This window comes from Sphingomonas sp. SRI_018, from assembly GCF_057586275.1.
The window spans coordinates 1,127,856-1,182,147 of sequence record NZ_JBYCZO010000001.1 but is presented as its reverse complement, the minus strand read 5'-3'; the positions used below and the strand labels follow the sequence as shown (position 1 = coordinate 1,182,147).

The following is a 54,292-nucleotide window of genomic DNA, read 5'->3' as shown; positions in this document are numbered from 1 at the left end:
GATGGCAAGACCTTCTGCGCGGTCAACCTCGCGCTGTCGCTGGCGGCGGAGAAGGACGTCGAGGTCGTGCTGGCCGATGCCGATTTCGCCAAGCCGGACATCCTGAACCGGCTCGGCATCGATGCGACCGGCCCCGGGCTGCTCGATGCGCTTGCGGATGCGGCGCTCGACGTCGAGGAATGCATCATCGACACCGACGTGCCGCGCCTGTCGGTGCTGCCTGCCGGCGCGCGGACGAACAGCGATACCGAGCTGCTCGCCAGCGCCCATGCGCTCGTGGTGCTGGAGCGGCTCGCCTCGGCCAGTCCGCGTCGCATCGTGATCTTCGATTCGCCGCCGGCGCTGTCCGCGTCGTCGGCCTCGGTGCTCGCCGGCCATGTCGGGCAGGTGATGCTGGTCGTCCGCGCCGACCGTACCGGCGAGAGCGAGCTGCGCGACGCGGTAGCGCTGCTCGACGGGTGCGAGCATCTCCAGCTCGTCATCAACTCGGTCGCCTTCCAGCCGGGCGGGCGCCGTTTCGGCGGCTATTACGGGCAGGAGAGCGCGGCGTGATTCGTTCAGCTCTCCCGGCAGCATTGGCGGCCGCGCTGATTGCCGCCCCGGCGGGGGCCCAGCAGCAGCGTGACGTCACGCCCTATATCGAGGTCGGACAGGTACTGACCGCCGATCTCCAATCGGGCGATGTGCTCACCTACAGCAGCGTCGCGGCCGGCGTGGACGCGTCGATCCAGACGCGGCGCGTCGAGGTGCAGCTCAGCTACAAGTACGAGCACCGCATCGCCTGGGACAAGGATCTCGCCGACGAGAACGTCCATTCCGGCCTCGCTCGTGCGGCGGTGCAGGTGGCGCGCGGCGTGACGCTGGAGGGCGGGGCGCTCGCGACGCGGGCGCGGTCGGACATCCGCGGCGATGCGCCGGGCAATCTCGCCGGCAATGTCCGCAACGTCAGCCAGGTCTATTCGGCCTATGCCGGCCCGACCGTCGCGACCAAGGCGGGCGACGTCGACGTCAACGCCGCCTATCGCTTCGGCTACACCAAGGTCGAGGCGCCGAGCCTGCCGGCGGTGATTCCCGGCCAGCCCGAGCTCGACAATTACGACGACGCGACCAACCATCTCGCCACCGTCAGCGCCGGGGTGCGCGCGGGCGCGGTGCTGCCGGTGGGTCTCAGCGTCTCGGGCGCCTGGGCGCGCGAGGACGTGAGCCAGCTCGACCAGCGCTACGACGGCAAGTACGCGCGCGGCGACATCGTGGTGCCGGTGACTACCGAACTCGCCGCGGTCGCCGGTGCCGGCTACGAGAAGATCGAGATCAGCCAGCGCGATCCGCTGGTCGATCCCGCGACGGGCCGGCCGGTGCAGGACAACAACGGCCGCTTCGTCACCGATCCCGCCTCGCCGCGGCGGATCGCCTATGACACCGATGGGCTGTTCTGGGATGCGGGCGTCGTCTGGCGGCCGAGCCGCCGGACCATGCTGGAGGCGCGCGTCGGCCGCCGCTACGGCACGATGAGCTACACCGGCTCCTTCTCGCATCAGATCAGCGCGACCAGTGGCGTCCAGGTCGGCGTCTACGACAGCGTCGACAGCTTCGGCCGCGGGCTCGGCCGGGCGCTGGCGGACCTGCCGACCAGCTTCGACACCGGCTCCGACCCGTTCGGCAGCCAGTTCAACCGCTGCGTGTTCGGGCGGCAGGGCAGCAATGCCGGTGGCTGCCTCAACCCGCTGCTCGGATCGGTCACCACCGCCAACTTCCGCTCCCGCGGGGTGGTCGCGGTCTATTCGCGCAACTTCGGCCGCAACCGCTTCGGCGTGGGGCTCGGCTACGACAACCGCCGTTACCTGCTGCCGCCGGGGATCATTCCGGGCGTGTCGCTCGACGGCGTGACCGACGAGACCTGGTATGCGCAGGTTTCCGCGGGACGGCAGCTCAGCCGGCGCTCGTCGATCGATGTCGATGGGTATTTCAACTATTTCGACAGCGGCCTGGCCGGCGCGCCCGACGTGTGGGGCGGCGGGGCGACCGCCAGCTACAACTACAGCTTCGGCCATCTGAGCGCGATCGCGTCGCTCGGCCTCTACGCGTTCGACCAGGACATCCCCGGCACCGACACCGACCTCTCGGCGCAGGCCTTGCTGGGGATGCGCTACTCATTCTGACGGGATCGGGGCCGCGGCCCCGCGGAGCGTGAACGATGTATGACGATCATTACGGATTGAGCGGGCGACCGTTCCAGCTGACGCCCGATCCGCGCTTCTGGTTCGACACGGCAACGCACCGCAAGGCGATGGCCTATCTCGGCTATGGCCTCAGCCAGGGCGAGGGCTTCATCGTCATCACCGGCGACATCGGCGCGGGCAAGACCACCTTGGTCGGCCACCTGATGGCGACGGTCGACCGCGAGCGGCTCAACATCATCACCATCGTCTCGACCCAGATCGCGGCCGACGACCTGCTGCGCACCGTCGCGGCCGGGCTGCGCGTCGATGGCGCCGGCAAGACCAAGGCGGAGCTGCTTTCGGGAATCGAGAAGGGGCTGCACGCGGCCGCCCGCGCCGGCCGGCGCACGCTGCTGATCGTCGACGAGGCGCAGGCGCTGCCGGTCGACAGCCTGGAGGAGCTCAGGATGCTCTCCAACTTCCAGGCGGGCGGCCATCCGCTGCTGCAGATCTTCCTGCTCGGCCAGCCCGAGTTCCGCGACCGGCTGCAGGACCCGCGGCTGGAGCAGCTGCGCCAGCGGGTGATCGCGATGCATCACCTCGGCCCGATGGAGGCGGAGGAGGTCGAGCCCTACCTCAGCCACCGCCTGTCGGTGGTCGGCTGGAACGGCCGCCCGCGCTTCGAGCCCGAGGCGGTGGCGGCGATGTACCGCTGGTCGGACGGCGTCCCGCGCCGGCTGAACCAGCTCGCCAGCCGTATGTTGCTGTTCGGCGCGATCGAGAGTCTCGACAGCTTCTCGGCCGAAGACGTCGCCGACGTGATCGCCGATTTCGATCAGGACGCCGCCTCGCGCGCCGTCCGGCCGGACCCGATCGTCGCGGAGTCGATCCGCGCCGAGCCGCAGCCGGTGCAGCTGGCCGATGCCGCGATCGAACGCCGGCTCGTAGAGTTGGAAAAGCGGCTGGAAGCGCAGGACGCCGCGCTGCGCCGCGTGCTGACGCTGCTGGTCGACTGGGTCGAGAGCGACGAGCGGCGGCCGGACGTCAGCCCGTTGTTCCAACGGGCGGGGTGATCCCCGCCATGCGCAACGCGCTCTCGGTCGACGTCGAGGAATGGTTCCAGGTCGGCGCTTTCGAGCGCACGATCGATCGCGCCGATTGGGAGCGTCTCGAATCGCGCGTGGTGGCGAACACGACCCGCGTGCTCGACCTGTTTGACGAAAGCGGGGCCAAGGCGACCTTCTTCACATTGGGCTGGGTGGCGGAACGGCATCCGCGGCTGATCCGCGACATCGTCGCACGCGGGCATGAGATCGCGAGCCATGGCTGGGGCCATGACCGCGTCTTCACCTTCACGCCCGAGCAGTTCCGGGCCGACCTCGCCCGCGCCAGGGCGGCGCTGGAGGATGCGGGCGGGCAGGCGGTGACCGGCTATCGCGCGCCGAGCTTCTCGATCGACGCACGCACGCCCTGGGCGCATCCGATCCTTGCCGAGGAGGGCTATGCCTATTCGTCGAGCGTGGCCCCCCTTCGTCATGATCACTACGGTTGGGCGGAGGCGCCGCGCCGGGCCTATCGCCCGCTGACGGACTCGCCGCTGATCGAGCTGCCGGTGACGGTGATGCCGGTGCTGGGCCGGACGGTGACCGCCGGCGGCGGCTTTTTTCGTCTGCTGCCCGCCCATTTCACCCATCGCGCCATCGCTGCCGAGAATGCAGCGAACCGGCCTGCGGTCTTCTACTTCCATCCCTGGGAGGTTGATCCTGAGCAGCCGCGCGTCGCCGCGGCGCCGCTCAAGTCGCGTATCCGGCATTACAGCCGGCTCGGTGCGATGGCCGGCAAGCTGACGATGCTCGTGCGGCGCCACCAATGGGACCGCACCGACCGGGTGGTCGCGCTCGAAGCCGGGCGACTCCAATGAATGCTCCGCTGCTCGACCGGCCGGTTGCTTGCCGCCTCGCAAATCTCGGCGACGGGCAAGAACGCGCCCGGATCGCCGCCTTCGTCGAGACGCATCCGGAGGGTACGCCATTTCATCTCGCCGAATGGACAGCCGCGGTTGCCGAAGGGTGCGGGCAAGCGGGCCGCTACCTCGTTGCCGAGGGCGCTGATGGAGATCTGCTCGGCGTGCTCCCGCTGACGCTGGTTCGCTCGCCGTTGTTTGGGACGGCGCTGGTCTCCGCCGGATTCGGGGTGGGGGGCGGCGTCTTGTCGCGCGATCGCGCGGCGACGCGGGCGCTGGCCGAGCAGGCTTGGGAAATTGCCGGCGAGGCGGGGGCCTCCAGCCTAGAGCTGCGCGGCGGCGAGGCGCCGAGCGATGCCTTCCACACCGATACCGATACCTATCTCGGCTTCGTCACCGATCTCGCGGCCGACGACGAGGCGCAGCTTGCCGCCATCCCGCGCAAGCAGCGCGCGGAGGTGCGCAAATCGTTCGACAAGGGGCTGGAGATCACCACCGGCTCGGGCAAGGCCGATCGCGATGCCCACTATCGCGTCTATGCGGAATCGGTCCGCAATCTCGGCACGCCGGTGTTCCCGAAGGCGCTTTTCGCGGCTGTCCTGCGCCACTTCGGCGACGCGGCGGATATCCTCACCGTCCGTCGAGAGGGCAAGCCGGTGGCGAGCGTGCTCAGCCTCTACTGGAATGGCACCGTCTATCCCTATTGGGGCGGCGGCACCGAGGCCGCACGTGCGCTGCGCGCCAACGATGCCATGTACTATGCGCTGATGAACCACGCCCGCCGCCGTGGCTGCCGGAGGTTCGACTTCGGCCGCTCCAAGGCGGGCACCGGCGCGGCGGCGTTCAAGCGCAACTGGGGTTTCGAGGGCGTGCCGCTCGCCTATCACGTCCGTACCGCGGACGGCGCGGCGCCGCGATCGGTCAATCCGCTCGATCCCAGATATGCGCGGCGCATCGCGCTGTGGAAGAAGCTGCCGCTGCCCGTCGCCAATCTGATCGGGCCGTTCATCGCGCGCGGGCTCGGCTGAGATGGGCGACATATTGTTCCTCGCCCACCGCGTGCCGTTCCCGCCCGACCGCGGCGACAAGATCCGCGCCTATCACGTCCTGAAGCACCTCGCGGCGCACAGGCGGGTGCATCTGGTCACCTTCGCCGAAAGCTCGCACGACATGAAGGCCAAGGGCGGGCTCGACCGGCTGACCGCCAACCGCTCGGTCTTCTGGCGCTCCAAGACGCGGGCGCGGGCTGCGCTGGAGGCGCTCGTCTGGGGCCAGGCCGCATCGGTCGCCGCCTTCCGCCATCCGATGGTGCCGGGGGCGGTGCGGGCGCTGCTCGCGCGCCATGCGATCGACACCATCTACGTCTTCTCGAGCCAGATGGCGCAATATCTGCCGCCGCCGAGCCCGCGCCGCCGCGTGGTGATGGACTTCGTCGACGTCGATTCGGCCAAATTCGCCGATTATGCCAAGGGCGCGCATTGGCCGATGAGCTGGCTCTATCGGCGCGAGGCGTCGGCGCTGCTCGCCCATGACCGCGCCGTCGCTGCGCGCGCCGATCTCAGCCTGTTCGTGAGCGAGGCGGAAGCGGCGCTGTTCCGCGCCCGTACCGGTGCCGAGCGCGTCCATGCGGTCGAGAACGGCATCGACACCGAGCGGTTCGCTCCCGATGCGGACTTCCGTCGGATCGAATCCCAGGGCCAGCTCATCGTCTTCACCGGCCAGATGGATTATCCGCCCAATGTCGAGGCGGTGAGTTGGTTCGCCCGGTCGGTACTGCCGCATATCCGCCTCAGCCATCCGGATGCGCGCTTCGCGATCGTCGGCCGCAACCCGACCGCGGAGGTCGAGGCATTGGCGCGCGGCGAGGGCGTGACCGTCACCGGCGAGGTGCCCGACGTGCGCGGCTGGCTGGCCGCGGCGGCAGTGGTGGTGGCACCGCTGAAGCTCGCGCGCGGGGTGCAGAACAAGGTGCTGGAAGCGATGGCGATGGCGCGGCCGGTGGTCGTCTCGGGCGCGGCCGCCGAAGGGATCGATCATGACGGCACGATTCGCGTCGCCGATGACGTAGCGGGTATCGCGGATGCGGTGATCGCGCTGCTCGACAACCGCGATCACGCGGAGGAGCTGGGCCGCTCCGCCCGCGAGCAGGTGAAGCGGCGCTATGGCTGGGAGGCGCGGCTGGCGGTGCTCGACGAGCTGCTCGGCCTCACGCCGCGCAGGCAGCGACGGTCGGCGGCGGCGTGACGCTGGTTTACCCCAGGAGCGCGTTTGCGGCGGCTATGCCCGCCGCCTGGCGGACGCCACTCGTCTTGCTTGCGGGCGCATGGGCGGCACTGCTCATATTGTTCCACAGCGATGTCGCGGACCTTGCCGGCATCTATTGGAACAGCACCACCTTCGGCCATTGCCTGTTCGTTCCGCCGGTGATCGTCTGGCTGGTGTGGCAGCGCCGGCGCGAGCTCGCGCTGCTCAAGCCCGAGGCGTGGTGGGGCGGGCAGGCGATCGTCGTGGCAGGCGCCGTCGCCTGGTTCCTGGGAGATGCGGCCGGCGTCGCCTTCGCACGGCACCTCGGTCTCATCGTGATGATGCAGGGCGCGGTCGTTGCGATCCTCGGATGGGGCATCGCGCGAGGGCTGTTGTTCCCGCTCGCATATATGATGTTCCTCGTCCCCTTCGGCGAGGCGCTGGAAAGCCCGCTCCAGACCGTCACCGTCGCGATCACCATGCCCTTGCTCCACCTCTTCGCCGTGCCGGCGAGCGTCGACGGAGTGCTGATCACCATCCCCAACGGCTATTTCGAGGTGGCCGAGGCCTGCTCGGGCGCCAAGTTCGTGATCGCGATGGTGGCCTATGGCGCGCTGGTGGCGAACGTCTGCTATGTCTCATGGCGCCGCCGCATCGCCTTCTTCGCGATGGCGCTGGTAGTGCCGGTGCTCGCCAATGGTCTGCGTGCATTCGGCACCATCTATGCCGCGCATCTGACCTCGGTAGAGGCGGCGACCGGGTTCGACCATATCGTCTATGGCTGGGTGTTCTTCGGGCTGGTGATGGCGGCGGTGCTGGCGATCGGCTGGCGCTGGTTCGACCGTGATCCGGATGCGCCGTGGTTCGATCCGGCGAAGCTGGGGGGAGCGGTGCGCGGGCGGTCCGATCCCTGGACCGCGGCCGGTGCCGCGATCGCGCTGGCGACGCTCGCCTATGCCGGTGGCGCCGCCGTGGTCGGCCGCAGCGATGCGCTGCCGGCGCAGCTCGCGCTGCCGGAAGTGCCGGGCTGGCATCGCGTGCCGCTGGGCGCGGCGGCGCATTGGACACCCTATTATCCGACCGCCGATCATGGGCTGATCGGCCGGTACGAGGATGCCGCCGGGCACCGGGTCGACCTCGCCGTCGCGGTCTATGCCGGGCAGCGCGAGGGGCATGAGCTGGTGAGCTTCGGCCAGGGCGTGCTGCGCGAGAACGATCGCTGGGTGCGGGTCGAGGACCTGCCCGCGCTGGCCGGCGGCTCGGTCCAGCGCATCACCGCGCCGGGACCAGTGGAACGCGAGGTCGCGACTTGGTACCGGGTCGCCGGCATGACGACATCCGATCCGGGCCAGGTGAAGCTGGCAACCCTCAAGGCGAAGCTGCTGGGCGGGCCCCAGCGCGCCGTGGCGATCCATCTCTCGGCCGAGCGCGCCGACGGCGATGGGCGCGCAGCGATGGCCGCTTTCCTCGCCGCGGCGGGTCCGGTCGACCGGCTCGCCGACCGCATCGCCGCGGGACGCTGAGCCATGTGCGGGATCGCGGGGATCTTCTACCTCGCCGTCGCCAAGCCGGTCGATCCGGCGCGCATCGCCGCGATGACCGATGCGCAGGCGCACCGCGGGCCCGACGGCCGCGGCGTGTGGACCGCGCCGGGGGTGGGGCTCGGCCATCGCATCCTGGCGATCATCGACGTCGGCGGATCGCCCCAGCCGATGCACGCGGGGCCGCTGTCGATCACCTACAACGGCGAGATCTACAATTTCGCCGAGCTCCGCGCCGAGCTGGAGGCGAAGGGCGCCCGCTTCGCCACGCATGGCGATACCGAGGTGATCCTCCACGGCTGGCGCGCCTGGGGGCCGGGGCTGCTCGACCGGCTCGTCGGCATGTTCGCCTTCGCCATCCACGATGCCGAGGCACAGACGCTGGTGCTCGCCCGCGACCGGTTGGGCGTGAAGCCGCTCCACTATGTCGAGCTGTCGGACGGTGGCGTGGCTTTCACCTCCGAACTCAAGGGGTTGCTTGCCCATCCTCTGCTTCGGCGCGAGGTCGATCCGCGCGCGGTCGAGGATTTCATGGCGCTCGGCTATATCCCCGATCATGCGAGCTTCGTCGCCGGCGTGCGCAAGCTCCCCGCAGGTAGCTTCCTGCGGCTCGAACGCGGCAGGCCGGTGGGTGCGCCGCAGCGCTATTGGGACGTCGATTTCTCCAAACGTGCCAAAGGGTCAGCCCGAGACCTTGAGGCCGAGTTGCTGGAACGGATGCGCCATGCGGTGACATCGCGCATGGTCGCCGACGTGCCGCTCGGCGCCTTCCTGTCGGGCGGCGTCGACAGCTCGGCCGTGGTCGCGCTGATGGCCGAGGCGAGCCCCAAGGCGGTCAAGACCTGCTCGATCGGCTTCGACGAGGCCGACCATGACGAGACCCGCTATGCTCGCTTGGTCGCCGAGCGTTTCAAGACCGAGCATCGCACCCGCGTCGTCGCGCCGGACGATTTCGCGCTGATCGAGCGGCTGGTCGAGGCATTCGACGAACCCTTTGCCGATGCCTCGGCGCTCGCCACCTATCGCGTTTCCGAGCTGGCGCGCGAGACGGTGACGGTGGCGCTGTCCGGTGACGGGGCCGACGAGGCGTTCGCCGGCTATCGCCGCTATCGTTTCCATGCCGCCGAGGAGCGGGTGAGGGGGCTGCTCCCTGCGGGCGCGCGTGTCGGACTGTTCGGCACGCTCGGCAGGCTCTATCCCAAGGCCGACTGGGCGCCGCGGCCGCTCAGGGCGAAGACGACGCTGCTCGCGCTCGCCGAGGATGGTGCGGTCGCCTATGCCCGCGCCGTCGGCGTCACCACGCCCGAGACGCGTGACCGCCTTTACACCGACGCCTTTCGCCGTGCGCTTGCCGGCCACCGCGGCGAGGATGCGATGATCGCGACGATGCGCAACGCGCCGGCGCGCACCGGGCTCGACGCTGCGCAATATGCCGACATCCATCATTGGCTCCCCGGCGATATCCTCGCCAAGGTAGACCGCACTAGCATGGCGGTGAGTCTGGAGGCGCGCGAGCCGCTGCTCGACCATCGCCTGATCGAGTTCGCGGCGACCCTGCCGCCCTCGCTCCGCGTCCGCGCAGGGCAGGGGAAGTGGCTGATGAAGAAGGCGCTGGAACCCTATCTGCCGAAGGACATCCTCTACCGGCCGAAGATGGGGTTCGTGACGCCGGTCAGCGCCTGGTTCCGCAAGGACCTGGCCGACGAGGCGGCGATGCTCGCGCGCTCGCGGGTGCTGGCGCCGTGGTTCGAGCGAGCCGCGTTGGAGCGGCTCGCCGAGGACCACCGCGCCGGCCGTGCCGAGCACGGCCGGACGCTGTGGCAGTTGATGATGCTGGAGCGCAGCCTGACGCGCGTGCTTGGAGTCTAGAATTTGCTCCATCGGACTTGAAGCAGCTGTTCCCCGGCGAAGGCCGGGGCCCAGTTGCGAGCCGTTCGAGACTGGGCCCCGGCCTTCGCCGGGGAACAGATTCAAACTAGCTGAACCTGACTTTCATACCCCGTTCGTCCCGAGCGAGGTCGAGGGACACAGTGTCTCGACTTCGCTCGACACGAACGAGGGTCAGAATACCGCGATTGCCGCATGCAGCGTCAGCGCCACCAGCAGCAGCGTCGAGAGCATGAACACCGCGAACCTCGGCGCGACCCGGTTGACGGTCGCCTGGATGAGGCTGTGGACGATGCGCAGGCCGACATAGCCCCAGGCGATCCACGCATTGACGCCGTTGCCGCCGCCCGTCACCGCCAGCGTCAGCGCGACGGCGTAGAAGATCGTCGGCTGCTCCATCAGATGGTTGTAGTTGTGCGACGGCCATTGCGCCTTGGGCGGCAGTACGCGATCGGCGTCCGAGCCTTTGCCGCCGACCAGCTTGGTGATGTCGATGCCGGCCGCGCGCATCGCCGGCATGCGGACGGCGATCATCCAGATCCACATCACCAGCGTCCAGGCGATCAGGACGACGACCGGTTTCAGGATTTCCGCGTGCATGAAAAAGCCTCCCCCAGATTGTCTCCGGGGGAGGCTGCCTCAGTCAGTTGCGATGTGCAACCTCAGGCGAAGAGCTTCGCCCAGCGGCGCTTCTCGCGGTCCTTCCACAGGCCGCGGTGATAGGCGTCGCTGGCGAGCAGCGGCATCACGCTGCCGGCCTCGGCGAACACCATCTGCTCGATGCCCGTGTTGACCTTGCCCCAGCTCGCCGCCTCCTGGAGGGTCGAGGACGAGCAGGCGCCGTCGCGGACGTCGGCGACGGTGATCTGGACGGCGTACTTGTGCACCTCGACGTCCTCGTGGCCGAGGATTTCGGCGCAGACGACGGTGTCCTGGATGAAGTTCTTGGGCACGCCGCCGCCGATCATCAGCAGTCCGGTGGTGCCCGCGGCGATCTTGATCTCGGTGAGCTCGCGGAAGTCGGCGACCGCGTCGATCATCAGGTAGGGCTTGCCCGCCTTCATCTGGTCGACCTGGTGCTTGACGAGGCCGAAGCCGGCCGAGCTGTCCACGAACGCCGGGCAGAAGATCGGTACGTCATGCTCATAGGCGAGCTTGACGAGGCTGTTCTCCTTCTTGCCGTGCTCCGACAGATAGCGCCCCATCTCGCGGATGAAGGCGCGGCTCGAATAGGCCCTGGGCTCCAGCTCGTTCGCGATCTTGTTGATCGTGAAGTCGCAGTCCTGGAGCTGCTCCTCGTCGATATAGGTGTCGTAGATGCGATCGATGTAGAGCGAGCGCAGCGTGTCGTCGTCCGGCACCTCGAGCGCCTGATAGTGCTTGTGGCCGAGCCCCTCGAAGAAATCCATGTCGACGATGGTCGCGCCGGTCGCGACGATGCCGTCGACCATGTTGTTGCGCACCAGCTCGGCATAGAGGTCCATGCAGCCGCCGGCCGAGGTCGAGCCTGCGATCACCAGGAAGATGCTGCACTCGGGATCGGCGAGCATCTGGTTGTAGATCTTGGTCGCGCGGCCGAGGTCGCGGCTGGTGAAGCTCATGTCGGCCATCGCGTCGACAATCGGGCGCGCGTCGAAGCTCTTGATGTCGATGTGCTTGACCTGCTTCGACAAGAGCTCGGCCTTGCGGGTATCGTTGATCGGGCCCTGCGCGGCCGCGGTCTTGGTGAGGGTGTCGGTCACAAGGTTTCTCCTGTTACAAACACCGCAGTCGTTCATGGGGACGCGGAAACCCGTAAAGGAGCGGGGCATCGCAATGCCCCGCCCGATTCTGTTCAGTTATGAAGCCGTCGTTACAGCGTGACGACGTTTGAGGCGACCCGGCGATCCTCGCTGGTGTAGAGCGAAGCCATCGGCTCGTCCTCCACGATCACCGTCTCGTCCGAGCCGAAGCCGTTGAACGCGGTGCGCATCGCCGCGCCATAGGCGCCGAGCATCCCGATCTCGAGATAGTCGCCCGCCTGGACGTCCGCCGGCAGCATGAACGGCCCGGTCATGTGATCGAGGTCGTCGCAGGTCGGCCCGTAGAAGCTGAACGCCATCTCCTTAGCGCGGCTGTCGGGCTCGCGCAGCAAGGTGACCGGGAAGCGCCAGCCGATGTGCGCGGCGTCGAACAGCGCGCCATAGGCGCCGTCGTTGATGTAGAGTTCGTCGCCGCGGCGCCGCTCGACGCGCACGATCAGCGAGCTGTACTCGGCGCACAGCGCCCGGCCCGGCTCCGCCCACAGCTCGGCCGAATAGGAGACTGGCAGGCTCTCGAACGCGCGATGGATCGTCTCGAAGTAGAGCTCGAGCGGTGGGGGCTCCATGCCCGGATAGGTCGAGGGGAAGCCGCCGCCGACGTCGATCACGTCGACGGTCACCGCCGCCTCGACGATCGCCTGGCGCACGCGCTCCATCGCGTCAGCGTATGCCTGGGGCGTCATCGCCTGGCTGCCGACGTGGAAGCAGATGCCGAGCGCGTCCGCGACCTGGCGGGCGCGGATCAGCAGCTCCTTCGCCTCACCCGGCGCGACGCCGAACTTGGAGGCGAGGCTGAGCTTCGAATGCTCCGACGAGACGCGCAGGCGCACGCACAAGGTCAGGTCCTCGGCGCCGCGGGTGGCGCGGACGATCTTGTCCAGCTCCTCGACCGAATCGAGGCTGAACACGCGGACGCCATGGTCGAAATAGGCCTCCTCGATCGCTTCCTCGGCCTTGACCGGATGCATGAAGCACAGCGTCGCGCCCGGCAGCGTGCGCGCCACCAGCCGGACCTCGCCGATCGAGGCGACGTCGTAATGCGTGATTCCGCTGTCCCACAGCACCTCGAGCAGGTCTGGAGACGGATTCGCCTTCACCGCATACATCGAGCGGCCCGGAAACTTCTCGACGAAGAATCGGGCGGCACGCGACGCTGCGTGGGGACGAATGAGCGTGACCGGAGCCACCGGTCGAAGGGCAGTCGCTAGCCCCAGCGCGTTATGATGCTTGGACAATTCAAGGGACCTCCAATTGCCTTGCGGCATAGTGTGACGAAAAGCTGCCTTGCGGTTGGAAGTCCCATGGGGCAGCGGACGGCGCACATAGGATCGGGGTCCCCCGATGTAAAGCGGTGAAATGCGATGAAAGGCGAGATGTGACGATCGTACGACAACCGACCCGCGCCGGGGTGCGCGACGCGGCCGCCAAGATCGCGGCGATCCTGCCGATGACGCCGCTGTTCGTCGCGGAAATCCGCGGGGTCCGGGTGGGGATCAAAGCCGAGTGCCTGCAGCCGATCGGCGCATTCAAGATTCGCGGCGCCTGGCACCGACTGACCGCGCTCGACGATGCGACTCGGGGGCGCGGCGTCGTCGCCTTTTCCTCGGGCAATCACGCGCAGGGCGTGGCCTGGGCGGCGAAGCGGCTCGGCATTCCGGCGGTGATCGTGATGCCCGCCGACGCGCCGGCGGCGAAGCGCGACGCGACGCTCGCGCTCGGTGCGGAGGTCGTTCCCTATGATCGGATGACCGAGAATCGCGAGAAGATCGCCGCGCATCTCGCCCATGCGCGCGGCGCGACTCTGGTGCCGAGCTTCGATGACCCTTGGGTGATCGAAGGACAGGGCAGCGCCGCGATCGAGGCGACGACTCAGTTCCATGAGGTGGGACTCGGCGACATCGCGCGGGTGGTGACGCCCTGCGGCGGCGGCGGACTGGCGGCAGGGCTAACGCTGGCATTGCCGGATGCCGCGATCCGGGTCGCGGAGCCCGAGGGTTGGGACGACATGCGCCGCAGCCTCGAGGCGGGCTGGATCGAGGAGGTCGGGCCGAACCCGCCCCCCACGGCCTGCGACGCGCTCCAGACGCTGCGGGTGTCGCCGCTGACGTTCGAGGTGCTCGCGCGCCGTTCGGCGACCGGCGTCGCGGTCAGCGAGGAGGAGGTGCGCGAGGCGCAGCGCTGGGCGGCGGCGAAGCTCCGGCTGGTGGTCGAGCCGGGCGGCGCGGTGGCGCTTGCGGCGTTGCTGACGGGCAAGGTGGAGCCGGAGGAGGGCACGCTGGTGCTCGCCTCGGGCGGAAACGTCGATATCGACGCCTATGCCCGGGTGCTGGCGGGCGAGACCGCGCCGGCGCCGGCATTTCCGGCGCTCAGCGATAGCCCGTCGTGATCCCAAATCCTCCCCGGCACGGGGAGGGGGACCAGCGAAGCTGGTGGAGGGGGAGCGCGGCAAGCGACATCGCATGAGGCGAGCCCCTCCACCACGCGACTTCGTCGCGCGGTCCCCCTCCCCGTGCCGGGGAGGAGCCTTAACCCACGAACGCCCGCTCGATCACATAATCGCCCGGCGCCGCGTTCGACCCCTCGACGAAGCCGAGCGCGTCGAGATCGGCGGAGAGGTCGCGGATCATCGCCATGCTGCCGCACAGCATCACCCGGTCCTGCTCGGGATCGAGTTCGCGCGGGCCGGTGACGCCCGGCCCGAACAGCGCGCCGCTGCGGATCAGCGTGCCGATGCGATCGGTGAGCGGGAAGGGCTCGCGCGTCACCGTCGGCACATAGGCGAACTGGAGCAGCGCCTGGTCCTGCACCAGCGGGTCGCCGGCGAGCTGTGCCTCCAGCTCGGTGCGATAGGCGAGATCGCTGACGCGGCGTACCGAATGCACCAGCACGATCTGCGCGAACTGCTCGTAGACGTCGGGATCGCGCGCCAGGCTGAGGAAGGGCGCGAGACCCGTGCCGGTCGAGAACAGGAACAGCCGGCGCCCGGGCTTGAGGGCGTCGGTCACCAGCGTACCGGTGGGCTTGCGGCCGAGGAACAGCTCGTCGCCGGGCTCGATCGTCTGGAGCCGCGAGGTGAGCGGGCCGTCGGGCACCTTGATCGACAGGAACTCCAGCTCCTCCGCCCAGGCCGGGCTGGCGATCGAATAGGCGCGCAGCAGCGGCTTGCCCTCGCTGGGGAGGCCGAGCATCACGAACTCGCCCGAGCGGAAGCGGAAGCTTTGCGGGCGGGTGATGGTGAAGCTGAAGAGATGTTCGTTCCAATGCCGTACGGAGCACACGCGCTCGACGGTCAGGACGCCGGACGGCGCCAGTCCGGGGGCGGCGGCGATGCGGTCACTCATGATTTGGGTTCTTCTCCGGTCAGGGAATCGGGAATGGGCGGCGCCATGCCGGCGGCGACCAGTACGGCGGTGAACCTGCGCACGGCCCGGTGGGCGGCGGTGACGAGCTCGGGATTCGGCAGCACCAGCGCAAGCGTCGCATGGACGCGCGCGTCGGCGTGCGGATCGCTGGCGCCGAACAGCTCCAGCAACAATGCCTCGCCCTCGGAGACGCGCGGGGTTCCGGGCGTCATCACTTCGAGCGGCTGTTCCGAATCGCGTGAGAGCAGCGCCATCGCCATCGCGAAATGTGGCAGGCCCACCGTAAGATCGTGCCGGCCGAATGCGGGCCCGAGTTCCGCCCCGAGGCAGATCCTCTGGCCCATCGCGGCGACGGCGGCGCGGGCAGCCCATAGCAGAAAGGCCTCGCTCGTTCCGAGCTCGCCGACCGGCCGATCGAGATAGCGGTACATGGGACACGTCCCCGAATCTGGAGTGCGGTCGAGGCGATGCCATCGTTTGCTATTGCAAGTCAATCGCAAATACTCGAGCGGTGGCTAAGGCAGCCGGGCTGCGTTAGATGAACGGCATGGCCAATCTGACTGCCGCCCTGGCGATGATCGCCGTGTTCGCACTTGCCGTGGGCGGGCTCCACCTGATCGCCAAACGGCGCGAGCGCACCAAGGGCGCGCTGATGCTCGCCTGCGCGGCGGTGATCCTCGGGAACATACTGATCTGGACCATATAATTCCCTCTCCCATTGGGAGAGGGAAGGAGCAGCGAAGCTGCGGGAGGGTGAGGGTGACTACGGCCAGTGTGGTCGCCCTCACCCTCCCACTCGGCTACCGCCGAGCGGGCCCCTCCCTCTCCCAAAGGGAGAGGGGTTTCCGTCACCGGATCGGCGAGTTCGGGTCGAGCCGCATGTCCAGATATTTGTCCACGCTGCCCATCAGCTCCGGCATCTCGTTCTGGAAGAAGTGGTTGGCGCCCGGGATCACGTCGTGATGGATGGTGATGTGCTTCTGGGTGCGCAGCTTGTCGACCAGCTTCTGCACCGCGCCCGGCGTCACCACCTCGTCCGCCTCGCCCTGGATGATGATGCCCGAGCTGGGGCAGGGTGCCAGGAAGGTGAAGTCGTACATGTTCGCCGGCGGTGCGATCGAGATGAAGCCGCGGATCTCCGGGCGGCGCATGAGCAGTTGCATGCCGATCCACGCGCCGAAGCTGACGCCCGCGATCCAGGTGGTCGACGCTTCCGGATGGAAGCTCTGCACCCAGTCGAGCGCGCTCGCCGCGTCGGAGAGCTCGCCGACGCCGTTGTCGAACGTCCCCTGGCTCTTGCCGACGCCGCGGAAGTTGAAGCGCAGCGTCGCGAAGCCGCGGCGCTGGAAGGTCTTGTAGAGCTCCTGCACGATGTGGTTGTTCATCGTGCCGCCCGATTGCGGGTGCGGATGGAGGATCATCGCCACCGGCGCGCGCGGCTTGGGAGCGGGGGCGAAACGGCCTTCGAGACGGCCTTCGGGTCCTGGAAAGATGACTTCGGGCATGGAACCTGCAGATTAGGATGGCGCGTTGACATAGCGCGCGAGAGCAGGCGCGCTATATAGGCAAGGGTTGCGTGCGCGCAATCATTCTGGGGTTTGCGTTGCCGTGACCAGCCGTCTCTATCTCGATCACGCCGCCACGACGCCGATGCTGCCGCAGGCGGCGGAGGCGGTGGCGCGTGGGCTCGCCCACTGGGCCAATCCCTCGTCGCCCCATGCCGAGGGACGGTCCGCCCGCGCGGCGCTGGAAAGCGCGCGCAGCGTGATCCGCGCCGCCTATGATTGGCAGCATGAGCTGATCTTCACCAGCGGTGCGACCGAGGCGATCCTGCTCGCGCTGGGCCGCGCCCAGGTCGAATCGCGGCTGATCGCGGCGACCGAGCATGATTCGGTGCTGCGCGCCGCGCCCGATGCGGTGCGCCTGCCGGTGAACGAGGATGGGCGGATCGACCTCGACGTGCTCGAGGCCGAGCTGGCGGTGGCACCGACGCCGGCGCTGGTCGCGGTTCAGTGGGGGAACAGCGAGACAGGGGTGATCCAGCCGCTCCGTGCGATAGGCGAACGCGTCGCCGCCGCCGGTGCCAAGCTCTTCGTCGACGCTGCGCAGATGCCGGTCAACTGGAAGGGCGGCGATCTGCCCCAGGATACCGCCGACCTGATCGCGATCTCCGCCCACAAGCGCGGCGGACCGCCGGGAATCGGTGCGCTGCTGGTGCGCGACCTGGGATTGCTGCTGCCGACTGGCGGGCAGGAACGCGGCTATCGCGGCGGGACGGAGAATGTGCCGGCAACGCTCGGCTTCGCGGCGGCGATAACGGTGCCGGAAAACCTGGAGGCGATGACAGCAATGCGTGAACGCCTCGACGCCGCCATCCGGGCGCTCGGTGGCGAGGTGGTCGCCGGCGACAGCCCGCGCGCGCCGCACATCGCATCCTATCGCTTGCCAGGTATGCCGGCGGCAGCGCAGCTCATCCGGTTCGACCTGTCGGGAATCTCGGTGTCGGCCGGCTCGGCCTGCTCCTCGGGGAGCATGCGGCCGAGCCATGTGTTGGGTGCGATGGGCTGGGAGGGCGCCAAGGCAGGCGAGGTGATCCGGGTCAGCTTCGGCCGCTCGACCACGCCGGCCGACGTCGAACGCTTCATCTCGGCCTGGGCGGAGATCGCCCGCGATGTCCGTGCCCGGGCCGGGGAACCGGTCGAGCCGGCATGATCTACCTCGACTATCAGGCGACCACGCCGCTCGCGCCCGAAGCGCTGGCGGCAATGCTGCCCTGGCTCGAATCGCAGCACGCCAATCCGCATTCCGCCCATGCGCCGGGCCGCGCGGCGAAAGCGGCGGTCGAGGTGGCGCGGGACCAAGTGGCGGCGCTGCTGCCGTCGGGCGGACGCGTGACCTTCACCAGCGGCGCCACCGAGGCGCTCAACTGGGCGATCAAGGGTACGCGCGGCGGCATCGTCACGATCGCGACCGAACATGCCGCGGTACTGGACACCGTCGAGGCGCTGGCCCGTGAGGGGCGGCAGGTCACGATCCTGCCGGTGGGCGGCGACGGGCTGGTCGATCTCGATCGCGCACGAGAGGCGATCATGCCGGGGACCGGGTTGGTCGCGGCGATGCTGGTCAACAACGAGATCGGCGTGATCCAGCCGATCGCCGAACTCGCGCGCCTCGCGCACGACGCGGGTGCGCAGTTCCTTTGCGATGCCGCGCAGGGCTATGGCCGCCTCGCCATCCCCGACGGCTGCGACATGATCGCCATCTCCGCCCACAAGATCCATGGGCCGAAGGGGATCGGCGCGCTCTGGCTCCGCGACGGGGTGACGCCGGAGCCGTTGCTCCACGGCGGCGGACAGGAAGCCGGTGGCCGCTCCGGGACGCTCTCGCCCGCACTTTGCGCCGGGTTCGGCGCTGCCGCGAAGCTCGCGCGCGAGCGGTTTGAGGAGGATCATGCCCACGTCGACCGGCTGTTTGCCCGTGCGCTCGACCGCATGGCGGGTTGGACGCTCAACGGGAGTCGGGCGCGCCGCTATCGCGGCAATCTCAACCTGCGCCTACCCGGACTCGATGTCGCGCGGCTGATGAGCGAGCTTCGCGACATCGCCTTCTCCGCCGGCTCGGCCTGTGCGAGCGGATCCGGGCGACCAAGCCATGTCCTGCGCGCGATCGGACTCGGCGACGCGGAAGCGCGGGCGAGCATCCGGCTCGGCTTCGGCCGCTATACGAGCGAGGAGGAACTGATGACGGCGCTGGATCGCATCGACGATGCGGCGCGTGCGCAGCGGAGCGCAGCATGATCCGCATCCGCTTCGTCAGCGCCGATGGGCTTGCGATCGAGGAGGTCGAAGGGGCGGACGGCGACAGCCTGCTGCGCCTGGCGCAGGCGCATGGCCAGCCGCTCGAAGGGACCTGCGAGGGGGCGATGGCCTGCTCGACCTGCCATGTCATCGTCGCGCCGGAGGATTTCGGCCGGCTGCCGCCTGCCAGCGAGGAGGAGGAGGACATGCTCGACCTCGCCGCCGGCGCCACCCGCACCAGCCGGCTGTCCTGCCAGATCACGCTCACGTCCGACCTCGACGGGTTTACGGTGCGCGTTCCCGCCGAGGCGCGCGACATGCGAGGCCGCTAGCCTCCTAATTTATTTGCTGCGGATCGTTGTCGCCGCGGAACAATTCGATCAGCTTGCGGTTTCCGCCGCCGGCGGAAGGGAACCGCCGGATCAAGACGGAGTGATGCCCATGACGAAGAAGCTTCTCGGGCTGGCCGCAGCTGCGTTGGTCACCACCGTAGCGTTCAGCGCTACCCCGGTTGATGCGCGACGGCACCACAACAGCTATCACGGCTACCGCTGGAAGACGGTCTGCAAGACCCGCTGGGTACATCATCGCAGAGTGCGTCAGTGCCACCGCGTCCGCATTCGTCGATAAAAGCTTGAGTGATCGCCGCGCGCGCCGTCCTGGCGCCGCGCGGCGTTTTCGTTCAGGAACTGTGCGTTTTCACTGACCTATGCTCCGATAGCCCGACGAATCGGGCCTGTTGGGAGTAACAGAGATGAAACTGATCGCATTGACTGCGGCTGGTCTTCTCGCCGCCGCAGCGCTCACGCCGGTTCCGGCCGCGGCGCAATATCATCGGAGCTGGGACGGCTATCATCGCGGCTGGCATGATCGCGGCTGGGACGGCCGTCGCTGGGATCGCCGGCGCCACTGGGACGATCGCCGCTATTGGCATCGCGGGCCGCGCTACCGCTATCGCGGCGGCTGGCATCACCGCCGCAGTTACGTCACCTGCCGCTGGGTGCGCGGCTATTACGGGCCGCACCGCCGCTGCTTCCGGGTGTGGCGCTAAGTCATAGCGCTTGATCGCACCGCCCGACTCCCCCATATGCCCGCGCGGGAGTCGGGCGGACGTGTGCCGTCGCCAACCCGGTCAGGTCCGGAAGGAAGCAGCCGTAACGATTTCGCCACGGGTCGTTCCGGCTCCCACCGCGCGCTGCGCCAGATCGCAGCGAAGCTGCGATCCGCATCCGCAGCGCGCGCGGCCGGAGGCGCCAGAAGCGCCGTCCGACGACGCGGCTTTGCCGCGGCGCTCTTCTAACCCTCCAAAAAATTTTCGCCCCCATGTCACACATGGGCTCGCTGCCTCGTCATGCCATCGGACCCTATGACGAAAGGAGCGAATATCATGACCCCCCGTCTCAAAGTTTGGGAAGTCGCGCCCGAAATGATGCAGGCGTTCGCCGACTTCTCCGTCGCGCAGGCCAAGGACGGCCTCGAACACTCGCTGCAGGAACTGGTGAAGATCCGCGCGTCGCAGCTCAACGGCTGCGCCTTCTGCCTCCACATGCACACGCTGGAGGCGCGCAAGGCCGGCGAGAGCGAATTGCGGCTGCTGATGCTCCCCGCCTGGCGTGAATCGCCGCTGTTCACCGCGCGCGAGCGGGCCGCGCTGGCCTGGACTGAATCGCTGACCCGGCTGTCCGAGACGCATGCGCCCGACGAGGACTATGCCGAGCTTGCCTTCGAGTTCACACCGGAGGAACAGGTGAAGCTGACCATGCTGATCGGCATCATCAACGCCTGGAACCGCTTCGGCGCCGGCTTCCGTGCCGTCCATGCCGGCCATCCGCCGGTCGAGGCGAAGGAGGCGGCATGACTGCGGGCGAACCGGCCGCGGACGCCGCATCGAGCTTCGATCCGCTGCGGCCGCGGCTGGTTCGCGTCGCTTATCGTATGCTGGGCTCGATCGCCGACGCCGAGGATGTGGTGCAGGATGCCTTCCTGCGCTGGCTCGGCACCGATCGTGGCGCGGTGCGGGAGCCTGAGGCGTTCCTGCGTCGCGTCGTGACCCGGCTGTGCCTCGACCAGCTCAAGTCGGCTCGCCACCGGCGCGAGGACTATGTCGGTCCGTGGCTGCCCGATCCGGTGGTCGAGCCGGAGCCGGTCGAGGACGTGACCTTGCCGCTGATGCTCGCGCTCGAACGTCTCTCACCGCTGGAGCGGGCGGCGTTCCTGCTCCACGACGTGTTCGGGCTCGGCTTCGACGAGGTCGCCGAGGCGATCGGCCGCGATCCCGCCGCCTGCCGCCAGCTCGCCTCGCGCGCCCGCGACCACGTTCGCGCCGAGCGTCCGCGTTTCCCGGTCGAAAAGGGCCACGGGCTGGAGATCGCCGCTGCCTTCTTCGCAGCCTCGCGCGAGGGCGACATGACCTCGCTTCGGACGATGCTGGCGAGCGATGTTGCGGTCTATTCGGACGGCGGCGGCAAGCGCCCGGCCGGGTTGCGGCCGATCGTGGGCTTCGACGATGTGATGAAGCTGTGGGAGAGCCTCGCGCGCTTCTTCCGCAAGGGCACGTCGCAGGTGGTGCGCTACGGCTTCGTCAACGGTCTGCCGGGTTTCGTCACGCGCGAGAATGACGGCATGCTTCAGACCACCGCGCTGCTGGTCGAAGACGGTCAGATCAGGGCGATCTACGTGATGCGCAATCCCGACAAGCTCGGCCATCTCGAGCCGACCCGGCACTGACCGCTCATGGCCTGCCCGGCGAATAGTCGGTCAGCACCATCGTCCGCTCCTCGATCTCCCCCATGATCGGGGCCTCGGGCGAGACCGTCTCGCGCTTGATCCGGCTCCATTCCTCATCGGCACGGAAAGCGGCCCATCCTGCCTTCAACGCCGCCTCGTCGCGCCAGCGCAGCAGGTAGACGAACTCCGGCCGGCCATCGTGCGTCGCTTCCCAGGTGGCGGCGACGTCGAAGCCGTGGCGCTTCATGATGCGCAGCGCATGGTCGCGGAAGCGCGCGTGGAAACGGGCCTTGCTGGGCTCGTTGAGCTGATAGATGCGCAACTGATACAGCGGAGGGGACGGGGGCGGGGCCTCGGCGGCCGGGGTAGCGCCGGCCAGTATGACGGCGAGAAGGCTGGTCATCAGGGGCACGCGTATCTCCTTCAGGCTTCGACATCGGTGATGCCTCGCCCTAGATTGGCAGACAATGTCCGATTCCCTCGATCTCGGCGAGCCGCCGCAGCCCAGGCGCGACGACGCCTATCGCGTGTTGGCTCGCAAATACCGGCCGCAGACGTTCAGCGCGCTGATCGGCCAGGATGCGATGGTCACCACGCTGGGCAATGCGATCCGGCGCGACCGGCTGGCGCACGCCTTCCTGCTCACCGGCGTGCGCGGGGTCGGCAAGACCTCGACCGCGCGGCTGATCGCCAAGGCGCTCAACTGCATCGGGCCGGACGGGCAGGGCGGGCCGACCATCGACCCGTGTGGGGTGTGCGAGCCGTGCCGCGCGATCGCCGAGGGGCGCCACATCGACGTCATCGAGATGGACGCCGCCAGTCACACCGGCATCGACGACATCCGCGAGATCATCGAGGCGTCGCGCTATGCCGCGGTCTCGGCGCGCTACAAGATCTACATCATCGACGAGGTCCACATGCTGTCGAAGGCGGCCTTCAATGGCCTGCTCAAGACGCTGGAGGAGCCGCCGGCGCATGTGAAGTTCCTGTTCGCGACCACCGAGGTCAACAAGGTGCCGGTGACGGTGCTGTCGCGCTGCCAGCGCTTCGACCTGAAGCGCATCCCGGCCGAGCTGCTCGCCAGGCATTTCGCCGAGGTGGCCAAGGCGGAGGGTGTCGAGGCGGAGCCCGAGGCGCTGGCGCTGGTCGCGCGGGCCGCGGAAGGATCGGCACGCGACGGCCTCTCGATCCTCGACCAGGCGATCGCCCATGCCGGCGAGGAGGGCGGCAGAGTGACCGCGGCGGCGGTGCGCGACATGCTCGGCCTGTCGGATCGCGGCGCGATCCGGGCATTGTTCGGACATCTGATTGCCGGCGATGCGTCGGCGGCGCTTGCAGCGCTGCGCCAGCAATATGATCTCGGCGTCGATCCGGCGGCGGTGCTCAAGACGCTGCTGGAGACGGTGCACGGCATTACCCTCGCCAAGCTCGGCGCCGACATGTCGGCGACCCAGGCCGCGGAGGAGCGCGAGGCGTTCGAAGGCTGGGCTGGCGAGCTGGGTTTTCCGGCGCTGCATCGCCTGTGGCAGCTGCTGCTCAAGGGGCATGACGAGGTCGCGCGGGCAGCCCTGCCGATCGAGACTGCCGAGATGGCGTTGCTTCGCCTAGTCCACGCCGCGAGCCTGCCCGATCCGGGCGAGCTCGCGCGGCGGCTGGCGAGCGGGGAGGGGGCGCCTCTCGCCGCAGCCACCTCCGCACCGCCGCCACCATCGCCCGCCGAGCGGCCGTTGCCGACCACCGTCGCGGAGCTTGCGGTGCTGTTGGAAGATAATCAGGAACAGATGCTCGGCCGGCGCGTACGCAATTCGCTGCGGCCGGTGCGGTTCGAGCCGCCGGAGATCGTCGCCAGCTCGGCGACGCCGCTGCCGGCGGATTTCACACGGGAGCTTGGCGAGGCCTTGCGGCGGATCACGGGTCGCAAGTGGCGTATCGAGACCGATGCCGCACCGGGCGCTGCCACGCTGGCCGAGGAGGAAGCGGCGGCGGAGGAGGCGGAGCGCCAGGCGGTGCTCGCCTCGCCGATCGTTGCTGCGGCAATGGCGGCCTTTCCGGGCGCTGAACTCGACTGGACCAATCGGAGCAAACGACAGTGAAGAACCTCGAAGACATCATGGCCATGGCGCAGAACGTCCAGGCCGAGCTGACCAAGGCGCAGGAGAATCTCGATACGATCGAGGTGGAGGGCGTCTCGGGCGGCGGACTGGTCAAGGTGCGCGCATCGGCCAAGGGCCGGATCATCGCGGTCGACATCGATGAATCGCTGCTGCAGCCGAGCGAAAAGGGAATGGTGGAGGACCTGGTCGCCGCCGCCTTCAACGACGCCCGCGCCAAGGCCGATGCGGCGTCGCAGGCTGAGATGGGCAAGCTCACCAGCGGCCTGCCGCTGCCGCCGGGCTTCAAGCTGCCCTTCTGAGATCGTTGCGCCGAGGGAACGGCGGTTCGCTTCCCTTCGTTGTGGCGCCAGTCATGACGAAGGGAGTGGATCATGAGCGACGATCGGGTCGAAACGACCACCACGCAGCCTGGTAACGCGGGCGCCCCCAACGTGACCGTTGTCGAACGCCGCGGCGGTGGCGGCGGCCTGGTGATCGGGCTGGTATTGCTGGTCGCGGTGATCGTGGCCGCGGTGTTCCTGATCAATCAAGGCAAGAACGAGACGCTCAAGACACAGGCGACCACCGAGGCTGCCAAGGATATCGGCGACGCGGCGGGCAAGGTGGGCGACGCGGCGCAGACCGCGGCCAACAAGATCGATTAGCCTGCGGATTCAGCGCAGACAGGCATCGAGCCCCCCGTCGCGCACCGTGGCGATGCGGCGGTTGATCGCGTTGCCGTAGCGGCGGGTGAAGCCTCTCGGCGCGATGCCGGGGCGTTTCTTGGGGAGGGGCAGCACGGCCGCGATCTGGGCGGCCTCATGGGAGCTCAGGCGCGAGGCGTCGTGCTTGAAGTAGCGCATCGCGCCGGCGTTGACGCCGTAGGTGCCGATGCCGGTCTCGGCGACGTTGAGGTAGACCTCCATGATCCGCCGCTTGCCCCAGATCGCCTCGATAAGGACGGTGAAATAGGCCTCGAACGCCTTGCGGGCATAGCCGCCGCCCTGGAACAGGAAGACATTCTTGGCGGTCTGCTGGCTGATTGTCGAGCCGCCGCGGATGCGGCCGCCCTTGGCGTTGCGGACGGCGGCGCCGGCGATCGCCCGGAAGTCGAAGCCATTGTGCGAGCAGAAGCGCGCATCCTCCGCCGCGATCGCGGCGCGGGGCATGTCGGGATCGATGCGGCTCAGCGGCATCCACTTCTTGGTGACGCCGTGGCCGGCGAACACGTCGCCGATCATCGTCCAGGTGATCGGCGGTGGCACGAACTTGTAGATCACCGTCATCGCCACTGACAGGATCACGAAGGCGAGGATCAGCCGGAACAGCCAGCCAAAGGCACGGCGAACGAAAGAGCGCGGCCGTTTGGTACGGCCGCGCCTGTTCGTCCCATTGGCAATGGCGCCCCCCATATGAGCGACGCTAGCCGCGACTTACGCCGCCGCCAACAGCCGTTTCTCGCCGGCGAGGCGCATCATCGCCTTCTGCAGCTTCTCGAACGCGCGCACCTCGATCTGGCGGACGCGCTCGCGGCTGACGCCGTAGACCTGGCTCAGCTCCTCGAGCGTCTTGGGATCGTCGGTCAGGCGACGCTCGGTGAGGATGTGCTTCTCGCGGTCGTTGAGGTCGTCCATCGCCTCGACCAGCATGTCGTGACGGACATCCGCTTCCTGCGCCTCGGCGACTACCGAGTCCTGCAAGGGCGAATCGTCGGCGAGCCAATCCTGCCACTGGCCTTCGCCGTCCTCGCGCATAGGCACGTTGAGCGACGTGTCGCCGCCCATCGCCATGCGGCGGTTCATCGAGTTGACCTCCTCCTCGGTCACGCCCAGATCCTTGGCGATCTTGGCGACGTGCTCGGGGGAAAGGTCGCCCTCCTCGAAGGCGTCGAGCTTCGACTTCATCCGCCGGAGGTTGAAGAACAACTTCTTCTGCGCGGCGGTGGTGCCCATCTTCACCAGCGACCAGGAACGCAGGATGAATTCCTGGATCGAGGCGCGGATCCACCACATCGCATAGGTGGCGAGGCGGAAGCCCCGATCGGGCTCGAACTTCTTGACACCCTGCATCAGGCCGATGTTGCCTTCGGAGATGAGCTCCGAGACGGGCAGGCCGTAGCCGCGATAACCCATCGCGATCTTCGCGACGAGGCGCAGGTGCGAGGTCACGAGCTGCGCCGCGGCCTCGGGATCGCCATGCTCCTGGAAGCGCTTGGCGAGCATATATTCCTGCTCGGGCGCGAGGATCGGGAACTTCTTGATCTCGGCGAGATAGCGGTTGAGGCTCGCCTCTCCGCCGAGCGCGGGGATCGTCGCGGGGACGTTGGTTGCGCTTGCCATGGTGAAGTCTCCCTTCTGCGGAGGAACGCCCACGTGGCGGGCGGCGCCGCGTTTCAAAATGCTATACGACAAGTTCGGTGAACAGTTCCTGCATGTCTGCAGGCATTTCGCTATCGAACGCCAAAGCGGTGCTTGTCACGGGATGAATGAACCCGAGATGAGCCGCATGCAACGCCTGACGTCGGAAATTCAGCGTTTCCAATAACGCGCGATGCTCGGTTTTGGTTCGTCCATAGACGGGATCGCCGAGCAGCGGATGGCCGATCGAGGCCATGTGGACGCGCACCTGATGGGTGCGGCCGGTCTCCAGTCGGCATTCGACGAGAGCGGAGTGGAACAGGGGTTTCAGGAGGCGCCAATGGGTGACCGCATGTTTCCCTTTCCCCTCGGCAACGAGGGACATCTTCTTTCGGTTGTTGACACTTCGCGCGATCGGCGCGTCCACTTTCCCCTGGGGAGACGGCACGCCGGACACGATCGCCTTGTAGCGGCGCTGGACGCTGTGCGCCTTGAATTGACGCGCGAGACCTTCGTGGGCGCGGTCGGTCTTGGCGGCGACCATCAGCCCGGACGTGTCCTTGTCGATGCGGTGGACGATCCCCGGCCGCGCAACCCCGCCGATGCCGGAGAGCGAGCCGCCGCAATGGTGGAGCAGCGCGTTGACCAGCGTGCCGTCGAGGTTGCCCGCGGCGGGATGCACGACCAGCCCGGCCTGCTTGTCGACGACGATGAGATGCTCGTCCTCGAACACCACGTCGAGCGCGATGTCCTGCGCCTCGTTGTGCGCCGGCCTGGGCACCGGCACGGTGATGCGAAACTCCGCGCCGGCCAGCGCCTTGCGCGCCGGATCGCGGGCAGGGCCATCGCGGCCGACGACCTGGCCGGACGAGATCAGCGCCTTCAATCGTTCGCGGGAGAGGGTGGGCACCGCATCTGCCAGCGCGCGATCGAGTCTCCAGCCGTCGGCCGAGCCAGCAATCCGCGCTTCGATGATGGAAACCCCCCGGTCCATTACGCTACGGGAGATGGTGATGCGGTGCGAAATTTCAAGGTCCCTGCTCGACGCGATCCTCGCCGCCGCGGCCGCCGAGCGACATGAGATCTGCGGCCTTCTGTTCGGCGACGAGACGGCGATCACCGGCTGGCGGCAGACGGCGAACGTGCATCCCGATCCCGCGCGCTATTTCGAGATCGACCCGGCGGCGCTGTTCGCGGCGATGCGGGCCGAGCGTGCCGGCGGGCCGCGCCTGATCGGCTATGTCCATTCGCATCCGGGCGGGCGCGCCGAACCGTCGCCGACCGACGCCGAGGCCGCCCAGCCGGACGACAGACTGTGGATGATCGTTGCGGGCAGGCACGCGACGCTGTGGCGCGCGGCGGCGGAGGGCTTCCGCCCGGTCGAACTCGTGCTGTCGCCGGTTGCAGCGGCCTGAGGCTTCGGCCAAAAGACCTGCCTGTCGACCGGAGCGATGATTTGAACCTTTCCGCCACCGATTTCGCGAGCCTGCTCTGCTCACGGCTCTGCCATGACCTGCTGTCCCCCGTCGGCGCGCTCAACAACGGGCTCGAATTGCTGGCGGACGAGACCGATCCGGCGATGCGCGAGCGCTGCCTGGAGCTCTTGTCCGAAAGCGCGCGCGCCTCGGCCAACAAGCTCAAGTTCTTCCGACTCGCCTTCGGTGCCGCGGGCGGCTTCGGCGACAGCATCGACACGCGGGAGGCGCAGGCGGCGATCACCGGACTGTTCGGCGACAACCATCGCGTGAAGCTGGGCTGGCTGATCGACGAGGCGCAACTGCCCAAGGGGGCGGTCAAGGTGCTGCTCAACCTCGCGCTGATCGCCGGAGACGCGCTGGTGCGCGGCGGGCAGCTCGATATCGGCGCCGAAGTGGCGTCGGGACAGATCGAGATCGTGGTGCGGGCGGAAGGGCCGCGCATTGTGCTCGACGACGAGCTGCGCGATGCCCTGACCGGCAACGGTGGCGACGCGCCGGTGACGCCGCGCTCCGCCGCGGCGCACCTCGCCCGTGCGCTGGTGAGCGAGCAGGGGGGCGAGCTGCAGGTGTCGGAGCCGGGGGCGCCGGTGCTGCTGTTCGGGGCGGCGTTCGCGAGCGTTGCCGCGTAGTGTCTTGTTCTCGTGAAGACACGAAGAAGAAGGAAGATTTGGTTCACGCGGAGGCGCGGAGGACGCGGAGGTGTCTCGCCTGTAGCCGCTGTCTCGCGTCAGCGAGACCTTTCTGCCTGTAGCAAGCGATAAGCACGAAGGCCGCTGGTGCGGCTGAGACGCCGGCAGGCGACGTATCTCCGCGTCCTCCGCCTCTCCGCGTGAACAACTTTTTCGACCCACGACACGCGCGCGTTCTAAACGCCGTTTTAACCCTGTCACGGGCAAGAACTCCGCGCGAGACGTGCGGGGGACGATGGACGACCTTCTCCAGGAATTCATTGCGGAGACGCGCGAGACGCTGGAGGCGCTCTCGGGCGAGATCGTGGCGTGGGAGGCCGATCCGGGAGATCGCGCCCGGCTCGATGCCATCTTTCGCTTCGTCCATACGGTGAAGGGAAGCTGCGGCTTCCTCGACCTGCCGCGGCTCGCCCGGCTCAGCCATGCCGCCGAGGACGTGCTCGCCGCCGTCCGCGCGGGCGAGCGCACGCCCGACCGGGCATTGGTCAATGCCGTGCTCGCGGTGGTCGACCGTATCGGCGAGCTGGTCGAAGCGATCGACGCCGGCAGCGCCATCGCCGATACCGGCGAGGATCTGCTGATCGCCGCGCTCTCGGAAGGATCGCAGGAGGTCGCACAAGCCGCCGCCTCCACGCTGCGCGCGCCGTCGCGCAGCGTCCGCCTCAGCGTCGACCTGCTCGATCGCATGATGAGCGGTATGTCCGACATGGTGCTGGCGAGGAACGAACTGGCGCGGCGCCTGCGCGACGACGATCCCGATCCGGCGCTGGAAGCGGCGCTCGAACGCCTGTCCGCCACCGTCGCCGACATGCGCGAGACCGTGACGCGGACGCGGATGCAGAAGATCGACCAGCTCTTCTCCGCGCTGCCTCGGATGGTGCGCGATACCGCGGCGAGCCTCGGCAAGTCGGTGACGCTGTCGATCGAGGGCGCCGACGTCGAGCTCGACCGCGAGATGATCGAGGCGCTGCGCGATCCGCTCGGCCACATCATCCGCAACTCGATCGACCACGGCATCGAGGAGCCCGCCCGCCGCCGCGCGCTCGGCAAGCGTGAGAACGGGCGGCTCAGCGTCTCCGCCCGCCAGTCGGGCAACCAGATCATCGTCGAGATCGCCGACGACGGCGCCGGCATCGACGTCGAACGCGTCATCGCCAAGCTGGTCGCGAACGGCCGCAGCGAGCGCGAGCTGCGCAGCCTGTCCGAGCGGGCCAGGCTCGACCTGGTGTTCGAGCCGGGCCTGTCGACCAAGGACGAGGTGACCGATATTTCCGGCCGCGGCGTCGGCATGGACGTGGTGCGCACCTCGATCGAGCAAATCGGCGGTCGGGTGGAGCTCGACAGCGCACCCGGCAAGGGGCTGCGCATCGCCATCCATGTGCCGCTGACGCTGTCGATCATCCCGACGATCGTCGTGCGGGTGGGGGACCAGCGTTTCGCCATTCCGCGCCAGGCGATCGAGGAGATCGTCAACGAGCATGGCGAGGCGATCCGCGTCGACCAAGTCGGCAACAGCTTCGTCGCGACGGTGCGCGAGCGGCGGCTGCCGCTGGTCGACCTCGGCGAGCGGTTGGGCATCGCCCGCGCCGATGCCGCGGCCGGGCGGATGCTGGCGATCGTCGGGCTCGGCGTCGGCAGCTTCGCGCTGGCGGTCGATTCGGTGCTCGATGCGGAGGAGCTGGTGATCAAGCCGGCGGCGCCGGCGGTGATGGCGTCGGGGCTCTACGCCGGGCAGACGTTGCCCGACAGCGGACGGCCGATGCTGATGATCGATTGCGCTGGCATCGCCGCCGACGCCGGGCTGCGCTTCGAGCGGCGGATCGGCGCCGATGACGAGGTGGAGATCGAGGTGGAAGCGGCCGGCACGCCGGCGCTGCTGTTCCGCGATCTCGACGACATGGTCCGTGCGGTACCACTGGCGGTGGTCGATCGCGTCGAGGAAGTCGATGGCGGCGCGGCGTCGTTCGCGGCGGGCACGCTGCGGCTCGCGATCGAGGGGCATATCATTCCGCTGGCGGCGCTGGGCGAGGTCGCCGGGCGCGAGCGGCTGGGCGTGCTGCGCCTGCGCGACGGTGCCAGCGAGATCGGCTATGCGATGGGCGAGGCGCTCGACATCGTCGCGCTGCCCGACGAGATCGCTCCGCCGCGCGCGCCGGGGCCGGTTGCCGGCGTGGCGCTGGTCGGCGGCGAGCCGGTCGAGCTGCTCGACGTGCACTGGCTGTTTGCTGCCCATGCCGAGCGTGCCGACGCCGGCACCAATGCCGTCCGGATCGTCGACAGCGCCGACGGCTGGATGAGCACTTTCCTCCGCCCGATCCTGGAGCAGGCGGGCTATCGCGTGCTTGCCTCCGAGGAGCAGGGGGAAGGGGCGCTCGCCACGCTCGCCTTCGACGATGCCGCGATCGCGCCCGACCATTCCGCGCCGGTCGTGCGGCTGCGGCGCGAGCGTGTCGCCGGCACCGAGACCGACAGCATCTATCGCTATGACCGCGCCGGCATCCTCGCCGCGGTGCAGCGCCAGCTTGCGGGAGGGGGGCAGTGACCGCGCTCTATCTCGTCGCCCAGATCGCCGGGCGCACCGTCGCGATCGAATCGGACCAGGTCGAATCGGTGGTCGACATCGGCGAAGTGACCGCGGTGCCGCGCGCCGCCGCGATCGTACGCGGGCTGGCGGCGCTGCGCAGCCGGGTGGTCACTGTGATCGACACCCGCGTGGCACTGGGGCTGCCGGCCGAGGACGGGCCGGGCGGTCGGGCGGTGATCGTGCGCGCCGACGGGCATCATTATGCGCTGCTGGTCGACGCGCTGGAGGACGTCGCGCAGTTCACGCTGCAGCCGCTCGCCAACGGCGTGGCGCTCGACCCCGCCTGGAGCGCGATCGCGCGCGGGCTGATCGAGCGGGACGGGGAGCCGGTGCTGGCGATCGATCTGGCTGCGCTGATCCCGGTCGGCGCCTGACGAAGCAATCGAATGGTATCGATCACCTGCCTCGATTAACGCGACGCTTACTCTTGTCGGGCACAAGGCGTCATCCGGTGCAGTAACAGAGTGGCTGAAGATGAAATCCTGCCTCGTCGTCGACGACTCCAAGGTGATCCGCAAGGTCGCGCGGCACATCCTCGAGACCCTCGATTTCGAGGTGCGCGAGGCCGGTGACGGCCGCGAGGCGCTCGACAGCTGCATGGCGACGCCGCCCGACGTGATCCTGCTCGACTGGAACATGCCGGTGATGAGCGGGATGGATTTCCTCCGTGCGCTGCGCGAGAGCGAGCTCGCCGAGAAGCCCAAGGTGGTGTTCTGCACCACCGAGAACGGCATGGCCTATATCCGCGCCGCGATCGAGGCGGGCGCCGACGAATATGTCATGAAGCCGTTCGACCGCGAGACGCTCGAGAGCAAGCTCCAGATCGTCGGCGTCGCCTGAGCGCGGCGCCGTGGCGTTCTCGTCCATCCTCGCCGATCTCACCGAGGCGGGAGAGGTGGCACCAGCTTCCGTCCTGATCGTCGACGATTCGGTGGTCGCGCGCGCGGCGATCGGCCGGATGATCGACGCGACCAGCCGGTTCGTGGTGGCGGGTGCGGTCGGCACCGCGCGCGAGGCGCTCGCCTTCCTGGCGGTGCATCGGGTCGAGATCATCCTGCTCGACCTGGAGATGCCCGGTGTCGACGGCCTGACCGCACTGCCCGATCTGGTCGCGGCGGGGCAGGGGGCGCGGATCCTCGTCGTCTCCTCCACCGCCGTCGACGGCGCCGCGGCGACGGTGCATGCGCTCGCGCTCGGAGCCGCGGATACGCTGGAGAAGCCGGTCACCGGCTTCGCCCGCCGCTTCGCCGAGGTGCTGGAGGAGCGGCTCGGCCGGTTGATCGAGTCTGCGCCGGAGACGGTGATCCTGCCGGTCGGGCCGCCGCGGCGCACGCTGCCGATGCTGCCGGCGTTCGATGTCGTCGCGATCGGTGCTTCGACGGGTGGCATCCACGCGCTCTCGCGGCTGCTGCGCGCGATTCCGTCGAGCTTCCAGACGCCGATCCTGATCACTCAGCATCTGCCCGCGTCGTTCATGCCCTATTTCGCGGCGCAGCTCGCCTTGTTGGCAGGGCGGCCGTGCGATGTCGCCGAGGAGCGGATGCCGATCCGGCCGGGGCGGATCGTGGTCGCACCCGGCGATGCGCATCTGCGCTGCGCACGCGCACTGGACGGCGGGATCATGGTCCGGCTCACCCGAGAGGCAAGCGTGAGCGGGTGCATGCCCTCGGTCGATCCGATGTTCGCCTCGATCGCCGAGATGTTCGGGCCGCGCGCGGTCGGGGTGGTGCTGTCGGGCATGGGGCGCGACGGCAGTATCGGCGCGCAGGACGTGCTCGCCGCGGGAGGATCGATGCTGGTGCAGGACCGCGCGAGCTCGGTGGTGTGGGGGATGCCGGGCGCGGTCGCCAACGGGGCGGGGGCGACGGCGGTGCTGCCGCCCGACGAGATCGGGCAGGTGATCGCGGGACGGAGCGCGCGGCCGTGATGCAGCAGACCATCGTGCGGGGGCCGATGCTGGGCGGAGCCATGGATACGATCGCCGCGCTGCTCGAGCAGCGCACGGGACAGCAGATCGCCGCCAGCCGGTCGTGGCGGCTGGAGGCGGCGCTGAAGCCGATCCTTCGCGAACTGAGGATGACGAGCTTGGACGATCTGGTGAACGGTCTCGTCGCCTCGCGCGACGGTGCGCTGTCCGACCGCGTGGTCGACGCGCTGCTCAATCAGGAGACGTCGTTCTTCCGCGATGCTCCGGTGCTGGAGATGGCGGGGGACGCGCTGGTCGCGATGAAGCGCGAGGCGCGAGGGCGGCGGTTGCGCATCTGGTCGGCGGGCTGCTCGACGGGGCAGGAGCCGCTGAGCGTTGCGATGCTGCTCCACGAGCGTCGGCTGATCGAGGACGGCATCGCACCGGAGATCGTCGCGACCGATGTCTCGTCGGGTGCGATCGGTCGCGCCCGTGCCGCGCGCTATTCGCAGTTCGAGGTGCAGCGCGGGCTTTCGATTCATCGCATGATCGCCTGGTTCGAGGGGGAAGGGGCCGAGTGGACCGCCAAGCGCGAGCTGGTCGGCCGCGTCCAGTTCCGCCAGCACAACCTCGTCAGCGATCCGCCGCCGCCGGGGGCGTTCGACCTCGTGCTCTGCCGCAACATCATGCTCTATTTCGCGCCGGATGTACGCGCGCGGGTGTTCGAGCGGCTGGCGAAGGCGATGCGGCCGGGCAGCCTGCTCGTGCTTGGCGCGAGCGAGACGGTGATCGGGCAGACCGACAAGTTCGTGCCCAGCGAGCGCTGGCGGGGATTTTACAAGCTCGCCTAGTTGCGTTTCGCCGCGCGCCGCCCCAATCTCGCGCGGCCCATGGACGTTATCGACGCGCCCTCACCCAATTTCGACGAACGCACGCTGCCGGTCTCGATGCTGGTGCTCCACTACACCGGCATGGAGAGCGCCGAGGCGGCGATCGCACGGCTGCGCGACCCGGAGGCGAAGGTCTCCGCCCATTATGTCGTCGCCGAGGACGGCGCGGTGCTGCGCCTGGTCGAGGAAGGCAAGCGCGCCTGGCACGCGGGCAAGTCGCATTGGCGCGGGATCACCGACGTCAACTCGGCCTCGATCGGGATCGAGATCGTCAATCCGGGGCATGAGTTCGGTTATCGGCCCTTCCCGGACGAGCAGATCGAGGCGGTGATCCGGCTCGTCGCCGACATCAAGGAGCGGCACGGGCTGACGCGTGGCAATATCGTCGGCCATTCCGACGTCGCCCCGGCACGCAAGCGCGATCCGGGCGAGCTGTTCCCCTGGGGCAAGCTCGCGCGCCTGCGCCTTGCCCTGCCGCGGCCGACCAGGAACCTGATGGACCCGCACTGGACCGAGGCCGGCTTCCTGCTTGCGCTCGAGCGGTTCGGCTATGAGGTGACCGATCCGATGGCGGCGATCATGGCCTTCCAGCGCCGCTTCCGGCCCGAGCTGATCGACGGCGAGATCGATGCCGAATGCCGCATGATCCTGCTCGCGCTGCTGCTGCCCAAGCCGCAGGGGGATGATTGAGGCGATGCTATACCTCGCGATCAAGGCGGCGATCTCCGGTATCCTGATCGCGGCGGCCTCGGAAGTGGCGAAACGCTATCCGGGTTTCGGAGCGCTCATCGCCTCCTTGCCGCTGGTATCGGTGCTCGGGATGATGTGGCTGTGGCGTGACAAGCCGGATGCCGCGAACATGGCAGCCCATGCGGAGGCGACCTTGCCTTCGCTGCCGATGTTTCTATTGATCCCGGCGATGCTGCGTCATGGCGTGCCGTTCTGGTTGGCGCTGGCATTGGGATGCGCAGTGACCGTGCTGCTGTATGTGGCGACGACCTGGCTTGCTCCGCGCATCGGATTGCGGCTTTAGCGACGAAGGGTGGCGGACGGGCGTCATCCTCGCTACATGGATGGTGCCAGAGGGTCGGGCGGCCGCGTGTTTCGGCACGAGGAAAGTCCGGGCTCCACGGAAACCACGGTGGCGGGTAACGCCCGCCGGGGGCGACCCCAGGGACAGTGCCACAGAGAGCAGACCGCCCCGCTTCGGCAGGGCAAGGGTGAAAGGGTGCGGTAAGAGCGCACCGCGCGACCGGTAACGGAAGCGGCACGGCAAACCCCACCGGGAGCAAGACCGAATAGGGGCGGCACATGGGCCTGGTTCCGGCCCGTCGCCCGGGTTGGTTGCTGGAGGCGGCGCGCGAGCGCCGTCCTAGAGGAATGGTCGCCCATCTCCCCTCGGGGAGTGGACAGAACCCGGCTTACAGACCCTCTGGCGTTTCATTCGATACGCTCTCGTCACCCCGGCGAAGGCCGGGGTCCACCATGCAGCAAGCATAGGGCAAGAGGCTCCAGCGCATCGGCCTGCCGCGCAGTGGGCCCCGGCCTTCGCCGGGGTGACGAGGGAGAGGTGGGGATTCCACCTACTGGCGTGAACCGAAAGAAAAGGCCGCCCGCATCGCTGCGGACGGCCTTTCAAACTCCGGTCGACGCGCAGGCTCAGCCCTCGGTCGTCTCCTCGGCCGGGGCTTCGGGCTGGACCTCGGCGGTCGCGCCCGGCTCGGCGTTGGGGTCATAGTCCTCGGTGAAGCCGGCTTCGTCCTTCTCGAACATCGCCGCCATCACGTCGACGCCCTGTGCCTGCATGTCGGCCTCTTCCGGCGAGCGGGCGACGTTGACCTTGATCGTCACGGCCACTTCGGCGTGGAGGGCGACCTTCACCTCGTAGACGCCGATCGCCTTGATCGGGCGGTCGAGCACGATCGCCGACTTGGCGACCTTGTGGCCGTCGGCACCGAGCGCCTCGACCAGGTCGCGCACCGCGACCGAGCCGTAGAGCTGGCCGGTGTTCGACGCCTGGCGGATCAGCGTGACGCTGGCGCCCTCGAGCGTCTTGGACTCCTTCTCGGCCTCGGTGCGGCGGGCGGCGTTCTCCGCCTCGATCCGCTCGCGATTGGCCTCGAAGACTTTGCGATTGGCTTCGTTAGCGCGCAGCGCCTTCTTGCGCGGTAGGAGGAAGTTGCGGGCGAACCCGTCCTTCACCTTCACCACGTCGCCGATGGCGCCGAGCTTCTCGACGCGCTCAAGCAGGATGACTTCCATCTGTGCCGCTCCTTACTTAACGACGTAGGGCAGAAGGCCCAGGTGACGGGCGCGCTTGATCGCCTGGGCGAGCTCGCGCTGCTTCTTGGCGCTCACCGAGGTGATGCGCGACGGGACGATCTTGCCACGCTCCGACACGAAGCCCTGAAGCAGGCGGACGTCCTTGTAATCGATCCGCGGCGCGTCCTTCGCGGAGAAGGGGCAGCTCTTGCGGCGGCGGAAGAAAGCGCGGGCCATCAGTTCTGCTCCCCGGCGAAGTTGTCGTCACGGTCGCGGCGCGGGCGGTCACCGCCCGGGCGCCCCTCGCCACGGTCGCCGCGGCGCTCGCGGTCACGGTCCGACTTGCGCATCATCACGCTCGGGCCGTTCTCATGCGCGTCGACCTTGACGGTCATGTAGCGGATGACGTCCTCGTTGATCTGGATCTGGCGCTCCAGCTCGGCGACGGTGTCGCCGGGGGCATCGATCTCGAGCATCACGTAATGCGCCTTGCGGTTCTTCGCGATGCGATAGGCGAGGCTGCGGAGGCCCCAGGTCTCGGTCTTCACGACCTTGCCCTTGTGGTCCTCGACGATCTTGGTGGCGGCTTCCGCCAGTGCGTCCACTTGCGCCTGTGCCAAGTCCTGGCGCGCAAGGAACACATGCTCGTACAGAGCCATGTGGTCTTTCCCGTCTTGGCCGATCGCTGACGCCGCCCCATGCGGACGCCCCTCCGGCTGTCGTTCCATATTCAAACAGCACAGGGGCGGAGAGACTGGCTCTCCGCCCCGGCTGTGGCGCTGCCTCTACGGATTTTTGGCCGAAAGGCAAGCCCCTCGCTTAGTTGAAGGCGCCGGCGACGACCGCGCCGATCAGGCCGCCGGCAAGCGCGACGAGCACCGCGTCGTTGCCCGAGCGCACCCAATGGTAGCCGCGCGGCGGCGCATAGAGGTGACGGCCGCGATAGGCCTGCCAGTTGTTCACGACCCGGTAGTTGCGGGCGTAGCGATGGTCGAACCGCTGGCCCTTGCGCCATGCGCGGTAGTTGGTCTTGCGGACGTCGCGCTTCACGACGACGGTCTTGCCTGGGGTGTGGCGCACCACGGTCGACGAGCGGTGCTGGTCGTACGGCGCGGCCATGGCGGGCGCGGCGACCAGCGAAGCGGCGACGGCCGCCAGGATCATCTTCTTCATAAAATCCTCCTCTTTCAGTCACCTCGTCGGCGACATGGAGAGAAGTAGGGGGCGACTGTCCCGCGCCTGTGTCGATCCGGTCGCGAAATGGTCGCAGAGTGTCGCGGTGCGGAAAGCTTTGTTCATCTTCGCCCGCTTGCCTCGCGCGGGCGGTGCTCCTAACCGGGCGGCTTCGTTCATTCGGGCCGCGAGGAGGGGATCATGCGCGCCTTCATCTTTCCAGGACAGGGGAGCCAGTCGGTCGGCATGGGTGCGGCGCTCGCGGCGGCGAGCAGCCATGCGCGCGAAGTGTTTCAGGAGGTCGACGACGCGCTGGGGCAGAATCTGTCGCGGCTGATGGCGGAAGGGCCCGAGGACCAGCTCATGCTGACCGAGAATGCCCAGCCGGCGATCATGGCCAATGCGATCGCGGTGCTGCGCGTGCTGGAGCGCGAGGGCGGGGTCCGACTGGCCGACAAGGCGGATTATGTCGCGGGCCATTCGCTCGGCGAATATACGGCATTGTGCGCGGCCGGGGCGCTCGACCTCGCCACCACCGCGCGGCTGCTCAAGCTGCGCGGGCAGGCGATGCAGGCGGCGGTGCCGGTCGGCATGGGGGCGATGGCGGCGCTGCTCGGCGCGGACCGGGAGAAGGCGCAGGCGATCGCCGACGCCGCGGCCGAGGGTGAAGTGTGCACCGTCGCCAACGACAACGATCCCTCGCAGGTGGTGATCTCCGGCGCGGCCGGCGCGATCGAACGCGCCGTCGCGATCGCCAAGGACATGGGAGCGAAGCGCGCGGTGCTGCTGCCGGTATCGGCGCCGTTCCACTGCCCGCTGATGCAGCCGGCCGCCGAGGCGATGGAGAAGGCGCTGGCCGACGTCGAGCTGCGTGCGCCGCTGGTGCCGGTCTATGCCAATGTCACCGCGGCGCCGGTGGCCGATCCCGTCGTGATCAAGGCGCTGCTGGTCGAGCAGGTGACCGGCATGGTGCGCTGGCGCGAATCGGTGGCGGCGATGTGGGATGCCGGGGTGCATGACTTCGTCGAGCTCGGCGGCAAGGTGCTGGGCGCGATGGTCAAACGCATCGCGCCGGATGCCGTGGCGACGAGCGTGATCGGGATGGATGATATCGAGGGGGTGGCTAAGGTTCTTTAGGGTTCACGCGGAGGCGCGGAGACGCGGAGGTGAAGGATCTTGAGGCGATCAGCGGAGACGTCATAGACGTTGCGGTTCGATTACACCGCGATCTTGGCCCCGGGGCTGCTTGAAAGCGTCTATGAGGCGGTTCTCGCCGCAAAGCTTGGCGAAGTGGGCTACTTCGTCGAACGGCAGCGACCCGTCGACTTCGAGTTCGAGGGGCATTCGTTTCGAGAATGCGTTTCGTATAGACCTTTTAGTCGAACAGCGCCTACTCGTTGAAATCAAATCAGTAGAGCGGCTGACCGCCGCTCATGGGAAGCAATTGTTGACCTACTTGCGACTCACAAAGCAGCCCGTAGGGCTGCTGATCAATTTTGGCGGTGCGACACTGAAGGAAGGGCTTCGTCGGATAGTCAATGACTATCGCCCCTCCGCGTCTCCGCGCCTCCGCGTGAATCAAAATATCGGAGACCAATAATGTTCGACCTGACAGGCATGACCGCGCTGGTGACCGGCGCTTCCGGAGGCATCGGTTCGGCGATCGCCGAGGCGCTGGCGGGGCAGGGGGCTCGGCTGGCGGTGTCCGGGTCCAATGCGGAGAAGCTGGAGGCTTATCGGGCGAAGCTCGGCGGCGATCATGTTGCATTGCAGTGCGATCTCTCCGATGGCGCAGCGGTTGACCAGCTGGTGCCGCGGGCGGTCGAGGCGCTGGGCGGGAAGCTCGACATCCTCGTTAACAATGCCGGCGTCACCCGCGACAATCTCGCGATGCGGATGAAGGACGAGGAATGGGATCAGGTGATCCGCGTCAACCTGGAGGCGGCCTTCCGCCTCGCCCGCGCCGCGGCCAAGCCGATGATGAAGGCGCGATTCGGGCGGATCGTGTCGATCACCTCGGTGGTGGGCGTGACCGGCAACCCGGGGCAGGCCAATTATGCCGCGTCCAAGGCGGGGCTGATCGGCATGTCCAAGGCGCTGGCGCAGGAGCTCGCCAGCCGCGGCATCACCGTCAACTGCGTCGCGCCCGGCTTCATCCGGTCTGCGATGACCGACGTGCTGCCCGACGCGCAGAAGGAGGCGTTGCTCGGCCGAATCCCGACCGGGGACCTGGGCTCGGGCGCGGATATCGGCGCTGCCGTGGTCTATCTGGCGAGCCGCGAGGCGGGCTATGTCACCGGCCAGACGTTGCATGTGAACGGCGGCATGGCGATGCCGTGAACCACCGCGCCCCTTGCAAGGGCCCCGGCCGCACTCTAGTTGCGTTCGGCAACACACACGAACACCCGTAAGAAGGAACAGGGCATGAGCGAAACCGCCGACCGCGTGAAGAAGATCGTCGTCGAGCACCTCGGCGTCGAGGCGGACAAGGTGACCGAGGACGCGAGCTTCATCGACGATCTGGGCGCGGACAGCCTCGACATCGTCGAGCTGGTGATGGCGTTCGAGGAAGAGTTCGGGGTCGAGATCCCGGACGACGCCGCCGAGAAGATCACGACCGTCAAGGACGCGATCGCGTACATCGACGAGCACAAGGGCTGAGTTTCGCCCGACCGCTCCCCGAGCGGGCGAGCGAATGATCTGCAGCGGCTCCCCGTCCCGGGCATCTCATGGGGCTGGGAGCCGTTGGCGTTTTTGAAGATGGGAACACGGAGAGAGCCATGCGTCGCGTCGTCGTGACCGGCCTCGGGCTCGTCACCCCGCTGGGTGCCGATGTCGAGACTGCCTGGAAGAACATCATCGCCGCCAAGTCCGGCGCCGGGACGATCACGCGCTTCGACGCGTCCGATTACCACAGCAATTATGCCTGCGAAGTGAAGCCGGCCGACCATGAATATGGCTTCGACCCCAACAAGCGCGTCGACCACAAGGTGCAGCGCCAGGTCGATCCGTTCATCGTCTACGGCATCGACGCCGCCGGCCAGGCGATCGAGGACGCCGGCCTCACCGACATGACCGAGGAGGAACGGTTCCGCGCGGGCTGCTCGATCGGATCGGGCATCGGCGGCCTGCCGGGCATCGAGAGCGAATCGCTGGTGCTGGAGCACAAGGGGCCGAAGCGCGTGTCCCCGCATTTCGTCCACGGCCGGCTCATCAACCTCATCACCGGCCAGGTGCAGATCAAATACGGCCTGATGGGTCCGAATCATGCCGTGGTGACCGCCTGCTCGACCGGCGCGCATTCGATCGGCGACGCCGCCGCGATGATCGCGCGCGACGATGCCGACGTCATGCTCGCGGGCGGCGCCGAGGGCGCGATCTGCCCGATCGGCATCGCCGGCTTCGGTCAGGCGCGCGCGCTGTCGACCGGCTTCCGCGACGAGCCGTGGCGCGCCAGCCGGCCGTGGGACGAGGGTCGCGACGGCTTCGTGATGGGCGAGGGCGCGGGCGTGGTGGTGCTCGAGGAATATGAGCGCGCCAAGAAGCGCGGCGCCAAGATCTATGCCGAAGTGGTCGGCTACGGCCTGTCGGGCGACGCCTATCACGTCACCGCGCCGCATCCCGAGGGCTCCGGCGCCTATCGGTCGATGGAGATGGCGATGCGCAAGTCGGGGCTCGACCTCGCCGACATCGACTACATCAACGCGCACGGCACCTCGACGCCGCTCGGCGACGAGCTCGAGCTGGGCGCGGTGCGGCGGCTGTTCGGCAATAACATCGGCCATCTGTCGATGAGCTCGACCAAGTCGGCGATCGGGCATCTGCTCGGCGGCGCGGGCGCGGTGGAGAGCATCTTCTGCATCCTGGCGCTGCGCGACCAGGTGGTGCCGCCGACGCTCAACCTCGACAACCCGAGCGAGAATTGCGCGGGCGTCGACCTCGTCCCGCACGTTGCAAAGGAGCGCAAGGTGCGGGCGGTGCTCAACAACAGCTTCGGCTTCGGCGGCACCAACGCGTCGCTGGTGATGAAGGCGATCTAGCCGATCATGCGCAGGCTCGGCTGCCTGGGACTGGTGGTTGGCCTGCTCGCGATCGCGGGCCTGTTCCTCGTCATGCAGAGCTGGGGCGGTCAGGGGCCGCTCCAGCGCAACGCCAGCGTGCTGGTGCCCGAGGGCGCCAGCCTGTCGCGGGCGGCGGTCGAGCTCGAGAAGGCGGGAGCGATCCCCTCGGCGCGGCGGTTCACGCTGTTCGCCAAGCTGTTCGGCGGCTCGACGCCGATCCGGGCCGGCGAATACCGGCTGCCGGCCCACATCAGCCAGTCCGATATCCTGAAGCTGCTGCAGGGCGGCAAGACGCTCCAGCGCTTCGTGACGGTGCCCGAGGGCTGGCCATCGGTTTTCGTGCAGCAGGCGCTGATGAAGGCGCCGCAGCTCACGGGGAGCGTGCCGGTGCCGCCCGAAGGATCGGTGCTGCCCGACAGCTACAGCTATTCGCGCGGCGACGCGCGGGCGGAGGTGCTCGCGCGGATGCGGCAGGCGATGGACCGCTATCTCGCCGCCGCCTGGGCGAAGCGGAAGCCGGGCATCGCGGTGAAGACGCCGCGCGAGGCGCTGATCCTCGCCTCGATCGTCGAGAAGGAGACCGGCAAGCCCGAAGAGCGGCGGATGGTGGCGGCGGTCTATTCCAACCGCCTGAAGCGCGGGATGCCGCTGCAGGCCGATCCGACGGTGATCTATCCGATCACCCAGGGCAAGCCGCTCGGCCGCCGTATCCTGCGCTCGGAGCTTCAGGCGAAGAACGGGTACAATACCTATGCGATGGCGGGTTTGCCGGAGGGACCGATCGCCAATCCGGGGCGGGCCTCGATCGACGCGGTGCTCGATCCGGCGCAGTCGAACGCACTCTACTTCGTCGCCGACGGCACCGGCGGGCATGTGTTCGCGGACACGCTGGAGCAGCACAACGCCAATGTGCAGAAGTGGTACGCGATCCGCCGGGCGCGGGGCGAGATGTGACGATGCTGCGCGCGATCCGGGTGGTGAGCGCGTTGATGGGTGTGACGCTCGCCTACATGGTGCTGACCGGGGGGATGAGCATCCGGGTGTTCATCGCGCCTGATCTCATCCTGTCGCTGGGACTGATCGTCGCCGCGCTGATGCCGGCGGGGATCGCACCGCGTGCGTTGCTGGCCGCCAACGGCTTTGCGGCCGGCGTGTTCACGGTGGCGACCTCGCGCTACGTGATCGAGGACGGGCGGATCAATCCGCCGCTTATCGTCTATCTGGTGCTGGCGTGGCTGTTCACGCTGTTGCTGGTCGGCCGACGCGGTAGTTCAAACTAGCCATCATCGTCATTGCCGGACTTGGTCCGGCATCCACTGGGCCACCATTACTTCGACCGATTGGCTCGCGGCACCGTGGACCCCGGCACAAGGCCGGGGTGACGGTTGGGGTGCTTATCGGCGCAGCCCCGCCGCCTCGCGCGCCTTGGCTTCGACCTCGGCCATGCTGCCGCTCGCGATCCAGCTGCCGCCGACGCAGAGCACCGGATCGAATGCCAGCCAGTCGGGCGCGCTCGCCTGGGTGACGCCGCCGGTGGGGCAGAACTTCGCTTCGTAAAAGGGTGCGGCGAGGGCCTTGAGCGCCTTGAGGCCGCCGGAGGTTTCGGCGGGGAAGAACTTGAAGTGTCTGAGGCCCAGGTCATAGCCGCGCATGATGTCGCCTGCGCTCGCCACGCCGGGGAGAAAGGGCACGCCGCTCTCGACGATCGGGCGGCCGAGCGTCTCGGTGAGGCCGGGGGAGACGATGAACTCGGCGCCCGCGTCCATCACCGCCTCGAACTGCGCGGTCGAGACCACGGTGCCGGCGCCGACGATCGCTCCCGGAACCTGCTTCATCTCGCGGATCGCCTCGATCGCGGCACCGGTGCGCATCGTCACCTCGAGCACCTTGAGCCCGCCCTTGACCAGCGCCTCGGCGAGCGGACGGGCGGTGGCGGCGTCCTCGATCACCAACACGGGGATGACCGCGCTGGTGCGCATGATCGTTTCGATGTCGCTCACGAGTGGAATCCTTCGAGTTTCTGGGCGTAGGCCGCGGCGGCGCCGAACAGGCCGGGCTGGGGGTGGGTGATGAGCTTGACCGGGATCGAGGCCATCAGCGACTGGAACCGGCCCTTGGCGACGAAACGCTGACCGAAGCCCGAGGCGAGCAGCTTGTCCTTGAGCTTGAGGCCGAGGCCGCCGGCGATCACCACGCCCTTGGGGCCATGGGCGAGCGCGAGGTCGCCCGCGATCGCGCCGAGGCTGAGGCAGAACCGGTCGAGCGCGGCGAGGGCGAGGCTGTCCTTGCCCTCGAACGCCAGCGCCCAGATCGCCTTGTCGTCGAGCCGCTGGATCGGCCGGCCCTCGATCTCGGCGAGCGTCTCGTAGATGGCGACGATGCCGGGGCCGGCGGCGATGCGCTCGGCGGAAACGCGGGTGTAGGTCCTGCGCAGCCGCTGGAGCATCGCGTCCTCGATGCGGTCGAGCGGGGCGAAATCCATGTGGCCGCCCTCGGTCTCGATCACATGATAGCGGTCGGCGGCGCGAAACACCTGGGCGACGCCGAGGCCGGTGCCGGGGCCGCAGACGGTGATCGAGCCGCGCTCGGGGAGCTCGGTGTCGGGACCGCAGATGTGAGCGAACTGATCGTGCGGCACCTGGGCGACGGCGTGGCCGACCGCGCCGAAATCGTTGATGAGGACGTAGTCGTCGACGTCGAGCCGCTCCGGAACCAGCCGCGGACGGATGATCCAGGGATTGTTGGTGAGCTTGATCAGCTCATCGTTCACCGGCGAGGCGACCGCGATCGCGGCGGCGCGGGGGAGGGGCTTGCCGTAGTCTTTGGCGAAATGCTGCCAGGCGGTCTGCAGGCTGGCGTGCTCGGCGGTCTTGAGCGTGTCGGGCTCGCCGAGACGGACGACGCGGCCGCCCTCGACTTCGGCGATGGCGAAGCGAGCATGGGTGCCGCCGATGTCGACTGCTACGACTTCGGTCACGCCGCCATCTCCGCCAGCATGGCCGAGGCGCCTTCCTCCGCGGTCGAGACGCCGCGGCGCATCAGCGCGAACAGCTCTCGGCCGGTGCCGAGCGCGGGGGCAGGCGGCTCGGCGAGCGGGCGGGCGGCCCATTCGGCCTCGTCGACCAGCGCGGTCAGCACGCCGGCCTCGCTGTCGAGGCGAACGATGTCGCCGTCGCGCAGCTTGGCGATCGGGCCGCCGCCCTTCGCTTCGGGCGAGACGTGGATCGCGCACGGCACCTTGCCGCTCGCGCCCGACATGCGGCCGTCGGTGACCAGCGCGACGCGGAAGCCGCGGTTCTGGAGCACGCCGAGCGGCGGGGTGAGCTTGTGGAGCTCGGGCATGCCGTTGGCCTGCGGGCCCTGGAAGCGGACCACCACCACCACGTCGCGGTCGAGCTCACCCGCCTTGAACGCGGCCTGGACCTCGGCCTGGTCGGTGAAGACGCGGCACGGCGCCTCGATCGTCCAGCGATCCGGATCGACCGCCGAGACCTTGATGCAGGCACGACCCAGATTGCCCGAGAGGATGCGGAAGCCACCCTCGGGCTGAAAGGGGTTGTCGATCAGCCGGACGATGCTGTCGTCGCCGCTTTGCTCGGGCAGGTCCTGCCAGACCAATTCCTCATTCTCGATCTGAGGTTTGCGAGCGTAGTCCTTCATTTCGCCCGCAACGGTGACGATATCGTCGTGGAGCAGGCCGCCCTTCAGCAGCTCGCGGATCACCAACGGCGGACCGCCGGCGTCCTCGAACATGTTCACGTCCGCGCTGCCGTTGGGATAGACGCGGGTGAGGAGGGGAACGACTTTTGACAGGCGGTCGAAATCCTCCCAGTCGATCGTGATCCCCGCCGCGCGGGCGATCGCCGGCAGGTGGATGAGATGGTTGGTCGAGCCGCCGGTCGCGAGCAGCGCTACCATCGCGTTGACGATCGCGCGCTCGTCGACGCATTCGGCGAGCGGGCGATAGTCGTTGCCGTCCCAGCCGATCTTCGCCAGCCGGTGCACCGCGGCGCGGGTCAATTCCTGGCGGAGCTTGGTGCCGGGGTTGGGGAAGGCGGCGCCGGGCATGTGGAGGCCCATCGCCTCCATCATCATCTGGTTGGAATTGGCGGTGCCGTAGAAGGTGCAGGTGCCCTTGTCGTGATAGGCGGCGATCTCGGCATCGAGCAGCTCCTCGCGGCTCGCCTTGCCCTCGGCATAGAGCTCGCGGATGCGTGCCTTGTCCTTGTTGGCGAGACCGGAGCGCATCGGGCCGCCCGGGATCAGCACCATCGGCAGGTGGCCGAAGCGCAGCGCGCCGATCAGCAGGCCCGGCACGATCTTGTCGCAGATGCCGAGCAGCGCCGCACCCTCGAACATGCCGTGGCTGAGCGCGATGGCGGTGGAGAGGGCGATGGTGTCGCGGCTGAACAGCGACAGCTCCATGCCGGCATAGCCCTGCGTCACGCCGTCGCACATCGCCGGCACGCCGCCGGCGACCTGGGCGGTGACGCCGGCCTCGCGCGCCCAGATCTTCATCTGCTCCGGGTAGCGGTAATAGGTCGCATGGGCTGACAACATGTCGTTGTAAGCCGTTACAATCCCGATGTTCATCCGGTTGGCCGGCCGCATCGCGTCGCGGTCCTCGTCGGTACCGGCATAGCCGTGGGCGAGGTTGGCGCAGCCGAGCATCGGCCGGTCGACGCCGGTGGCACGCTGGCCTTCCATCAGCCCGAGATAGGCGGCGCGGCCCGGCTTCGAGCGTTCGATGATGCGGTCGGTGACCGCGGCGACTTCGGGGTGGAGGGTCATGCGGGGCTCCAGTGGATGTCGACCGGCAGTTCCACGTCGGCAAGGATGCGGCCGATCGGATAGGGGGAGGAGGCACCGCCTTTTACCGCGTCCTCGACCACCTGGCGCTTGGCGTCGCCGGTGATGGCGATGGTGAGCGCGCGGGCGGAGACGATGGCGGCGCGGCTCAGGGTAACGCGCGGGACGGGGGCTTCGGACGGCAGCGGGTCGGGCATCACGCCGAGCGCGCGGCGCTCCTTGGGGCCGTTGAGCGCCTCGTCATAGTCGGGGCCGGGGAAGATCGAGGCGCAATGGCCGTCGCCGCCGACGCCGAGCAGGCAGAGGTCGAGTGGCCAGTGGAGATCCTGGAGCAGCGCGTCGGCAGCGCGGCCGGCCGCCTTGTAGTCGGGCGCGGTGGCGCTGAGCAGGGGGATGACGCGGGCGCGCTTGGGGATGAAGACCTTGCCGATCGCGGTGACGTTCGACAGCGGGTCGCCGAGCGGCACGATGCGCTCGTCTCCGGGGATGATCGTGACGCGCGACCAGTCGAGCTTGGTCTCGGCGAGCCGCTCATAGATGGGGAGCGGGGTCTTGCCGCCCGCGAGCGCGATCACCGCCGTCCCGCGCGCGTCGATCGCGCTCTCGATCACGAAGGCGAGGTCGCCGGCGACCGCCTCCGCCATCTCGGCCGCGTCGTCATAGTCCCACCATTCGATTTCGTCGGTCATGCGCGCTTTCTCTTTTTTGCTTCTACGCCGTCATTCCCGCGAAGGCGGGAATCCATTCTGGCTGAACTCAGTGAGAGCCGCAGTGTTCAGTGATTATGGATTCCCGCCTTCGCGGGAATGACGAAGGATTGAGGGCTGCTACTCCGTCCACGTCACGCCATCCCGTTCGGTGAGCGCGATGCTGGCGGACGGGCCCCAGCTTCCCGAGGGATAGGGTTTGGGCTTGATGTCGTTGGCGATCCAGCCGGCGCGGATCGCGTCGATCCACTGCCATTGCGCCTCCACCTCGTCGCGGCGGACGAACAGCGTGGGATCGCCCTCGATCAGGTCGAGCAGCAGCCGCTCATAGGCGATGCGGCGGCGGGTGCCGGCGAACTCGTGCTCGAGGCTGAGGTTGAGCGGCACCTCGCGCAGCCGGATGCCCTCGCGGTCGAGCCCCGGCTGCTTCGCCATTACCAGCAGGCGGACATATTCCTCGGGCTGGAGGCGGATCACCAGTGTGTTGGGCTGGAGCTGCCCGCCGCGCTCGGCGAAGATCGAGTGGGGCACGCCCTTGAACTGGATCGAGATCTCGCTTTGGCGCTGGGGCAGGCGCTTGCCGGTGCGCAGGTAGAAGGGCACGCCCTGCCAGCGCCAATTGTCGACATGCGCCTTGATCGCGACGAAGGTCTCGGTGCTCGAATCCTTGCCGAGTTCCTCGTCATAGCCCTTGACGATCTCGCCCTTGACCGCGCCGGCGCCGTACTGGCCGGTGACGGTGAGATGGCCGACCTCGGCCGGCGCGATGCGGCGGAGCGAGCGCAGCACCTTGACCTTCTCGTCACGAATCGAGGTGCCGTCGAAGCGGGCAGGCGGCTCCATCGCGATCAGCGCGAGCAACTGGAGCATGTGGTTCTGCACCATGTCGCGCAGCGCGCCGGCGGTGTCGTAATAGCCGGCGCGGTCCTCCAGCCCCACCGTCTCGGCGATGGTGATCTGGACATGGTCGATCCCGCGCGCGTTCCAGATCGGCTCGAACAGCGAATTGCCGAAGCGCAGCGCCAGGATGTTCTGCACCGTCTCCTTGCCGAGATAATGGTCGATGCGGAAGGTGCGCTCTTCGGGGAAGGCATGGGCGACCGCATCGTTGATCTCGCGGCTGGAGGCGAGATCGTGGCCGAGCGGCTTCTCCAGGCCGATCCGCACCGTCTCGCCGGCGAGGCCGACCGAATCGAGGCCCTTGATCGTCGGCTCGAACAGGAAAGGCGCTGTCGACAGGAAAATGGCGAGCCCCCCAGAGACGTCGCCGATCTTCTCGGCGAGGGCGGGGAAGCCGTCCAGCTTCGAGGCGTCGAGCGGCTGGTAGCCAAGCCGGTCGAGGAAGGAGGCGATCGCCGCCTTGTCCTTGCGGTCGGCGGGCAGGAACTCGTCGAGCGCCTTGCTGGCGAAATCGCGATAGCCGGCGTCGTCATGATCCGACCGCGCGGTGCCGGTGATGGTGAGCTTCTCGGGCAGCAGCCCGTCGGCATGGAGGCCGTAGAGCGACGGCAGCAACATGCGCTGGGCGAGATCGCCCGTCGCGCCGAACAAAAGCAGCTTGCCAACGGCTTCGGTCATTCACGGCCCTCCTGCCGGCGCGATGTAGCGATCCACGCCTTTCGGGCAAGGCGCATACGTATGGTTTTAGAGAACGAGGCCCGCAGTCGGATCGAGGCCCGCCATGATGTTGAGGTTCTGCACCGCCGCGCCCGCCGCGCCCTTGCCGAGGTTGTCGAGCGTCGCGACGAGCCGTGCCTGGCCGCGCTCGGCATTGCCGAATACGCGCAGGGTGAGCCGGTCGGTGCCCGCATCCTCCTCGATGCGGATCAGTGGCGGGGCGTCGGTGGCGACGCGGACGATCGGGCTCGCCTGATAGGCCGCCTCCAGCACCTCGGTCACCGCCTCGATGCTCGGGCGGCGCGGCAGGGCGTGGAGCGGCAGCGGCACCTCGACCACCATGCCGCGATAGGTGTTGGCGACCGAGGGCATGAAGATCGGCGGATGCTCGAGCCGGGCGTGGCGCTGCATCTCCGGCACATGCTTGTGGGCGAGGGCGAGGCCGTAGCCGCGCCAGGCGGTCTGCTCCGTGCCCTTCTCGAACTCCTCGATCATCGAGCGGCCGCCGCCCGAATAGCCGGAGACGGCGTTGACGCTGAGCGCCCAGTCGGCCGGGATCAGCCCGGCGCGGACCAGCGGGCGAACGAGCGCAAGGAAACCGGTAGGGTAGCAGCCTGGATTGGTGACCCGCGGAGCCTCGGCGATCGCAGCGGCCTGGCTTGGTTCGAGTTCGGCGAAGCCATAAGCCCAGCCCTCCGCCACGCGATGCGCGGTCGAGGCGTCGATCACGCGGGTGCGCGGGTTGTCGATCAGCGCGACGCTCTCGCGCGCGGCGTCGTCGGGCAGGCATAGGATGACGAAGGCGGCGTCGTTGAGCGCCTGGCGCCGCGCTTCCGGGTCCTTGCGCTGGGCGTCGTCGAGCGCGATCAGTGCGATCTCGTCGCGCCCGGCGAGCCGTTCGCGGATTTCGAGGCCGGTGGTGCCGGCGGCGCCGTCGATGAACACGCTGTGCTTCACGGGAGCCTCCGCCGCACGGAAATGGCGCCGAGATCGGCGATCGGGACCTGTACGACCCGGTCGGCGACACGAATCGCGTGGGTCTCGTCGGTGGCGATCGCCACCTCGCCATCGAAGAAGAGAAGGTCGCCGCGGAGCATCGGTGCGTCCTCACCTATAGCACGGCCGATTGTCGCCTGGAGATCGACGAATCGAGGCACGCGGATGCCCGCCAGCGAGAGCGAGAGGAAGACGAGGCCGCCGGCGTCGACGCCGGCGCCCGACCGTCCCCCGGGAACCGAGGGCACGCCGACCAACCGCTCGGCGATATGGACGAAATCCTCCACCGGCGCGTCGAGCGGGCGGACGTCGGCTTCGGTGAAGCTCTGGTCGCCCACGATGCGACTGCCCATCGGCAGGTCGGGAATGCCTTGGCCGATCACGATGTGGCTCGGCGCGACGACCGGGCCGAGCGCGTCGATCGCGACGAAGCCGACGGCGCCGTCGATAGGGCTGACACCCCAGGCATAGCCGCGGGAGAGCTCCAGCACGTCGAAGGTCTCGCCCATCAGCACCTCGGAGCGCTGCTCCCCGCCGATCACTGCATAGACCGGCGTGCGCTGCGTCACGCCCCGCGTCATCGCAGCGGCGTAATGCGGCGCGAACAGCCGGTCGGCGAGGCGCAGATCGGCAAGGTCGCCGCGGGCGGCATCGACGCGCGGATCGAAGGCATGGCTGCGCCCGGCAAGCGCGAAACGCTTACGCGTGGGCGTGGTCGGAAACGTGTCGGTGTGGGGCGTCGGCCGGGGCGTCGCCGGCGAGGAATTGCCCGAATTCTGCAAGAAAGTCTGCCCCCTTGGTCGTGCGCGCGACGAAGATGTTGCGCTTGTCGGCATCGTCGCGTTGGCGGCGCAGATAGCCGAGCGCGCCCAGACGATTCAAGGCGCGCGTGACGACCGGTTTCGAGACGTTCAGCGCGCGCGCCAATCCGCGCACTGTATGGGGGCCGGGATCGAGATAGACAAGCAGCAGCAGCGCCATCTGCCGATTGGTGAGATCCGGCTCGCCCGAGCGGACGTAATCGACCAGCGTATGCATCCAGGTGAACAGCGACTGATCCGACACGGCATTCACGGCACTGGTGTCCAATTCACTCTCGGGCAGCGGGTTCAACAAGGATTAACGCTATTGGAGCCGCCTGGTTTCAGTGCGTTCGCGAAATGTTTGTCGCGCGCGACGGACCGTGCGGTTGATCGGGACGGCCTGCTCGCCTATGTCCGCCGCACTTTCTTGAAATCATTGGCCGGGTTCATGCTGTTCACCTTTCTGCTCGTCGTCCAGGCGATCGTCGCCGCGCTGCTCGTCACCGTCATTCTGATGCAGAAGTCGGAGGGCGGCGGGCTCACCTCGTCGGGCAGCCCCTCCGGCCTGATGTCGGCGCGTGGCGCGGCGGACTTCCTGACCCGCTCGACCGCGGTCCTGGCGACGATCTTCGTGTTGCTCAGCATCGGGCTGGCCTTCATCGCGGCGACCCGCCAGTCGAGCACGATCGACACGAGCTTGGCGCGCAAGGCCGGCAATACCCCGCCCGCCGCCACCGCGCCGCTCCAGACGCCCGCCGGCGACGACGCGCTCGCCGGTGCCGCCGCCAACGCCGCCGCGGCGACGCAGGCCAATGCGGCCGCCGGCAACGGCGCGGTTCCGCTCGTCCAGTAACCATCGGCGATTGACGTCGTAAAAATCGGGCAGCGCCGATTCGGGCGCTTGCCCCGTTGCGGCGTTCGCCCCTATGCGGTGATTCCCATGGCGCGGTTTATTTTTATCACCGGCGGCGTGGTCAGCTCGCTTGGCAAGGGTCTGATGGCGGCAAGCCTCGCAGCATTGCTGCAGGCGCGCGGCTACAAGGTCCGCATCCGCAAGTTCGATCCCTACCTCAACGTCGATCCGGGCACGATGAGCCCGTATCAGCACGGCGAGGTCTATGTGACCGACGACGGCGCCGAGACCGATCTCGACCTCGGCCACTATGAGCGTTTCACCGGCGTGTCGGCGCGGCAGTCGGACAACGTCACCTCGGGCCGTATCTACCAGACGATCATCGCCAAGGAGCGGCGCGGCGACTATCTCGGCGCGACCGTGCAGGTGATCCCGCACGTCACCGACGCGATCAAGGAATTCGCGCGCGCCGACACCGATGGGCTCGATTTCGTGCTGTGCGAGATCGGCGGCACTGTCGGCGACATCGAGTCGCTGCCGTTCATGGAGGCGATCCGCCAGCTCCGGAACGACGTCGGCCGGCAGAACGCCTGCTTCGTTCACCTGACCTTGGTGCCCTACATCGCTGCAGCCGGCGAACTGAAGACCAAGCCGACGCAGCACAGCGTGCGCGACCTGACCGCGCTTGGCATCCAGCCCGACGTGCTGGTGTGTCGCTGCGAGCGGCCGCTGCCGGAGAGCGAGCGCGCCAAGATCGCGCTGTTCTGCAACGTGCCGCCGAGCGCGGTCATCCCGGCGCTCGACGCGCCGTCGATCTATGGCGTGCCGCTGCAATATCATGCCGAAGGGCTGGACCGGGCGGTGCTCGACGCGTTCGGCCTGCCGTCGGATGGCGAGCCCGATCTCAGGCGCTGGCACGACATCATGGATCGTCAGCTCAACCCGGAAGGGGAGGTGACGGTCGGCGTCGTCGGCAAATATGTCGGGCTGCAGGACGCCTACAAGTCGCTGAACGAGGCGCTGGTCCACGGCGGCATCGCCAATCGGGTCAAGGTCAACATCCGCTGGATCGACGCCGAGCTGTTCGAGGGCGATGAGACGGAGATTCCGGCGCATCTCGAGCCCTGCCATGCGATCCTCGTCCCCGGCGCGTTCGGCGAGCGCGGCGCGGAGGGCAAGATCGCGTCGGTCCGCTTCGCGCGCGAGCGGGAAATTCCCTATTTCGGCATCTGCTTCGGGATGCAGATGGCGTGCATCGAGGGGGCGCGGAACCTTGCCGGCATCGCGAAGGCGTCGTCGACCGAATTCGGCCCGACCGACGAACCGGTGGTCGGCCTCATCACCGAATGGATGAGCGAAGGCGGGCTCGAGAAGCGCGAAGAGGGCGGCGACCTCGGTGGCACGATGCGGCTCGGCGCCTATCCGGCGAAGCTCGCAGGCAACAGCGTGGTCGCGTCGATCTACGGCAGCGCCGAGATTTCGGAGCGCCACCGCCACCGCTACGAAGTCAACACAACCTATCGCGAGGCGCTGGAGCAGGGCGGTCTGGTATTCTCGGGCATGTCGCCCGACGGTCAGCTGCCCGAGATCGTCGAGCGGCCGGACCATCCGTGGTTCGTCGGCGTGCAGTTCCACCCGGAACTCAAGTCCAAGCCCTTCGACCCGCATCCGCTGTTCGCCAGCTTCATCGAAGCGGCGGTGAAGCAGTCACGACTCGTTTAGCCCGCTCCGTCATGCCGGACTTGTTCCGGCATCCACGGTGCCGCCGGGTACCGGCGCAAGTGGATCGAAACCGAAACCGATCGCCAAATCCACCCAATGCGGGTTGTCGCGTTCGATCAGGTTCATCTTCCACTCGCGCCGCCAGCGTTTGAGGGATTTCTCCCGCCGGATCGCGGCTTCTATCGTCTCATGCATCTCGAAATAGACGAGCCGTAGTGCCCTGTGCTTGCCGGCGAAGCCGCGTGTCAGTCCTTCGCGATGCTGATAGGTGCGTGCCATCAAATCCGAAGTGACGCCCGTATAAAGCGTGCCGTTGTGCTGGCTTGCCAGGATGTAGACGCATGGCGCGCGCTCTCGCATCCGCTGAGCTTAGAGGCGCGGTGGATGCCGGAACAAGTCCGGCATGACGGATCGGGTTTGCAATTCACCCCAAAACAAAAGGCGCCCGGACCGGTGGTCCGGACGCCTCTGCTGCGGCGCCAAAGGGAGCAAAGCGCCGCTAGGGCTCAGGCCGCATCGGCGGCCTTATGCTCGATCGCTGGCTCCTGCGCGGTGGCGGTGCCGATCGCGATCTTCTTGGGCTTCATCGCCTCGGGCACCTCGCGGACCAGCTCGATGGTGAGCAGGCCGTCGGCGAGGTTGGCCGATTCGACGCGGACGAAGTCGGCGAGCTCGAAACGACGCTCGAAGCCGCGGTTGGCGATGCCGAGGTGCAGCATCTGCGCGCCATGATTGTCGTTGCTGGTCTCGCCCTTCCGGCCGCTGACGAGCAGCAGGTTCTGCTGCGCGGTGATGTCGATCTCGCCGGGCTTGAAGCCGGCGACGGCGATGGTGATCCGGTAATGGTCCTCGCCGACGCGCTCGAGGTTGAAGGGCGGGTAATTGTCGCCCGAGCTGCTGCGGGCGCTCGCCTCGAGCAGGTCGAACAGCCGGTCGAAGCCGATCGTCGAGCGGCGGTAGGGGGTAAAGTCGAACTGACGCATGTCAAAGCCTCCTTGAGGAGCAGTTTGAACGTCGATCCCGGAGCCCGAAAACGGCACTCCGGCGGTCGGTGCGGCCCGTGACGGCACCGCACGGACGTGAAATCGGAACGCCTCGGCGAGGTTTCAAGAGGCGGAAGTGGCGGAAATCCTTGGCGGAAAAGCGACGCTTGCGCGCGCTCAACTACAAGTTGCTGGCGTATAATCTACTAAATTGATCGGATTAGGGTATAAACATCAGGGAGGTTGTTGATGACCCTTGCGCTTGCGCTCTTCGCGACCCTTCAGGCGGGGCCATCCGCAGCGCTGCCCGACGATCCGCCGGCCGAGCCGGTGGCGCAGCAGCGGGTCGAGCCTTCCGCCGAGCCCGCCGCGAGCCAGGGCGGCGACATCCTTGTCACCGCGCGCCGCCGCGAGGAGAATGTGCAGGACGTGCCGATCGCGATGTCCGTGCTCGGCGGGAACACGATTTCGTCAACGGGGGCGTTCAACGTCAACCGGCTCCAGCAGCTCCAGCCGGCGCTGCAATTCTATTCGAGCAATCCGCGCAATTCCGCGATCAACATCCGCGGGCTCGGTGCGCCGTTCGGCCTGACTAACGACGGCATCGAGCAGGGCGTCGGGCTCTATATCGATCAGGTCTATATCGGCCGCATCGGCGCCTCGACCTTCGATTTCGTCGATGTCGACCGCGTCGAGGTGCTGCGCGGGCCGCAGGGGACGCTCTACGGCAAGAACACCACCGCCGGCGCGATCAACGTCACCACCCGCGCGCCGAGCTTCACGCCCGAGGCGCGGGCGGAGGTCAGCTACGGCAACTACGATTACTT

General features: G+C 68.2%; 61 protein-coding genes, 2 other RNA genes and 1 pseudogene (2 of these 64 only partly in view). 40 read left to right on the top strand and 24 right to left on the bottom strand.

Features of this window, described 5'->3' with window-relative positions:
* The 8 genes in view from AC2YHA_RS05610 to AC2YHA_RS05575 are tightly spaced (at most 35 nt apart) and all read left to right on the top strand, a layout consistent with a single transcriptional unit that may run on beyond the window.
* Positions 1–552 carry the 3' portion of an AAA family ATPase gene (locus AC2YHA_RS05610; RefSeq protein WP_487400680.1) on the top strand. It extends 366 nt beyond the left edge of the window, so the window shows 552 of its 918 coding nt (coding positions 367–918); its start codon lies off the left edge, out of view; it ends in the stop codon at positions 550–552.
* A complete protein-coding gene (locus AC2YHA_RS05605) occupies positions 549–2,159 on the top strand; it encodes a hypothetical protein (protein WP_487400679.1) in 1,611 nt (536 codons plus the stop codon). Before AC2YHA_RS05610 ends, AC2YHA_RS05605 begins: the two co-directional genes overlap by 4 nt.
* Before the next feature lie 35 nt (positions 2,160–2,194).
* Complete coding sequence (locus AC2YHA_RS05600; protein ID WP_487400678.1) at positions 2,195–3,232, top strand: XrtA/PEP-CTERM system-associated ATPase; 1,038 nt, start codon at positions 2,195–2,197, stop codon at positions 3,230–3,232.
* Positions 3,233–3,240: 8 nt separating this feature from the next.
* Positions 3,241–4,080 carry an XrtA system polysaccharide deacetylase gene (locus AC2YHA_RS05595; RefSeq protein ID WP_487400677.1) on the top strand — a complete coding sequence of 280 codons (840 nt, stop codon included), beginning with the start codon at positions 3,241–3,243 and terminating at the stop codon, positions 4,078–4,080.
* A complete protein-coding gene (locus AC2YHA_RS05590) occupies positions 4,077–5,150 on the top strand; it encodes a FemAB family XrtA/PEP-CTERM system-associated protein (protein WP_487400676.1) in 1,074 nt (357 codons plus the stop codon). The genes AC2YHA_RS05595 and AC2YHA_RS05590 overlap by 4 nt, the downstream gene beginning before the upstream one ends.
* A gap of 1 nt (position 5,151) precedes the next feature.
* Positions 5,152–6,366, top strand: a complete 1,215-nt coding sequence (locus AC2YHA_RS05585) for a TIGR03087 family PEP-CTERM/XrtA system glycosyltransferase (RefSeq protein ID WP_487400675.1) — start codon at positions 5,152–5,154, stop codon at positions 6,364–6,366.
* Positions 6,367–6,401: 35 nt separating this feature from the next.
* Positions 6,402–7,889: an exosortase A gene (gene xrtA / locus AC2YHA_RS05580; protein ID WP_487401707.1), complete on the top strand. Its 1,488-nt coding sequence runs from the start codon at positions 6,402–6,404 to the stop codon at positions 7,887–7,889.
* 3 nt (positions 7,890–7,892) lie between these two features.
* On the top strand, positions 7,893–9,776 hold the full coding sequence (locus AC2YHA_RS05575; protein WP_487400674.1) for an XrtA/PEP-CTERM system amidotransferase: 1,884 nt from the start codon (positions 7,893–7,895) through the stop codon (positions 9,774–9,776).
* 192 nt (positions 9,777–9,968) lie between these two features.
* On the opposite strand, the gene AC2YHA_RS05570 is transcribed toward AC2YHA_RS05575, so the two are convergent.
* The 3 genes from AC2YHA_RS05570 to AC2YHA_RS05560 all read right to left on the bottom strand — a co-directional run bounded on the left by AC2YHA_RS05570 (position 9,969) and on the right by AC2YHA_RS05560 (position 12,831).
* Positions 9,969–10,394, bottom strand: coding sequence for an MAPEG family protein (locus tag AC2YHA_RS05570; protein ID WP_487400673.1), 426 nt, complete (start codon positions 10,392–10,394; stop codon positions 9,969–9,971).
* A gap of 62 nt (positions 10,395–10,456) precedes the next feature.
* On the bottom strand, positions 10,457–11,536 hold the full coding sequence (locus AC2YHA_RS05565; protein WP_487400672.1) for a 1,9-bis(guanidino)-5-aza-nonane synthase: 1,080 nt from the start codon (positions 11,534–11,536) through the stop codon (positions 10,457–10,459).
* Between the two features lie 110 nt (positions 11,537–11,646).
* Entirely contained in the window at positions 11,647–12,831 is a 1,185-nt protein-coding gene (locus AC2YHA_RS05560; protein ID WP_233782282.1) for a type III PLP-dependent enzyme, read from the bottom strand.
* A gap of 140 nt (positions 12,832–12,971) precedes the next feature.
* Here AC2YHA_RS05560 and AC2YHA_RS05555 point away from each other — a divergent pair, with 140 nt between their 5' ends.
* Positions 12,972–13,982 carry a threonine ammonia-lyase gene (locus tag AC2YHA_RS05555; protein WP_487400671.1) on the top strand — a complete coding sequence of 337 codons (1,011 nt, stop codon included), beginning with the start codon at positions 12,972–12,974 and terminating at the stop codon, positions 13,980–13,982.
* Positions 13,983–14,121: 139 nt separating this feature from the next.
* Here AC2YHA_RS05555 and AC2YHA_RS05550 read toward each other — a convergent pair whose 3' ends face one another.
* Both AC2YHA_RS05550 and AC2YHA_RS05545 read right to left on the bottom strand, forming a co-directional pair.
* Positions 14,122–14,937 (bottom strand): ferredoxin--NADP reductase, encoded by an 816-nt coding sequence (locus AC2YHA_RS05550; RefSeq protein ID WP_233782284.1) that lies wholly within the window; start codon positions 14,935–14,937, stop codon positions 14,122–14,124.
* Positions 14,934–15,389, bottom strand: coding sequence for a hypothetical protein (locus AC2YHA_RS05545; protein WP_487400670.1), 456 nt, complete (start codon positions 15,387–15,389; stop codon positions 14,934–14,936). The genes AC2YHA_RS05550 and AC2YHA_RS05545 overlap by 4 nt, the downstream gene beginning before the upstream one ends.
* A 116-nt stretch (positions 15,390–15,505) precedes the next feature.
* On the opposite strand from AC2YHA_RS05545, the gene AC2YHA_RS05540 reads away from it, so the two are divergent.
* Positions 15,506–15,664 carry a hypothetical protein gene (locus AC2YHA_RS05540; RefSeq protein WP_487400669.1) on the top strand — a complete coding sequence of 53 codons (159 nt, stop codon included), beginning with the start codon at positions 15,506–15,508 and terminating at the stop codon, positions 15,662–15,664.
* A gap of 142 nt (positions 15,665–15,806) precedes the next feature.
* On the opposite strand, the gene AC2YHA_RS05535 is transcribed toward AC2YHA_RS05540, so the two are convergent.
* Positions 15,807–16,463: an alpha/beta hydrolase gene (locus AC2YHA_RS05535; RefSeq protein WP_233782287.1), complete on the bottom strand. Its 657-nt coding sequence runs from the start codon at positions 16,461–16,463 to the stop codon at positions 15,807–15,809.
* A 103-nt stretch (positions 16,464–16,566) separates the two neighbouring features.
* On the opposite strand from AC2YHA_RS05535, the gene AC2YHA_RS05530 reads away from it, so the two are divergent.
* The 7 genes from AC2YHA_RS05530 to AC2YHA_RS05500 all read left to right on the top strand — a co-directional run bounded on the left by AC2YHA_RS05530 (position 16,567) and on the right by AC2YHA_RS05500 (position 21,482).
* Complete coding sequence (locus tag AC2YHA_RS05530) at positions 16,567–17,670, top strand: cysteine desulfurase family protein (RefSeq protein ID WP_487400668.1); 1,104 nt, start codon at positions 16,567–16,569, stop codon at positions 17,668–17,670.
* Complete coding sequence (locus AC2YHA_RS05525) at positions 17,667–18,755, top strand: cysteine desulfurase family protein (protein WP_487400667.1); 1,089 nt, start codon at positions 17,667–17,669, stop codon at positions 18,753–18,755. The genes AC2YHA_RS05530 and AC2YHA_RS05525 overlap by 4 nt, the downstream gene beginning before the upstream one ends.
* Positions 18,752–19,087, top strand: coding sequence for a 2Fe-2S iron-sulfur cluster-binding protein (locus AC2YHA_RS05520; RefSeq protein WP_487400666.1), 336 nt, complete (start codon positions 18,752–18,754; stop codon positions 19,085–19,087). Before AC2YHA_RS05525 ends, AC2YHA_RS05520 begins: the two co-directional genes overlap by 4 nt.
* 422 nt (positions 19,088–19,509) lie before the next feature.
* Complete coding sequence (locus AC2YHA_RS05515) at positions 19,510–19,806, top strand: hypothetical protein (protein WP_487400665.1); 297 nt, start codon at positions 19,510–19,512, stop codon at positions 19,804–19,806.
* 43 nt (positions 19,807–19,849) lie between these two features.
* Positions 19,850–19,948: signal recognition particle sRNA small type (ffs, locus tag AC2YHA_RS05510), an RNA gene on the top strand.
* Between the two features lie 194 nt (positions 19,949–20,142).
* Positions 20,143–20,613 (top strand): carboxymuconolactone decarboxylase family protein, encoded by a 471-nt coding sequence (locus AC2YHA_RS05505; protein WP_233782292.1) that lies wholly within the window; start codon positions 20,143–20,145, stop codon positions 20,611–20,613.
* Positions 20,610–21,482 carry a sigma-70 family RNA polymerase sigma factor gene (locus AC2YHA_RS05500; RefSeq protein WP_233782293.1) on the top strand — a complete coding sequence of 291 codons (873 nt, stop codon included), beginning with the start codon at positions 20,610–20,612 and terminating at the stop codon, positions 21,480–21,482. The genes AC2YHA_RS05505 and AC2YHA_RS05500 overlap by 4 nt, the downstream gene beginning before the upstream one ends.
* Before the next feature lie 4 nt (positions 21,483–21,486).
* Here AC2YHA_RS05500 and AC2YHA_RS05495 read toward each other — a convergent pair whose 3' ends face one another.
* A complete protein-coding gene (locus AC2YHA_RS05495; protein WP_233786558.1) occupies positions 21,487–21,885 on the bottom strand; it encodes an NIPSNAP family protein in 399 nt (132 codons plus the stop codon).
* A gap of 64 nt (positions 21,886–21,949) precedes the next feature.
* Here AC2YHA_RS05495 and AC2YHA_RS05490 point away from each other — a divergent pair, with 64 nt between their 5' ends.
* From AC2YHA_RS05490 to AC2YHA_RS05480, 3 genes are all read left to right on the top strand, one after another.
* Complete coding sequence (locus AC2YHA_RS05490; RefSeq protein WP_487400664.1) at positions 21,950–23,575, top strand: DNA polymerase III subunit gamma/tau; 1,626 nt, start codon at positions 21,950–21,952, stop codon at positions 23,573–23,575.
* The gene (locus tag AC2YHA_RS05485) at positions 23,572–23,895 is read left to right on the top strand and encodes a YbaB/EbfC family nucleoid-associated protein (protein ID WP_233782295.1); all 324 of its coding nucleotides are present in this window, start codon (positions 23,572–23,574) and stop codon (positions 23,893–23,895) included. Before AC2YHA_RS05490 ends, AC2YHA_RS05485 begins: the two co-directional genes overlap by 4 nt.
* Positions 23,896–23,967: 72 nt before the next feature.
* Positions 23,968–24,240: a hypothetical protein gene (locus AC2YHA_RS05480; protein ID WP_233782296.1), complete on the top strand. Its 273-nt coding sequence runs from the start codon at positions 23,968–23,970 to the stop codon at positions 24,238–24,240.
* A gap of 9 nt (positions 24,241–24,249) precedes the next feature.
* Here AC2YHA_RS05480 and mtgA read toward each other — a convergent pair whose 3' ends face one another.
* The 3 genes from mtgA to AC2YHA_RS05465 all read right to left on the bottom strand — a co-directional run bounded on the left by mtgA (position 24,250) and on the right by AC2YHA_RS05465 (position 26,926).
* Positions 24,250–24,987: a monofunctional biosynthetic peptidoglycan transglycosylase gene (gene mtgA, locus AC2YHA_RS05475; protein WP_487400663.1), complete on the bottom strand. Its 738-nt coding sequence runs from the start codon at positions 24,985–24,987 to the stop codon at positions 24,250–24,252.
* A 21-nt stretch (positions 24,988–25,008) separates the two neighbouring features.
* On the bottom strand, positions 25,009–25,914 hold the full coding sequence (gene rpoH / locus AC2YHA_RS05470; RefSeq protein ID WP_487400662.1) for an RNA polymerase sigma factor RpoH: 906 nt from the start codon (positions 25,912–25,914) through the stop codon (positions 25,009–25,011).
* A gap of 61 nt (positions 25,915–25,975) precedes the next feature.
* Positions 25,976–26,926, bottom strand: coding sequence for an RluA family pseudouridine synthase (locus AC2YHA_RS05465; protein ID WP_487400661.1), 951 nt, complete (start codon positions 26,924–26,926; stop codon positions 25,976–25,978).
* 19 nt (positions 26,927–26,945) lie between these two features.
* Between AC2YHA_RS05465 and AC2YHA_RS05460 the strand changes: the two genes are divergently transcribed.
* From AC2YHA_RS05460 to rnpB, 10 genes are all read left to right on the top strand, one after another.
* Complete coding sequence (locus AC2YHA_RS05460; RefSeq protein WP_487400660.1) at positions 26,946–27,347, top strand: M67 family metallopeptidase; 402 nt, start codon at positions 26,946–26,948, stop codon at positions 27,345–27,347.
* Between the two features lie 41 nt (positions 27,348–27,388).
* Entirely contained in the window at positions 27,389–28,039 is a 651-nt protein-coding gene (locus tag AC2YHA_RS05455; protein ID WP_233782301.1) for a histidine phosphotransferase family protein, read from the top strand.
* Positions 28,040–28,334: 295 nt separating this feature from the next.
* Positions 28,335–30,641, top strand: coding sequence for a chemotaxis protein CheA (locus tag AC2YHA_RS05450; RefSeq protein WP_487400659.1), 2,307 nt, complete (start codon positions 28,335–28,337; stop codon positions 30,639–30,641).
* Positions 30,638–31,057: a chemotaxis protein CheW gene (locus tag AC2YHA_RS05445; RefSeq protein WP_487400658.1), complete on the top strand. Its 420-nt coding sequence runs from the start codon at positions 30,638–30,640 to the stop codon at positions 31,055–31,057. Before AC2YHA_RS05450 ends, AC2YHA_RS05445 begins: the two co-directional genes overlap by 4 nt.
* Before the next feature lie 100 nt (positions 31,058–31,157).
* The gene (locus AC2YHA_RS05440) at positions 31,158–31,523 is read left to right on the top strand and encodes a response regulator (protein ID WP_233782304.1); all 366 of its coding nucleotides are present in this window, start codon (positions 31,158–31,160) and stop codon (positions 31,521–31,523) included.
* A gap of 10 nt (positions 31,524–31,533) precedes the next feature.
* Entirely contained in the window at positions 31,534–32,610 is a 1,077-nt protein-coding gene (locus AC2YHA_RS05435) for a chemotaxis protein CheB (protein ID WP_487400657.1), read from the top strand.
* Entirely contained in the window at positions 32,610–33,440 is an 831-nt protein-coding gene (locus AC2YHA_RS05430) for a CheR family methyltransferase (RefSeq protein ID WP_233782306.1), read from the top strand. The genes AC2YHA_RS05435 and AC2YHA_RS05430 overlap by 1 nt, the downstream gene beginning before the upstream one ends.
* A 39-nt stretch (positions 33,441–33,479) precedes the next feature.
* Positions 33,480–34,169, top strand: coding sequence for an N-acetylmuramoyl-L-alanine amidase (locus tag AC2YHA_RS05425; protein WP_233782307.1), 690 nt, complete (start codon positions 33,480–33,482; stop codon positions 34,167–34,169).
* A gap of 4 nt (positions 34,170–34,173) precedes the next feature.
* Complete coding sequence (locus AC2YHA_RS05420; protein ID WP_487401706.1) at positions 34,174–34,512, top strand: DUF3147 family protein; 339 nt, start codon at positions 34,174–34,176, stop codon at positions 34,510–34,512.
* A 46-nt stretch (positions 34,513–34,558) separates the two neighbouring features.
* Positions 34,559–34,919, top strand: an RNA gene (rnpB, locus tag AC2YHA_RS05415) — RNase P RNA component class A.
* Between the two features lie 219 nt (positions 34,920–35,138).
* Here the strand turns inward: rnpB and rplI are convergent.
* The 4 genes from rplI to AC2YHA_RS05395 all read right to left on the bottom strand — a co-directional run bounded on the left by rplI (position 35,139) and on the right by AC2YHA_RS05395 (position 36,914).
* On the bottom strand, positions 35,139–35,741 hold the full coding sequence (rplI, locus tag AC2YHA_RS05410) for a 50S ribosomal protein L9 (RefSeq protein WP_233782308.1): 603 nt from the start codon (positions 35,739–35,741) through the stop codon (positions 35,139–35,141).
* 12 nt (positions 35,742–35,753) lie between these two features.
* Entirely contained in the window at positions 35,754–35,978 is a 225-nt protein-coding gene (gene rpsR / locus AC2YHA_RS05405; RefSeq protein WP_233782309.1) for a 30S ribosomal protein S18, read from the bottom strand.
* Positions 35,978–36,400: a 30S ribosomal protein S6 gene (gene rpsF / locus AC2YHA_RS05400; RefSeq protein WP_233782310.1), complete on the bottom strand. Its 423-nt coding sequence runs from the start codon at positions 36,398–36,400 to the stop codon at positions 35,978–35,980. The genes rpsR and rpsF overlap by 1 nt, the downstream gene beginning before the upstream one ends.
* A 160-nt stretch (positions 36,401–36,560) precedes the next feature.
* Complete coding sequence (locus AC2YHA_RS05395; protein WP_487400656.1) at positions 36,561–36,914, bottom strand: RcnB family protein; 354 nt, start codon at positions 36,912–36,914, stop codon at positions 36,561–36,563.
* Between the two features lie 201 nt (positions 36,915–37,115).
* Between AC2YHA_RS05395 and fabD the strand changes: the two genes are divergently transcribed.
* The 7 genes and pseudogenes from fabD to AC2YHA_RS05360 all read left to right on the top strand — a co-directional run bounded on the left by fabD (position 37,116) and on the right by AC2YHA_RS05360 (position 42,255).
* Positions 37,116–38,051 carry an ACP S-malonyltransferase gene (gene fabD, locus AC2YHA_RS05390; protein ID WP_487400655.1) on the top strand — a complete coding sequence of 312 codons (936 nt, stop codon included), beginning with the start codon at positions 37,116–37,118 and terminating at the stop codon, positions 38,049–38,051.
* 29 nt (positions 38,052–38,080) lie between these two features.
* Positions 38,081–38,514: pseudogene (locus AC2YHA_RS05385) on the top strand (GxxExxY protein).
* Positions 38,514–39,254 (top strand): 3-oxoacyl-[acyl-carrier-protein] reductase, encoded by a 741-nt coding sequence (gene fabG, locus AC2YHA_RS05380; protein ID WP_233782314.1) that lies wholly within the window; start codon positions 38,514–38,516, stop codon positions 39,252–39,254. The pseudogene AC2YHA_RS05385 and the gene fabG overlap by 1 nt, the downstream one beginning before the upstream one ends.
* A gap of 84 nt (positions 39,255–39,338) precedes the next feature.
* On the top strand, positions 39,339–39,575 hold the full coding sequence (locus AC2YHA_RS05375) for an acyl carrier protein (protein ID WP_233782315.1): 237 nt from the start codon (positions 39,339–39,341) through the stop codon (positions 39,573–39,575).
* 119 nt (positions 39,576–39,694) lie between these two features.
* Positions 39,695–40,954, top strand: coding sequence for a beta-ketoacyl-ACP synthase II (gene fabF, locus AC2YHA_RS05370; protein ID WP_487400654.1), 1,260 nt, complete (start codon positions 39,695–39,697; stop codon positions 40,952–40,954).
* 6 nt (positions 40,955–40,960) lie between these two features.
* Positions 40,961–41,929 carry an endolytic transglycosylase MltG gene (mltG, locus tag AC2YHA_RS05365; protein WP_487400653.1) on the top strand — a complete coding sequence of 323 codons (969 nt, stop codon included), beginning with the start codon at positions 40,961–40,963 and terminating at the stop codon, positions 41,927–41,929.
* Entirely contained in the window at positions 41,926–42,255 is a 330-nt protein-coding gene (locus AC2YHA_RS05360) for a hypothetical protein (protein ID WP_487400652.1), read from the top strand. Before mltG ends, AC2YHA_RS05360 begins: the two co-directional genes overlap by 4 nt.
* A gap of 114 nt (positions 42,256–42,369) precedes the next feature.
* Here AC2YHA_RS05360 and eda read toward each other — a convergent pair whose 3' ends face one another.
* The 8 genes from eda to AC2YHA_RS05320 form a co-directional block, all read right to left on the bottom strand.
* Positions 42,370–42,954 (bottom strand): bifunctional 4-hydroxy-2-oxoglutarate aldolase/2-dehydro-3-deoxy-phosphogluconate aldolase, encoded by a 585-nt coding sequence (gene eda, locus AC2YHA_RS05355; protein ID WP_487401705.1) that lies wholly within the window; start codon positions 42,952–42,954, stop codon positions 42,370–42,372.
* A 17-nt stretch (positions 42,955–42,971) separates the two neighbouring features.
* A complete protein-coding gene (gene glk, locus AC2YHA_RS05350; RefSeq protein WP_487400651.1) occupies positions 42,972–43,952 on the bottom strand; it encodes a glucokinase in 981 nt (326 codons plus the stop codon).
* Positions 43,949–45,766 carry a phosphogluconate dehydratase gene (edd, locus tag AC2YHA_RS05345; protein WP_487400650.1) on the bottom strand — a complete coding sequence of 606 codons (1,818 nt, stop codon included), beginning with the start codon at positions 45,764–45,766 and terminating at the stop codon, positions 43,949–43,951. The genes glk and edd overlap by 4 nt, the downstream gene beginning before the upstream one ends.
* Positions 45,763–46,473 (bottom strand): 6-phosphogluconolactonase, encoded by a 711-nt coding sequence (gene pgl, locus AC2YHA_RS05340; protein ID WP_487400649.1) that lies wholly within the window; start codon positions 46,471–46,473, stop codon positions 45,763–45,765. The genes edd and pgl overlap by 4 nt, the downstream gene beginning before the upstream one ends.
* Before the next feature lie 138 nt (positions 46,474–46,611).
* A complete protein-coding gene (zwf, locus tag AC2YHA_RS05335; protein ID WP_233782322.1) occupies positions 46,612–48,069 on the bottom strand; it encodes a glucose-6-phosphate dehydrogenase in 1,458 nt (485 codons plus the stop codon).
* A 66-nt stretch (positions 48,070–48,135) separates the two neighbouring features.
* Positions 48,136–49,065, bottom strand: a complete 930-nt coding sequence (argC, locus tag AC2YHA_RS05330; RefSeq protein ID WP_487400648.1) for an N-acetyl-gamma-glutamyl-phosphate reductase — start codon at positions 49,063–49,065, stop codon at positions 48,136–48,138.
* Positions 49,062–49,886 carry a C40 family peptidase gene (locus tag AC2YHA_RS05325; protein ID WP_233782324.1) on the bottom strand — a complete coding sequence of 275 codons (825 nt, stop codon included), beginning with the start codon at positions 49,884–49,886 and terminating at the stop codon, positions 49,062–49,064. The genes argC and AC2YHA_RS05325 overlap by 4 nt, the downstream gene beginning before the upstream one ends.
* On the bottom strand, positions 49,804–50,142 hold the full coding sequence (locus tag AC2YHA_RS05320) for a MarR family transcriptional regulator (protein ID WP_233786561.1): 339 nt from the start codon (positions 50,140–50,142) through the stop codon (positions 49,804–49,806). The genes AC2YHA_RS05325 and AC2YHA_RS05320 overlap by 83 nt, the downstream gene beginning before the upstream one ends.
* Before the next feature lie 216 nt (positions 50,143–50,358).
* On the opposite strand from AC2YHA_RS05320, the gene secG reads away from it, so the two are divergent.
* Positions 50,359–50,760, top strand: coding sequence for a preprotein translocase subunit SecG (gene secG / locus AC2YHA_RS05315; protein ID WP_233786562.1), 402 nt, complete (start codon positions 50,359–50,361; stop codon positions 50,758–50,760).
* Positions 50,761–50,847: 87 nt separating this feature from the next.
* Complete coding sequence (gene pyrG, locus AC2YHA_RS05310) at positions 50,848–52,482, top strand: CTP synthase (RefSeq protein WP_487400647.1); 1,635 nt, start codon at positions 50,848–50,850, stop codon at positions 52,480–52,482.
* Positions 52,483–52,491: 9 nt separating this feature from the next.
* Here the strand turns inward: pyrG and AC2YHA_RS05305 are convergent, their stop codons facing one another.
* Complete coding sequence (locus tag AC2YHA_RS05305) at positions 52,492–52,842, bottom strand: GIY-YIG nuclease family protein (protein WP_487400646.1); 351 nt, start codon at positions 52,840–52,842, stop codon at positions 52,492–52,494.
* Positions 52,843–52,988: 146 nt separating this feature from the next.
* Entirely contained in the window at positions 52,989–53,465 is a 477-nt protein-coding gene (locus AC2YHA_RS05300; protein WP_487400645.1) for an Hsp20 family protein, read from the bottom strand.
* Between the two features lie 249 nt (positions 53,466–53,714).
* Between AC2YHA_RS05300 and AC2YHA_RS05295 the strand changes: the two genes are divergently transcribed.
* Positions 53,715–54,292 carry the 5' portion of a TonB-dependent receptor gene (locus tag AC2YHA_RS05295; RefSeq protein WP_487400644.1) on the top strand. 1,846 nt of this gene lie beyond the right edge of the window, so the window shows 578 of its 2,424 coding nt (coding positions 1–578); the start codon lies at positions 53,715–53,717; its stop codon lies off the right edge, out of view.

Bases quoted from the DNA above. Each gene is read 5' to 3' on its own strand.
- AC2YHA_RS05600 (WP_487400678.1), top strand. From the start codon at position 2,195: ATGTATGACGATCATTACGGATTGAGCGGGCGACCGTTCCAGCTGACG.
- AC2YHA_RS05595 (WP_487400677.1), top strand. From the start codon at position 3,241: ATGCGCAACGCGCTCTCGGTCGACGTCGAGGAATGGTTCCAGGTCGGC.
- AC2YHA_RS05590 (WP_487400676.1), top strand. From the start codon at position 4,077: ATGAATGCTCCGCTGCTCGACCGGCCGGTTGCTTGCCGCCTCGCAAAT.
- AC2YHA_RS05585 (WP_487400675.1), top strand. From the start codon at position 5,152: ATGGGCGACATATTGTTCCTCGCCCACCGCGTGCCGTTCCCGCCCGAC.
- xrtA (WP_487401707.1), top strand. From the start codon at position 6,402: ATGCCCGCCGCCTGGCGGACGCCACTCGTCTTGCTTGCGGGCGCATGG.
- AC2YHA_RS05575 (WP_487400674.1), top strand. From the start codon at position 7,893: ATGTGCGGGATCGCGGGGATCTTCTACCTCGCCGTCGCCAAGCCGGTC.
- AC2YHA_RS05570 (WP_487400673.1), bottom strand. From the start codon at position 10,394: ATGCACGCGGAAATCCTGAAACCGGTCGTCGTCCTGATCGCCTGGACG.
- AC2YHA_RS05550 (WP_233782284.1), bottom strand. From the start codon at position 14,937: ATGAGTGACCGCATCGCCGCCGCCCCCGGACTGGCGCCGTCCGGCGTC.
- AC2YHA_RS05545 (WP_487400670.1), bottom strand. From the start codon at position 15,389: ATGTACCGCTATCTCGATCGGCCGGTCGGCGAGCTCGGAACGAGCGAG.
- AC2YHA_RS05540 (WP_487400669.1), top strand. From the start codon at position 15,506: ATGGCCAATCTGACTGCCGCCCTGGCGATGATCGCCGTGTTCGCACTT.
- AC2YHA_RS05535 (WP_233782287.1), bottom strand. From the start codon at position 16,463: ATGCCCGAAGTCATCTTTCCAGGACCCGAAGGCCGTCTCGAAGGCCGT.
- AC2YHA_RS05525 (WP_487400667.1), top strand. From the start codon at position 17,667: ATGATCTACCTCGACTATCAGGCGACCACGCCGCTCGCGCCCGAAGCG.
- AC2YHA_RS05520 (WP_487400666.1), top strand. From the start codon at position 18,752: ATGATCCGCATCCGCTTCGTCAGCGCCGATGGGCTTGCGATCGAGGAG.
- AC2YHA_RS05515 (WP_487400665.1), top strand. From the start codon at position 19,510: ATGAAACTGATCGCATTGACTGCGGCTGGTCTTCTCGCCGCCGCAGCG.
- AC2YHA_RS05505 (WP_233782292.1), top strand. From the start codon at position 20,143: ATGACCCCCCGTCTCAAAGTTTGGGAAGTCGCGCCCGAAATGATGCAG.
- AC2YHA_RS05500 (WP_233782293.1), top strand. From the start codon at position 20,610: ATGACTGCGGGCGAACCGGCCGCGGACGCCGCATCGAGCTTCGATCCG.
- AC2YHA_RS05495 (WP_233786558.1), bottom strand. From the start codon at position 21,885: ATGACCAGCCTTCTCGCCGTCATACTGGCCGGCGCTACCCCGGCCGCC.
- AC2YHA_RS05490 (WP_487400664.1), top strand. From the start codon at position 21,950: ATGTCCGATTCCCTCGATCTCGGCGAGCCGCCGCAGCCCAGGCGCGAC.
- AC2YHA_RS05480 (WP_233782296.1), top strand. From the start codon at position 23,968: ATGAGCGACGATCGGGTCGAAACGACCACCACGCAGCCTGGTAACGCG.
- mtgA (WP_487400663.1), bottom strand. From the start codon at position 24,987: ATGGGGGGCGCCATTGCCAATGGGACGAACAGGCGCGGCCGTACCAAA.
- rpoH (WP_487400662.1), bottom strand. From the start codon at position 25,914: ATGGCAAGCGCAACCAACGTCCCCGCGACGATCCCCGCGCTCGGCGGA.
- AC2YHA_RS05465 (WP_487400661.1), bottom strand. From the start codon at position 26,926: ATGGACCGGGGGGTTTCCATCATCGAAGCGCGGATTGCTGGCTCGGCC.
- AC2YHA_RS05460 (WP_487400660.1), top strand. From the start codon at position 26,946: ATGCGGTGCGAAATTTCAAGGTCCCTGCTCGACGCGATCCTCGCCGCC.
- AC2YHA_RS05450 (WP_487400659.1), top strand. From the start codon at position 28,335: ATGGACGACCTTCTCCAGGAATTCATTGCGGAGACGCGCGAGACGCTG.
- AC2YHA_RS05440 (WP_233782304.1), top strand. From the start codon at position 31,158: ATGAAATCCTGCCTCGTCGTCGACGACTCCAAGGTGATCCGCAAGGTC.
- AC2YHA_RS05430 (WP_233782306.1), top strand. From the start codon at position 32,610: ATGCAGCAGACCATCGTGCGGGGGCCGATGCTGGGCGGAGCCATGGAT.
- AC2YHA_RS05425 (WP_233782307.1), top strand. From the start codon at position 33,480: ATGGACGTTATCGACGCGCCCTCACCCAATTTCGACGAACGCACGCTG.
- AC2YHA_RS05420 (WP_487401706.1), top strand. From the start codon at position 34,174: ATGCTATACCTCGCGATCAAGGCGGCGATCTCCGGTATCCTGATCGCG.
- rplI (WP_233782308.1), bottom strand. From the start codon at position 35,741: ATGGAAGTCATCCTGCTTGAGCGCGTCGAGAAGCTCGGCGCCATCGGC.
- rpsR (WP_233782309.1), bottom strand. From the start codon at position 35,978: ATGGCCCGCGCTTTCTTCCGCCGCCGCAAGAGCTGCCCCTTCTCCGCG.
- rpsF (WP_233782310.1), bottom strand. From the start codon at position 36,400: ATGGCTCTGTACGAGCATGTGTTCCTTGCGCGCCAGGACTTGGCACAG.
- AC2YHA_RS05395 (WP_487400656.1), bottom strand. From the start codon at position 36,914: ATGAAGAAGATGATCCTGGCGGCCGTCGCCGCTTCGCTGGTCGCCGCG.
- fabD (WP_487400655.1), top strand. From the start codon at position 37,116: ATGCGCGCCTTCATCTTTCCAGGACAGGGGAGCCAGTCGGTCGGCATG.
- fabG (WP_233782314.1), top strand. From the start codon at position 38,514: ATGTTCGACCTGACAGGCATGACCGCGCTGGTGACCGGCGCTTCCGGA.
- AC2YHA_RS05375 (WP_233782315.1), top strand. From the start codon at position 39,339: ATGAGCGAAACCGCCGACCGCGTGAAGAAGATCGTCGTCGAGCACCTC.
- fabF (WP_487400654.1), top strand. From the start codon at position 39,695: ATGCGTCGCGTCGTCGTGACCGGCCTCGGGCTCGTCACCCCGCTGGGT.
- mltG (WP_487400653.1), top strand. From the start codon at position 40,961: ATGCGCAGGCTCGGCTGCCTGGGACTGGTGGTTGGCCTGCTCGCGATC.
- eda (WP_487401705.1), bottom strand. From the start codon at position 42,954: ATGCGCACCAGCGCGGTCATCCCCGTGTTGGTGATCGAGGACGCCGCC.
- edd (WP_487400650.1), bottom strand. From the start codon at position 45,766: ATGACCCTCCACCCCGAAGTCGCCGCGGTCACCGACCGCATCATCGAA.
- pgl (WP_487400649.1), bottom strand. From the start codon at position 46,473: ATGACCGACGAAATCGAATGGTGGGACTATGACGACGCGGCCGAGATG.
- zwf (WP_233782322.1), bottom strand. From the start codon at position 48,069: ATGACCGAAGCCGTTGGCAAGCTGCTTTTGTTCGGCGCGACGGGCGAT.
- AC2YHA_RS05320 (WP_233786561.1), bottom strand. From the start codon at position 50,142: ATGCATACGCTGGTCGATTACGTCCGCTCGGGCGAGCCGGATCTCACC.
- pyrG (WP_487400647.1), top strand. From the start codon at position 50,848: ATGGCGCGGTTTATTTTTATCACCGGCGGCGTGGTCAGCTCGCTTGGC.
- AC2YHA_RS05305 (WP_487400646.1), bottom strand. From the start codon at position 52,842: ATGCGAGAGCGCGCGCCATGCGTCTACATCCTGGCAAGCCAGCACAAC.
- AC2YHA_RS05300 (WP_487400645.1), bottom strand. From the start codon at position 53,465: ATGCGTCAGTTCGACTTTACCCCCTACCGCCGCTCGACGATCGGCTTC.